A 53794-nucleotide genomic window follows, 5' to 3' on the forward strand; every position below is an offset into this window, starting at 1 on the left:
ATGTCGTGCTGCAGCGGTTCGAGGAATACAGAAAGCGCCGGGCAAACCCGGCGCCTCAGGCAGCGGAATGATCAGCGCCGCCTATTGCACGACGACGCGCACATAGACGCCGCCGCTCTTGGCGTAATAGCCGGAGCCGCACCGGTAGTAATAGCCACCATAGTAGGCGCCATAGACGCACCCAGCCGGAAGAACCGCAATCGTGGTCGTCGTCCACATGACGGTGCGGCGCGTCGTGCGCCGCGCAACGCCAGCATAGGAGAGCGGCGTCAGCGGCCGGCCGATCACGGCTCCGGCGGGTGTCGCGAACTCGACCGACACAGGCATCCATCGAGCCGGTTTGACATCGGCTTCGGCGAAGAGGAATGCGCCGCTCAGCGCAGCGAGAAGGAAAGGTTTGACGTATCTCATTTGACTTCTCCAGGCTGGGTGGGCGCAGGCAGCTCGTCGAGCGATTGCAGCTCGCTCAGATCCACCTTCTTGGCGTTGGCTGGAATCTCGATCTTGTAGGAAGCATTGGCGACCTCGGAGCCGGTCTTGAAATCGCTGATCTCAAGCGTGTATTGCGGCGCCTGGCCGACATGCTTGCTGGTGATGACGTAGCGGCGCGGGATCGGCTTGTCGCCGGACTGGATCCAGATCTGCCAGTCGATCTCCGGTGTGCGGAAGGTCAGATATTCGCACTCGACACCGCCGACATAGGCGCTGGAAACATGCTTCGCCGAAGTCACATCCGTCATCAGCAGGTTGAAGGCGTTCGCTGCCAGGAGATCGGCGCCGGGCGCCTCCATTCCGGCGCCAATCAGCCGGTCGAGCAACTCGTCCACCGACCCCTTCGCCTCGATCGACGCGTAAGCATCGAGGTTCTTGCCGTGCACCGTCAGCGTCGAGCCATCGAAACTGACATCGACATCGGCAAAGCCGCCGGTTCGCGTCACCCGCAGCTTGTCCGGCCGTGACAAACTGGCGGTACCGGAGCTGACGAATTGCAGCTTCTCGAAGTCGGGCGTGACGGCCTCGACCGCCGACTGATAGGTGAAGGACATCGTCTTCTGCGCCGCGAGATAATCCGACATGGCCTTCAGAATGGCCTCTGCATCATCCGCGGCCGCCGGTTTGGGCAGGATCAGGCAGGCCGCGAGCGAGCCATAGACGACGAGACGTGCAAGCTTTCCGATGGGAGAAACCGATGACATGGCAATGCCTTCCATTTGGGTCTTGTTGTTTCATCGAGCATCCGCAGCGCGGATCGGAGACGCCTTCCGTGGCGCTCCGGCATGCAGAATTTTCGGCAGGCGAAAGCGCGGCGGAAACGCGCCGCGCGATGAGCGGGGATCATGGATCAGGGATGAACCTCCGCTCCGCCTCCCCTCGAAGCGGATGGAGACATTAGGCAGCGTAGCTAGAGACCGTTGGTCAGGACATGCTGGCAGGTCGGCGACAGGCGCTGAAAATTCTCGCGCAGGCAATTCACCCCGCGGCCACCGCCGAGCATCACCGATCGGCAATACGCCCGGAAATCCGGACCGCAGGTACGGCGCATGACGATCAGTTCTTCGCGCGGTGTAAACGACGCCATCGGCATCGCCGCGGGCGCGCCGCCACCGGCCGTCTTGGCGGTATTGGCCGCGGGCGCGGATCCGCCACCGCCGAGCGCGCCGACCGCCGCCTGGCAGGATGGCGAGAGCGCCGCATTGTGCTGTTGAAGGCAGGCAAGCGCCTGCGACCCGCCGGGTGTCACGCCCGAGCACTGCGCCATGAAATCCGAACGGCAGGCTGATTTGACCGCGTCCCGCTGCGCCGCCGTCGGCTGTCCCGCTGGTTTCGGCGGAGCGGCAGGCGCTGCTGCAGCGGCCGTTGGCTGAGCCGCGGGTGTCTGCGCCGGCGCAGCGTCGCTCGATTTCTTCTTGCCGCCGAGCGCCGAGATCGCATCCCGGCAAGCTTTGGAAAGCGACGCGTCATGCTGCTGCAGACAGTTCAGCGCCTCCATGCCTCCGGGCGTTACACCCGAGCATTGCGCGATGAAATCCGACCGGCAGGCCGAGCGGATGGCGTTCCGCTGCGCATCCGTCGGCTGCTGCGCGTGGGCGGCGATCACTGGAAGGCACAAGGCGCCCGCAAGCGCCAGGGCCGCCAGCCTCACCGGCCGAAAACCGGATTTTTCATACAGAATTATCGCCCGAAAGGCCGCAAATTTTCCCATCGTTACCTCCCCCCAAGGAAGAACTTTCCGGAATATGCAGAAACGTGGCAGACCAAGGAAATAACGCAGGCCGGACAATCAGAAACCACGCCTCAAGTCTATCTTCTATTATTTTAAATTAGCACAAACAGATACTATCGGAAAGCTTGTGAAGGCGTGAATTTTTCTGACAATTACAAGGCGTATATTCATCGGCAGCCTGTTTTCTTGAAGACAAGAAATACCGGCCGCCGCCGGAGGCAAGGCCGGGGCGGGTCTCAGGAAAGTCCGCCATATGAAGCGCCGGCCGCATCAAAAGGGGCAGCCGTCCTTACAGATATTACATGATGCTACAGGCCCCAGCCGACACCAACTGCTAGCGTTCGCCTCCAGGACATCCCTTCGAGCAGCAGCCGGAATGTGCAGATGGTAAAACGCGTTGCCCCTATTCTCCTTCTCCTGTTGCTGACGGGTTGCGGGCATCCTGATGGCGTCATGGTGCCGGTCGCGGCCTCGACGGTGGCCCCCGTGCCATCGAAGGTGGAGATGCTGGTGGCGACGACACGCCAGCCATCCGGCGACCCCGCCACGCTCTTCAACGGCGAGCGCAGCCCGAAGCCCTATCTGACGCAGATCACCGTCTCGATCCCGGCGAAGCGCGAGGCGGGTACCGTCGAATGGCCGAAGCGGCTGCCGCCCAATCCGGCAACTGAGTTTGCCGTCACCCATGTCTCGCAGATCGATACCATCGCTCAGGGGCGGGCGTGGTTCAGCCAGCATACGAAGGGTGGCCATGCGCTGGTCTTCATCCACGGCTTCAACAATACCTATGAGGATTCCGTCTTCCGGTTGGCGCAGATCGTCCACGACAGCAAGATGAATGCGGTGCCGGTGCTCTTCACCTGGCCCTCGCGCGCAGAGATCACCGCCTATCAATATGACAAGGAAAGCACCAACTATTCGCGCACCGGCCTTGAGCAGGCGCTGCGCACGCTGGCCGCGGACCCGAATGTGAAGGACATCACCGTCATGGCCCATTCGATGGGCTCCTGGCTTGCGATGGAATCTCTACGCCAGATGGGGATCCGCGACGGCCATGTGAATTCGAAGATCCACAATGTCATCCTCGCCTCACCCGATATCGATATCCAGGTCTTCGCCAAGCAGTATGTGGAGATGGGCGGCGCGCCGCGTCCGAAGCTGACGATCTTCGTCTCGCAGGACGACAAGGCGCTGGCGATCTCCAGTTTCATAACCGGCCGCGTCTCCCGTCTCGGCGCGATCAACCCGGCCGAGGAGCCATACCGCTCGAAGCTTGAGGAAGCCGGCATTACCGCCATCGACCTGACCAAGGTGAAAAGCGGAGACGGCCTCAATCACGGCAAGTTCGCGGAAAGCCCGGAGATCGTCCAGCTCATCGGCCAGCGGCTGATGACCGGACAGACGCTGACGGATTCCAACGTGTCGCTCGGTGAAGGCATCACCGCAGTCGTCGGCGGCACGGTATCGAATATCGGCACGGTCGCCGCAACGGCCGTCGCGGCGCCCGCGATTATCGTCGACCAGCCGCACCGCGCCAAGAAGAAGGCAGCCGACCAGACGCTGAGCGGCGATCTGGAACCACAGACGCTGACGCAGTAGGGATGTCATCATGAGATGGTTTCTGTCTCTCGCCGCCGCATTTTTCCTCGCCTTCGGCGCCTTGGCGCAAACCCCTGCGCCTGCTGCTCCTGCCGCTTCGCAACAGAAGATCGACGACCTCGTGCGCCTGTTGCAGGACCCCGACATCAGGGCCTGGCTCGATACCAGGGCCGCCGCGGCGCCCCCGGCAGCAAAGCCGGCGCCGGCGGCAGAAAGCTCGCCCTTGGCAAAATGGGAGGCCGCGGCACGTGGCCGTGTCCATGAAATACTGACGGCAATCCCGAATATTCCGACAGAGATCGGAGCCACCATCCTCCGTGTCCGGCAGGATGCGACGAGCCGCGGCTATGCCCCCGTCTTCGTCATCTTCGGCGGCCTCGTCGGCCTTGGCCTGATCGCCGAAGGCGTCTACCGCAAACTCGCCGTCCGTCGCGAAACGCTGATTGGCCGGCTGATCCCGATCGGCATCTTCACGGCGGCGATGGCAATCGTCTTCTTTGCCGTCGACTGGCCGCCGCTGGCGCGCATTTCGCTGCTTGCCTTTCTCTCCGCTTTCGTCGTCTTCCGCGTCGTTGCCGTTCTGCTTGCCGCCGCCTCGACGCCTGCCCTGCGCAGACGGCTGACGTTCATTGCCGGGGTTCTCTGCCTTGCGATTTCGATCGCCGCGCTCGGCGAGCCGCTCGGCGTCTCGGCCCCGGTCACCGATGCCATCAGTTACTGCTTCTCGGCCGTCGTTCTGCTTCTGGCGATCGAAGCCCTCTGGTCGACCTCCGGCAAGACCCTGTCGCGAAAGACCGCCCTCGCCGCATTTCTCGTCCTACTCTGGCTGATCTGGTGCGTGAACATGCGCGGCCTCTTTTGGATCGGCGTCTATGCGCTTGCTCTGCCGTCCGCGCTGAACACCGTCGGCCGCATCGCCGGTTCCTTCGTCAGCGATCTCAGCAGTCTTCAGGGCATCATCGTCGTGCGCGGCGCACGCGCGATCGCCATTGCGCTCGCCGTCGGCTGGCTGGTGCTCGTCTGGCAATTCAATCCCGATACGCTGGGGCGCCGCGATCCGATCTTCGCCGCCCTGTTCTATGGCGCATTGAAGAGCATCCTGATCATCGTCGTCGCCGATTTTCTCTGGCAGCTGGCCAGAGGCTGGATCGACCGGACGATCCGTGTCTCGACCGATACGACATCGCTCGCCCCGGCGGATGCGGCGCGGCGGGCACGCTTCCGCACTCTTCTGCCGATCTTCCGCAATGCGCTCGCGGTCATCGTCGCCGTCATGGCCGGTCTCATCGTGCTGTCGCAGATGGGCGTGCAGATCGCTCCACTGATCGCCGGCGCCGGTATCTTCGGCGTCGCCATCGGCTTCGGCTCGCAGACGCTGGTGAAGGATGTCATCAGCGGCGTCTTCTACATGCTCGACGATGCCTTCCGCGTCGGCGAATATATCCAGGCCAAAGATTACAAAGGAACAGTCGAAGGCTTCAGCCTGCGCTCGGTGCGCCTGCGCCACCATCGCGGGCCCGTCTTCACCGTCCCCTTCGGCGAACTCGGCGCGGTCGAAAACATGAGCCGCGACTGGGTGATCGACAAGTTCAGGATCACCGTCGGCTTCGACACCGATATCGAAAAGGCGCGCAAGCTCACCAAGAAAGTCGGCGCGGACTTGAAGGAGGATCCCGAACTCGGAAAGCTCTTCATCGAGCCGTTGAAGATGAAGGGCGTCGAACAGTTTGCCGATTACGGCATCGTCCTGAGCTTCGCGATGACAACGGTACCGGGCATGCAGACCTATATCCGCCGCAAGGCCTACGCCAAGATCCGCGAGGTCTTCCTCGCCAACGACATCTCGTTTGCCCAGCCGATGGTGCAGGTCGGCGGCGACGACAAGGGAGGAGGCGCAGCCGCCGCCCAGGCGCTCAGGGCCCAGCAGGCTGCGGCCACCCCGGCGAAATGAGCCCGTAAACGCAGCTGTTCGCTACCGTATTATACGTCCCCCGCAGCGCCGCTTCGTGCGACTTTTGCCGTGACGGAAGTCAGAGCGAGGGAGAACCAACATGTTGAAACGCCGATTGTTATTGGCGGCAGTTGCCTGCATGCCGATGATCTTTGCCGCAACGGTCTCAGCACAGACGCTGAGCTACGCGGATGCCGTGACCAAGCTTGCCGATGATTGCGGCAAGGATATCCAGAAACTCTGTAAGGGGCTGAATCTCGGCGGCGGGCGCATTGCCGATTGCCTGCAGCAGAATGCAGACAAGGTATCGCCGACCTGCAAGGCGTCACTGGCGACCGTCTTCCAGTCGATCACCCAGCGCGAACACGCGCAGACCGCCTACCGGCAGGTCTGCCAGCGTGACATGTCGAAGAGCTGCTCGGGCATCAAGGGTGACGGCTTCGTGCTCGCCTGCCTCGTGAAGAAGGAGCCGCGCGTCAGCAAGGAATGCAATCAGGTCATCACCGATGCAGGTTGGAGATAAAGCCATGAGACACAGCATTTCCAGAACCATGCTGCTCTTCGCCGCCGGGCTGCTGCTCTCAGGCACCGCCTCCGCACAGGAGGTCTCGCAGGAGCGGATCGTCAAGGGTCTCGGCAAGCTGACCGCCGCCGCCCCGGCGATCGATCTCGAAATTCTGCGGCAGGAGGCGATCAACGGCGGACACAAGCCGATGGCGGAGCTTCCGAACTGGAAGCGGATCGCCAAGCTGCCGCAGATGGTGGTGGAGATCAATTTCGAGAACGACTCCGTTGCCATCCAGCCGCAGTCCTACCGCACTCTCGGCCTGATCGCCGATGCGCTGCATCATCCGAACCTGTGGGCCTACAAGTTCCTCGTGGTCGGCCATGCGAGCTCGACGGGCGATGAGAAGCACAATCTCGAACTTAGCGAGCAGCGGGCGGCGGCGATCAAGGAAGCACTCTCGACGACCTTCGCGGTCGATCCGCAGCGGCTCTATGCGATCGGGGTCGGCGAGTACCTGCCGATCGAAGGCAGCGATACCGCGGCATCGAACAACCGCCGTGTGCAGCTGATCAATCTCGGCGTCTTCAAGAGCAAATCCTGATCACGGCCCGCTAGAGCTCTACTTCTCGGTCACCTGCCTGTCGTCCAGCGGCAGGCCGGCGGCCGCGAGGCCGGCGAAGAAACGTTCCTGATCCTCGGGCCGTGCCAGACGCCGGCCGATCTCGCGCCTGACGTTTGGAATGAGAGCCGGCGAGCGGGTCTTGAGCCAGGTGAGCTGCGTTGCCGCCTCATCCTTCTTTCCGAGCGTGCCGAGAATGGCGAGCAGCACCAGACGGTGCATTGGATTGTAATCGAGATCGGACATGCGCGACCAGAGCTCGGCCGCCTGCGTATCACCGCGCATGAAAGCGCAAAGCGCCATCCCGACCTCGTAATAGCCGCGCGGTCCGGCATTCTTGCTGACGGCTTCCGACACCAGTGCGCAGCCCTTGTCCCATTCTCCGGACATCGACAGGCGCACGCCGTATTCGCCGGCAACCTCGGTATCGTTGGGATTGATGGCATAGGCCGCCGCCCCCGCCCGCATGGCCCCGGCATTATCGTTTTCAAAGAAGTCCGCAAGCATCAGCGCCTGGAGAGCACGCGCATTCTTCGGGTCCAGCTGCACGGCGCGTTGGGCGAGATCCTTGGCGAGCTTCAGCGTCTCAGCATCTGGCTTGGTGTTCAGCTGGTAGGGAAAGCGGAACTCGTCGAGATAGGTGAGCGACAGAAACGCCGCCGCGTTTGAGCTCTCCGGTGCCTTTTCGATGGCTTGCTGCAGGCAGGCTTTCGTTGCGTCATGGGCCGCAAGCGTCAATTCAGTGCGATAGCTGTAATAGGACAATGTGCAGGAGAACGCATCGGTGCTTCCGGCGATACTGGCGGCATTTGTCTGGAACATGACCCCGAAGGGCCGCGCCACCGCGGTCACGATATCGTCGGCGAGGCTGGCCTGGGTCTTCAGGATGCCCTGCACCTTCATATCGGCATCGTAGTTATTCGCCCAGATGACGGCCCCATCGGCGCGCCGCATCAGCCGCGCCGTCGAGCGCAGCGTGCTGCCCTCGAGCCGGACGCTGCCCTGCAGCGCATAGAGCGGCTCGGCCGCGGCCTGACCGCTCCTGCTTTTCGGCAGGGCGGCAATGACGACGATGTCGTTGAAGGGAACCAGCTTCTCGATGACATCGTCGGTGATGCCCCGCGATATATCGGAGGCAAGCCTACCTTCCGAGGTGCTTTCGAACGGCTCGACCAGAATGGTCGCGTGGTTCACGGCCGCCGCTGGCGCGCCGCCGCCGAACTCCCAGCCATGCAGCATGGCCGATGCAGCGACGAGAACCAGCAGCGCCCCTCCGGCGACGAACCAGTAGCGGGCAAGCGGCCAGTTCTGATCGGCAATGCCGCTGCTGAGACCGCGCCGGACCCATTTTTCCTGCCGACCATCATCTCCCGAGAAGGACGCGCGGGCGGGCTCCGCATCCTCATCCGCAGCCTCCTGCCTGACGTCGAAGACCGGTGCATATCCACCCCGGGGAACGGTGATGATCACCCGATCTGCGCTGCCATCCGTCAGGTAATAGTGCTCGAGCTCCCGCCTCAGCCGGCCGGCCTCGATGCGCACGCAGGGGTCCTGCTGCGCGTCGAAATTCGCATCACGGCCGAAGACGGCCTGGGCAATGGTGAAAGCCTTGAGATAATCGCGCCGCCCGGCCAGCGTTTCGGCCACGACGAATTCGAGAAACCGTCTCGTCCGCTCGGGAAGACGGAATTCCGGGCTCAGCAAAATGCGCTCAAGCTGCTCCCGTACCTCACCCTCGGCCGGAATACTGCTGGTAGCGCTGTCAACACTTGCACTCGCCATCGGCTCCCCAGCCTCCGATTCCGTACAATCTGCAGCTTGATGCGCAACGATAATCCCAAGTTGTGGCCGCGGCAACGCAGGAGAAATATTAAATCAGATTACTCTTAATAACCCGAATGTGTAGGCACATGCGGTGCAATTCGGCGGCCCAAACGTAGGCTACAGTATCTTACTGCCCTCGCTTCTCCCCGCGCCTTATCATCTTCCTGACACTCTGGAGGAGATGGCGATGACAGCACCTGAAACGTCCACATCCAAACCCATGGCTAGCGCCGAGGAGCTGCGCAAACGCGCGCTCGAACTGCAGCTTCTGGAAATGGAGCGCAACGACAAGATCAAGGCGCGCGAAGCCAAGAAACATGCCGAATTCGTCGAGGATTTCTTCCGCAAGCATATCGGGGAAACCGAGCGGGCCGTCATCAAGCGGCTGGTGATGAAGGCGGCGGCGGACGGCAAATACGAGGCGCTGATCTACAGCTTCCCATCGACCTTCTGCACCGACAGCGGCCGGGCGATCAACAACAACCTCCCCGGCTGGCAGAAGACGCTGCAGGGCCGCGCCAAGGAGCTGCACGAGCTCTTCGAAGAGGTTGCCAAGCCGCAGGGCTACGGCCTGAAAGCGATGATCATCAATTTCCCCGACGGCATGCCGGGAGACGTCGGCTTCTTCCTCACCTGGGAACCGCCTGTCGAGGAGTAAAGCAGGCATCGACGAAGGATTGACACGTTGAAACTGACCGAGATCGAGCGAAAGTTCCTGGTCCGCAATGACGGCTGGCGCTCCTGCGCCGCCGATCCGCATGTCTTTCAGCAGGTCTATCTTTCCCGCCGCGACCAGACCACCGTCCGCGTCCGTCTCATCGACGGCACCTCGGCGCTGCTGACCATTAAGTTCCGCAGCGTCGGCTTCACCAAGCAGGAATATGAATATGAGATCCCCGTCGACGAGGCGATCGACCTGCTCACCAAGGCCGGCCATGTGCTGGAGAAAACCCGCTACCACGTTCTCCACGACGGCAGAAATTGGTACGTCGATGTCTTCGGCGGCCCTTACAAGGGGCTGACGCTTGCCGAGGTCGAAATGGCGAGTGAGGAAGATTGCCCCAATCTGCCGCAATGGCTGGGGCGGGAAGTGACGGGCAAGAAGCGCTATTCCAACCGCGCCATGGCCGCTGCGCTGCGGATTCCTCCGCCAACGCAGGGCCATGCCGCCGCCGCTGATATCAGTCGTTGACGACGCTCCAGTTGGCGTCCGGATTGAAATCCTTGATCGCCGCCGCCCGCTCTTCGGTCTTCGGACCGAGATCACGCTGATAGATGACGTTCATCGCATTGACCATGAAGGTCTGGACACCCGTCACCCGGTATTTGACCGGCCAGGCGATCAGTGCGAAGCCACCGGTCATATAGCCGTTGACGATATAGCTCTGCTTGCCGCCGAGCACATTGTCGCCCTGGCCCGTCAGGATCCGGTAGCGGTAACCGAAATAGCCCTCCCCGCGCTTGGCAGCGCCAAAGGCGGCGTTCTCGACGAGAGCGCTTGCCGGGCTTTCCTCGGGATAGACATTCGGATCCCAATAGAGACCGTCGAGCTTGCCGGGGCTGCTGATCAGCTTGCGGGCAAATTCCTGGATACCGTCGCCGTCGCGGTCTCCGAGACGTATTGATACTGGGCCGCCACATATTCCCGCATCGTATCGATGGTCGCGAGCTCGTTTTCGCCGACACGGCGATTGACGATCTCCTCAAGGCCGCGCTTTGTATCGAAAGCCCATTTGCCGTCCTTGTTCTCAGTCAGCGGAAACGGCAGCGGCCAGAGCCGGTCTCCGATCGTAACGACCTTCATGCCTTCGAAATCGCGCATCGTAACCTGCCGCTCGGCGCCTTCGCGGATCAGCCCATAGGCAATCATTGCCGCGTTATTGGCACGCAGCTTGTCGGCCTTGAGGCCCAGCAAGTTGGCGAGATCGTCGATATTGTTGGAGGCGAGCACCGCCTTCAGCCGGTCCAGCGCCAGCTCGGGTGTGTCGAAGGTCTGTTGCGGCGATGTTGCCCGGTATTCGGCGAAATCACTATTGGATTGCGCGTGCGCCGGCGCGGCTGGCAGTGCGCCCAGCGCCGTCGCAAGGATGAGCGGAATTACGGTCGAACGACGTTTCATGATGTAACTCCCGGGTTGAAAGGGTCTCAGCGGCGCCGGCCGCCACCGCCACCACCGCCGCGATGGGCAGGCGGACGCCTGTGCTGCGCAGGCCGCGATTGCGGGCGATGCCCGCCCATGCTCTGTCCGCCGCGCTTGGAGGCGACGGCCTCGCGCCGGCCGGACTGGACATTGCCGAGCGCGCTTTGCTGGCGTGCGCGGTTGTCGGGCCGCGCCGCCATCTGCGGCTTGTTCGGCCTCTTCGCCGCCCCCTTCTGCGCAGGTTTGTTTGGCCGGTTGGCGGAGTTCTGCGGGCGGTTGTCAGGCCGGGCCGCAGCGTTCTGCCGGTTGCCGGCGCCAGCCTTCGGTTGCGGCCGGTCCTTCAGCCCCTGCGCCGTTCCCTTGCGGATGTCGTCTGCGCGTGCAGACATGGCGCGGTTGGCGGGCAGCTGGCTCGCCTTGAGATCGGACGCGCGATTACGCAACTGGTTGCGATTGTCGCCCTGCAAACCCGATTTAATGGCCGAACGATCGATCTTCGCCAGTTGATCCCTGTTGATATTCAGCTTGCTGCGATCAACCTTCGTCCAGTCGACATCATTCCACTTCAGCTTTCCGTTGAAGTTCCGGTCGTTAAAGCAATTGTTGCAATCGATATCGACATCGCCGTTCCACCGGCCGCCCCATACGCCCCAATCATCCCAGTTGACGATCGCCGCCCAGGCGAGACCTGTCACGGCGCCTGCGAAGAAGACTGCTCCCGGGTAATAATAGTTGTCGTAGGATTCCGGATAGTAGGAGATCGGCTGTGAAACATAGGCCGGCTCATAGAGCATTTCCGGCGGATATTGCGGAATGTAGATTTTTTCCGGATTGATCGGGCGGATGATGATGTTGTCGTTTTCGGTAACGACCGTCAGCTTGTCATCAGTCTTGATGATGTTCTTCGCCACCGCCTCGTCGCGAAGCTGCTGGATGGCGATCAGGACGTCCTTCTGCTGGTTCGTTAGCGCATCGGCGAGCGACTGGGTCCAGTCGAGATCGTCGCTCATCATCTTGACGATCTCGGGATAATTCAGGAGCGAGATGACGCTGCCGTCCCAATCGCTCTTCGGCTTGAGATCGGCATTCTTCTTTTTTGCGTCTAGGAAGCGCTGCGCCTCGATGATCTGCAGTGGGAAGAGCGAGGCGGATGATATGGCCGCGACGAGTTCATCGGGATAGAGGGCGATCCGCGCCACCAGCACTTCGAGCTGGTCGTCGGTCAGCAGCGCCGCCGGGGCTTCGGCCGTCGCCGTCTGCGCCGGTGCTGCGGCCGGCTTGGCAGCCTGCGCATAAGCGGGAATGGCTGGGTGCAACGCGATGATCGCGATAACGGACAATCCGCTGAGCAGTTTGCGGGAAATTGCTTTCATCGCTCAAAGACCTCCCTTGGATTTATTGAATGGCAGGCACGCTCAAGGCGATTTCCGGCCGTTCTCCGGCGATTGCCGGAGGACGACGATCTTCGACTGGGCGATGGCCTCGCCCATCTCCTTCAACAGCGCATCGACGAGACCCGCATATTCCAGCTGCCGTGCATCACGGAGCGTCTCGGGAAGCCGGTCTGTCGTCGCCATGGCCTGTGCCGCAGCGGCGAGATCCTCGCACATGCTGTGGAAGGCTTCGTTCACGTAAAAAAGCCGCTGCACGAGCCGCTTCTGGTCGGGGAAGTAAACCTCTGCCGCCTCCAGCGCCGACAAATATGCAGAACCACCCTCTCCCGACACCATCTCCGCCCCCGCCGAACTGCGCCAAGCAGACATGTGAAATATATAGCAACCGGCTCGGCGGCAGACGTAAAATACGTGATCCTACGGCGACTGGTTTCGAAAAAGCCTTTGAATTCAATCCTACCTGGCAGAGAAACGCGCCGTCCCCGCTCGCCCCTACAGCCGGGACTGCTCTCGCCTGTCCGCCCGTCCTGATCGCGCCGATAGAGATTACGCGATGCTACAGGCCTCACCGGTAAAACGGGTCTAACATCCGTCTGTCGAATAGCGATCAAAACGGCTCGTTCAGACCAGCCGGAGGGAGGAGCCGTGTTTCTCGACTATTTTGCCCTGGGGGTCCTGGTCTTCGTGGTCATCACCCTTTTCTATGCGGTGATCGCGATCCATGACATTCCGCATCTCATCGCAAAATCACGCAATCATCCGCATCAGGATGCAATCCATGTCGCTGGCTGGGTGAGCCTCTTCACGCTGCACGCCATCTGGCCGTTCCTCTTCATATGGGCAACGCTCTATCGCGAGGATCGCGGCTGGGGCATCCGCCAGGATGGAAAGCTCTCGGCCGAGGCCGAGGCAAATGCCGAAATCGCCCGTCTGCACGCCCGCATCGCCGAGCTCGAGGGACAGACGCCGCAGAGGGAGAATGCCTGATGGATCTGCTCCTCATCCTGACCTATGCCGCGATCTGCTGGACGATCTTCAAGATCTTCCGCATCCCGGTAAACCAGTGGACGCTCTCGACCGCCGTTCTCGGCGGCGTGTTCCTGATCTCCGGCCTGTTGCTGCTGATGAGCTATAACCACCCCTATTCGAGTGACGGGCGCATCTACTTCACCTCGGCCCCGGTCATTCCAGTCGTCGGCGGCCAGGTCGTCGAGGTTCCCGTGACCCCGAACGTACCGCTGAAGAAGGGCGATGTCCTCTTCCGCATCGACCCGCGGCCCTATCAGTTCGCCGTCGATCAGAAGAAGGCATCGCTTGCCGAAGCCAAACAGACCGTTCTGCAGCTGAAGGCCGCACTCGACGCCGCGAACGCGGCCGTCACCGGCGCCGAAGCCTCGCGCGACCGGTCGTTGCAGGCCTTCGAGAAGTTCCAGCAGTCCAACGAGAATTCGAAGTCGAGCGGCCGCGGCGCGGTTTACTCCGAACTCGAAGTCGAAAACCGCCGTGGCATCTATCTGACGGCAGAAGCAGCCGTCGACACCGCCCGCGCCCAGGCCGCCCAGGCAAAGCTCGCCTATGAAGCAGAAATCGACGGAACGAACCCGACCGTCGCCCGGCTTCAGGCGGAACTCAACAATGCCGAGTACGAGCTCGATCAGACCACGGTGCGCGCACCGACGGATGGCTATGTCACCCAGGTCTTCCTGCGTCCGGGCATGATGGCCAATCCGCTGCCGCTTCGCCCGGTCATGGTGTTCATCAACAGCGAGGACCGGATGCTTGCCGCGGCCTTCATCCAGAACTCGCTGCAACGCGTGCGCGTCGGCGATGATGCCGAGGTGTCGTTCAAGGCCGTGCCCGGCAAAATCTTCAAGGCGCGCGTCCAGGAAGTCATCGACGTCATGGCGCAGGGCCAATTGCAGCCGAGCGGCGCGCTGATCGACCCGCAGGCGCCCGAACGCGTCGCGCCCGGCCAGACGCTGGCACGCATCGAGATCCTGGAAAATACCGATCAATATCAGCTACCTGGCGGCGTCGTCGCAGATGTCGCCGTCTACACGCACTATTGGCACCACGTCGCCATCCTCCGCAAGGTTCTGCTGCGGATGAGCGCCTGGATGAACTACGTGTTCCTCGAACATTGATGCAAAAGGCGGCTCGCGCATGGGCGGGCCGCAGACAACGGAGATGCAGTGAAACGATAGGAGCAGGCGGTGATAGGCAGTCTACCGATGTTGCGAGGCCTGACCGGCTTCAACAAGGACTGGTTGCGCAGTGATATCCCGGCCGGTCTGTCGATCGCCGCCGTCGGCCTGCCGAGCGCCATCGCCTACCCCGCAATCGCAGGCCTACCGCCCGAGACCGGGATCTATGCCAGCATCGTCGCACCGATCGCCTATGCGATCTTCGGCCCCTCGCGCCTGCTCATCGTCGGGCCAGATGCCGCGACCATGACCGTGCTTGCCGCCGCGATGGGAACGATCGTCGCGGCAGCCCCGGCAGGAGCCGAAGTGGACCGGGTCGCGATCGCCGCAGCGCTTGCGCTGGGCGTCGGCATCTGCTGCATCGCCGCCAAGCTGTTGCGGCTCGGCATTCTCGCAAGCTTCCTTTCGCGCCCCATTCTCGTCGGCTTCTTTGCCGGTGTTTCGCTCTCGATCCTCGTCGGGCAGATCGGCCGCTTCACCGGCGTGAAGATCGAATCGGAGGGATTGATTGCGCCGTTGCTGGAGATCGCGGCGAAGGTTGCCGGGATCCACTGGCCCTCGCTGCTGCTCGGGGTCGCGATGTTTGCCCTGCTGTGGATCGTCAAGGCCTTCCGCTGGCGTGTTCCCGGCCCGGTTCTGGTCGTCGTGATATCCGTCATCCTTTCGGCGCTTTTCGATTTCCAGGACCGGGGCATCGCCGTTGTCGGCGATCTGCCGAGCGGGCTGCCCGCCTTCTCGATCCCCGCCTTCCAGCATATGCCGCTCGACAAGATCATCCTCGGTTCTGCCGCGATCTTTCTCGTCAGCTTCGGCGCCGGCATCGTCGCCGCCCGCAGCTTCGGATCGCGCACCGGCGAAGAAGTCGATGCTAACCAGGAGCTGATCGGTATCGGCGCTGCCAATATCGCACCAGGGCTCTTCGGCTCTTTCCCGGTCAGCGTCTCGGACTCCCGTACCGCGATCAACCTGTCGACCGGCGGCGTTTCGCAACTCTCCGGCCTGGTCTCCGCGGCGACACTGATTGCCGCACTCGTCTTCCTGCACGGCGCCCTTCGCATCCTGCCGATCCCGGCGCTCGCCGCCATTCTAGCGACGGCGGCGATCAGCCTCATCGATATCGACGAGCTCAAGAAGATCTGGCGCATCAGCCGCATGGAGTTCGTCTTCGCGCTGATCGCCATGTGGGGCGCGATCAGCTTCGGCGTGCTGAACGGCGTCGTCGTCGCAGTCGGCGCCACCTTCGTCTATCTGCTGCGCCAGACCATGTTTCCGCGCGACGGCCTGCTCGGCCGCATCGAGGGCCGGCACGGCTTCTTCGATCTCAAGCGCTATCCGGAAGCCCGCCCGGTCGAGGGTGCGGCGGTCTTCGCGGTGCAGGGGAGCATCCTTTTCTACAATGCCGACTATGTCCGCATCCGGCTGACCTCAGTCATCAAGGAGCTTCCGCCGGAGACCAGGTGCCTGGTGCTCGATGCCAGCGCGATCAGCCAGATCGACAGCACCGGCGCCACCGCTCTGGAGGCCGTGGCCGAGCTTCTCCAGAAGCGGAACATCACCTTCGCCATCGCCGATCTCAGCGAGGACAGCCGGCCGATCCTGGAGCGCGCCGGGGTGATCAAGGCGATCGGTGCCGAGAACCTTTTCAATGGCAGGGAAGAAGCTCTGCGGACGCTGATCGGCGACATCGACCAGATCGGCCCGGCCGCAGTCGCGCATAACGCATCTTAAACACGCCAGGAGGGAGAGCCATGGAAGAGAACTACGAACCAACCGAGGCCAATGGCGACGCAACGCCCAAGACCAAGGCGAAGAAGAAAAAGAAGGCCTGGGACTACGACAAGGAAATCGTCCGCCTGCAGGTGGAGCTTGCGCATCTGCAGGCCTGGGTGAAGAAATCCGGCGCCCGGATCGTCATCGTGTTCGAGGGGCGCGACGCTGCCGGCAAAGGCGGGATGATCAAGCGGATCACCGAGAAGGTCAGCCCGCGCGTCTTCCGCGTCACGGCGCTGCCGGCACCGACCGAGCGCGAGAAATCGCAGATCTACATGCAGCGCTACATCGCCCATCTGCCGGCCGCCGGCGAGATCGTGATCTTCGACCGCAGCTGGTACAACCGCGCCGGCGTCGATCGGGTCATGGGTTTCTGCAGCGACAAGAAGGCGCAACGCTTCCTCGAACTCGCACCGCGTTTCGAAGCCGCGATCGTCGAAAGCGGGGTCATCCTGCTCAAATATTTCCTGACCGTCAGCGAGGAAGAGCAGGAACGCCGCTTCCGCCGCCGGATCGACGATCCGATGCGGCAGTGGAAGCTGAGCCCGATGGATGTCGAATCCTATCAGCGCTGGTGGGACTACACACGCGCCTATGACGAAATGCTGCGCATGACCGACACCAATCATGCGCCCTGGTGGATCGTACCTTCCGACGACAAGAAGCGGGCGCGCATCAACTGCATCTCGCATATTCTGCAGTCGATCCCCTATGAGCGGCTGAAGTTCGACGAGCCCGATCTCGGCAAGCGGCAGAAGCGTCCGTCCGACTTCATGGAAGACCGCAGCGTCCGCCATGTCGTGCCCGATACGACGGCTTAAGCAGCCGGCCGGGGATAGACGGATACCGGGATGGAGCAGATAACCGAGAACACGGCTCCACGAGCCGATTCAGGCCAGATCTCGATCGAGGCCCGAGTGAGCGATATCGTCCGGCTGGGCATCATCGCGCTCTTTGCCTATTGGACGATGGTGCTCATCGCGCCGTTCCTGCTGATCGTGATCTGGTCGGCCATCCTGGCGGTCGCCCTCTATCCATTGTTCGCGACCGTGTCGCGGCTGATCGGCAACCGGCCTGTCATCGCCGCAATCGTCATCGTCATCGGTTGCCTGGTGTTGATCATCGCGCCGCTGGCGCTCGTCGCCGTGAATTTCGCCGACACGGTACAGGGCCTGATCGGCAAGCTATGGTCCGGCAACTTCACCCTGCCTGCCGCCCCTGAAGCCATCAAGGCATGGCCCCTCGTCGGCGAACGGCTGCATGAGTTCTGGAACCAGGTCTCCGGCGATCTCGCCTCCACCATCATCAAGTTCCAGGCGCCGATCCGCGAGGTGATGGGCGTTGTCGTCACCAAGCTCGCCTCGATCGGCGGCGGCGTCCTGAGCTTCGTCGTCTCGGTCATGCTCTCCGGGCTGTTCCTGACGCGCTCGGCACGTCTCGCCTCAGCCGTTCAGGTGCTTGCAAACCGGGTCGCCGGCGAAAAGGGTGTGGGATTTGCCCGGCTGGCCGGGAATACCGTGCGCAACGTCTCGCGCGGCGTCATCGGCGTTGCCTTCCTGCAGACCCTGTTATGCGGCCTCTGCTTCGTGATCTTCGGCGTTCCCGCCCGCGGCGCGCTCACCTTCCTGGTCTTCATGTTCTGCGTCATGCAGATCGGGCCGGGACTGGTGATCCTGCCATTGATCATCTGGGCTTGGTTTTCCTGGCCGGCGGGGCTGGCGCTCGTTTTCACCTGCGTGGCGGTGCCGATCACCCTCGTCGATAATGTGCTGAAGCCGATCCTGATGTCGCGCGGTCTCTCGACGCCGATGCCCGTCATCCTGATCGGCGTCATCGGCGGCACGCTCTCGCATGGTCTTCTGGGGTTGTTCCTCGGACCGGTCATCCTCAGCGTCTTCTATGAGCTGCTGCGCGCCTGGGCCTGGCCACCGGCCGAGCCGGAGAATGCGGCCACGGATCCGGTCGTCGGCCTGCATGGGCAGCTGGAGCGGAACCTCTAGGTTCAGCGCTCGGTACAGTAGACGACGATCTCCTGCTCGATTTCGCGGCATATCTGCTCGTATTCGGTCACGAGCTTCTCTTCCCTTGGCCACTGATTGCGGAAGCGGTCGAGCGCATCGACAGCCAGATCGTAGGCTTCGAACATCTCCCCGAGCGCCTCGCTGCTGACACCCGCCAAGAGATGACGGATGTCGGGCAGTCGTAGCATCAGTTTTCTGCGGCCGCGTTCTCGGCTCATGGATCAGCTCCGCGTTCAACGCACTCCCCGTGCATCTAATACGAAGCCAACAAGGCATCAGATCGTTCCCCGCGATCACAAAAATGTATCAATCCGGGACCGAAGAGGTCAAAGACATATCCCTATTCGGGCAAAGCCGTCTGCTGGAAGAATGTCACGGTTGCAATATCCGGCGGCCCGAACCAGGTGGTGAAGAGCGCCGGGAAATCCTGTGCGGCATAGGTCTGGCTCAGCGCCCGGTCGACGGCAGCGCGGAAATCTTCGTCACCCCGCGCCAGCTCGAGGCCGAGCGGTTCGAAGGTGAAATAGCGCTGGATGACGATCAGGTTGCCTGAATTGTCGCTGCGGGCCGCCGCATCCATCAGGAGCGGCATATCGCCGAAGAGGACAGCCGAGCTTCCGTCCAGCACGCGCGTGATCCCCTCCTGATAGTTGGCGACCGCTGTCGCCGTCGCCGCGAGCTGGAAGGTCTTGATCCTCTCCGAAAGCCAGCTCTCGCTGGTGCTTCCGGCAATCGAGGAGAAGGTCTTATGCTCGAGGATCGTTCGCGCAGGAGATCCGCGCCAGACCGGCCGGTCGGAGGGCTGTCCATATTGCAGCACCTCGCGCAGCGCCAATGGCGAACTGGCGCTGAGCAGCGCGCCCGTGCCGCTCGGGAAGATCGGCAGTGAAAAGGAAACCACCTGCCGCCGCGTCAGCGTCACCGGCTCGGCGCCGCAGACGATATCGGCAGCACCGCTCTGGATCGCCTGCGTCTTCGCGTCGCCGGCAAGCGAGACCCATTCGACGTCGAGCTTCTCAAGCTGCAGCTGCGTCTTCAGGCTGTCGGCGATCTTGTTGCAGAGGGCCACGGCATAGCCATCCGGCTTCCCCTGCCCGCCGTCGAAGGAGAATGGCCTGGCATCCGGATCGTAGCCGAGCTTGAGCGCGCCGCTCGACTTGACGCGGTCGAGCGTCTGGGCCGAAGCCGGAGCGGCAATCGCCAGCGCGGCGGCAGCCGCTGCCAAGGAGATGGCGGCAAGCGCCCAACGGGGATTCTGTCCTGACATGTCTGGTCCTCCCGCTATTGGCCGGCCGGGACGCGGTTCGCGCCGGTGGCGAAACGCGGGGCAATCAGGCCGTAGATGATGAAGCCGATACCTGTGACGATCATACCGCCGAGCACCGCATCCTTGCCGGAGGCGTAGATCGCAAAGACGCTATAGGCCATGCCGATGATCACAACCGTCGCATTCAGCCGGAATTTCGACTGCGGCACGCCCGCAGCCTTCATCATCACGAACAGGGCCGAAAGCGAAATGATGTAGGGCAGCACATTGGTGACCACCGCGAGATTGACGAGCGCCGAGAACTGCTCGCTCAGCGTCGGCGATATGGTCATCAAGGCAAGGCCGGTTTGAACGATACCAAGGACGATCATTCCGGGGACCGGAGCGCCCATCTCGTTGACTCGCTTGAAGATCGACGGAAACATCCGCTCTTCGGCCGCCGTGCGCGCCGTCTGCGCGATCGTGAACTGCCAGCCGAGCAGCGATCCGAGGCAGGCGAGTACCGCAAGCGCCATGATGATCGAGCCGATCGTCGGGTTGAACATCGTGGCATAGGCGAGCGCGAACGGACCGGTCGAGCTTGCGAGATCCGCATTCGGAACGATGCCCTGGATGACCGTCGTCGACAGGATGTAGATGACGGCGGCCCCGAGCGTGCCGAACATGCAGGCGAGCGGCACGTCCCGTTTGGGATTTTCGACGGCATCCGAGTTCTGCGCGGCCGATTCCATGCCGAGGAAGGCCCAGAGTGTGAGCGAAATGCTCGATCCCATACCCTGCGCGATGCTCAATCCCTTCGGGTTCCAGGCGGCGGCGAAGGTGCTCGAGCTGAACCACAGCCAGCCGATGATCGACAACAGCCCGACCGGAATGATGACGCCCCAGACCGTGACCGAGCCGATGCGCCCGGTGATGCGCGGCCCGCCGAAATTCGCGGCCGTTGTCAGCCACAGAAGCACGATCAGCGCCAGGCAGGTCATGACGGGCGTCGAGGTCAGCACCGGGAAGAAGCCGGCGAGATAGCCGACCGCTGAGATGCCGATCGCGACATTGCCGACGGCAAGCGACAGGAAGTACAGGAAGAAGACCATGAAATAGCCGTCCTTCCCGTAGGCATCCTCCGCGTAGGCGGACATGCCGCCCGGCCGCTGGTTGAACAGCCCCGCCTGCGCGAAGCCATAGGCGATCGCCATCGAGCCGACCGCCGTTACCAGCCAGGAAAGCAGAGAGATCGCGCCGACCTGCGCCATGTTGGCCGGCAGCATGATGATGCCGGATCCCATCATGTTGACGGCAACGATGAAGGACAGCTGCACCAGATTCATCTTCTTCTTGGCCGTCGTTTCGGCTGCAAGATGCATTGTGTTGTCGGTCATGATGACATCCTCCCGTCTCCGCTACTCGCGCACGACATAGGTGTAGAACTTGATCCGCCCGTCGACCCGCTCCTGGAACACGCCCTGGACCTCGTAGTTGAAGCCGGGAAAGCGGTTGAAGGATTCCTCGAAGGCCAGGAAATAGTCGCGCATCGGGCGCGCCCGCTCGTCCCAGCGCTCGCCCGGCACGATGACGCCGATACCCGGCGGATAGATCAGCGCCAGCGTCGCCGAGATGCGCCCGGCCGCCTCTGTCAGCGGCACATAATCGACATTGTTGGCGACAAGCGCCTCATAGGCGAGCTTCGGCGGAAGTGCCGGCTCCGGAAAGCTCTCGGAGCGGAAGCAGAGCCGCTGCAATTGCTTGACCCCGGCCTGACGATAGAAGGAGTGCATCTCCTTGCAGACCTGGCGGACACTGTAGCCCTTGTAGCGCTCGCGATTGGCAGCAAATACCGTCGGCAGCACTTCCTGCAGCGGCGCATCGCGGTCCCAGAGGTTCTTGAACTTCACCAGCTTGGCGATCAGCGTGTTCAGCTTGCTCTCGTCCTCCGCCGGCGTCATCAGGAAGAGCAGGCTGTTCAGATCGCATTTTTCCGCCACCACCCGCTGTTCGCGCAGGTAGTTGGCAACGACGGTCGCCGGGATGCCGAAGTCGCGATATTCACCGGTCTTGCGATCGATCCCCGGGGTGAGCAGCGCCAGCTTGTTGGGATCGACCATCGTATAGCCGGGCGCATAGCCGGAATAGCCATGCCATTTCGCCTCCGGATCGAAGCGCCAGCATTGCTGTTCGCGCTTCAGCACATCGGTCGGGATATCCTCCCATAGCGTTTCCGCGAGGTCGCTGGTGTGCTTCGAGCCCGATATCGACACCTTGTCCGGTACGAAGGGATCGAAGAACCATTGCTCCTCGGCGTCGCCGGCCTTCGTCTCGTAGTGGTGCACGAAGCCGCGCAGCTTCTTGCGGGCCTCGATACCGAGTTCGATGCAGCGGTCCCACAGCATTTCGCCAGCCTTGCCCTCATGCACCTTGGCATTGACGTCGAGCGAGGCGAAGAGCGGATAGAAGGGTGAAGTCGAGACATTCATCAGCAGGGATTCGTTGAACCGCTTGTGTTCGACGAACCGGCGCTGGCCGCTGATATGTTCGTCCCGCTTGTGGATCTGCGAGGCCTGCGAAAAGCCCGCTCCCTGCTTGTGCACCGACTGGGTCGAGAACAGGCCGGGCATGTCGGGCCGAAGGTCTGTCAGCCGCATCGGGCTATGTCCCTCGAACAGCGGATGGAAGGCGTTGTAGCCGATCCAGGCCTCGTCCCAGAGAACGTAATCGCAGAGATGGCCGATCTTCTCCATCACCTGGCGCACGTTGTAGATCGTGCCGTCATAGGTGCAGAGCTGGATGCAGGCGAGCCGGAACGGCCGGTCGGCGCGGGCGCGGCTCTTGTCCTGCACCAGCGGATGCGCCTCGATCCGCTGCCGCAGAGCGCCCTCGTCCCAGGCCTCCCAGTCGACGGCGCCGATCATGCCGAAGGAATTGCGGGCCGTCGGCAGATAGACAGGAATGGCGCCGGCCTGCACCAGCGCGCCCTGATGCAGCGACTTGTGATTGTTGCGGTCGAACAGCACGAGATCGCCCGGCCGCAGCACGGCATTGGCGACGACCTTGTTGGAGGTGCTGGTTCCGTTCAGGATGAAATAGGTGCGGTCGGCGCCGAAGATGCGGGCCGCCTGCTTCTGTGCTTCTGCCGCGGGTCCCTCATGGATCAGGAGATCGCCGAGATCGACATCGGCATTGCAGAGATCGTTGCGAAAGATGCTTTCGCCAAAATATTTGAAGAACAGCTGCCCGGCCGGTGATTTCCGGTAGAACTGCCCGCCCTGATGGCCGGGGCAATCGAAGGCGATATTCGCCTCGCCGTCATAGGCCATCATGCCGCCGAAGAATGGCGGCAGCAGCGACTTGCCGTAATTGTAGAGGCTTGAAATGACCTGCTTGGCATAGAAGGCTGGCGTCTGCTGGCCGAGATAGACGAAGCCATCGACCTCACCCGCCATCTCGACGACATCCATATCCGAGATCGTCAGCGTATCGGCCATTGCCCAGATCGGCGTGCGAAAGCCGATCTCCCTGACGGAACGCAGGAAGCGCCGTGCATCGGGCAGCCTTCCGCCTTCCACGGAGCCGACATAGGCACCCACCGAGGCATCCTCGGAAACATCGGCGGAATAGTCGTCGCGCAGCTCCACCTCGAAATTCTCGGCCGCTATCTGCGCGACCAGCTCCTGGACCTGCGGATTGCCGCCATCGGCGACGATCACCACCTTCAGCATCTTGTGAAAGGGGATGGCGACGGTCGGAGATTTGACATCGCGCGGGATCATTGTTCCGGTCCTTCTGCAATGCAATCGACGAGATAGCGCCGGCCACCGTCGGCAGGCGCAAAACGCAGGCCGTGGATATCGGTCTCGAAGCCCGGAAACTTGCGGTCGAATTCGCGGGCATAGAGCAAGTAGTCCTGGATCGACTTGGTCGCCGGCGTGATGCGCTCGCCGGGCATGATCAGCGGAATGCCGGGCGGATAGGGAACGATCATCACCGCAAGCATGCGGTTCATGAGATCATCGATCTCGACGCTCTCGATCTTCCCCTTGACGAGCCGGTCATAGGCATCGGCGGGCCTCAGCGCCATATCGGGCAGCACCGTATACATCTCGCGCTGCGCCTTCGGCACGTCGTCCTTGCGATAGACCGCATGGATCTGCTCGCAGAGATCCCTGAGGCCCATCTTGCCATAGGCTTCCGGATGGGCGGCGGCGAGCGCCGGCAGCGCCCGCGTCAGCGGCGCATTGGCGTCGTAGAGATCCTTGAAATTGATGAGCTCGGTGACGAGCGTGCTCCACTTGCCCTTCGTGATCCCCATCGAGAACAGCACGAGGAAGGAATAGAGCCCGGTCTTCTCGATCTCGATCCGGCGGGACGAAAGGAACTTGGTGACGACGGCGGCCGGTATGCCGTGTTCCTGCATGGCGCCGCTGGCGGAAAGGCCGGGCGACAGGATGGTGACCTTGATCGGATCGACCATCACATGGTTTTCGGCGAGCCCCGCAAACCCGTGCCAGGCTTCGCCGGGCCTCAGCACCCATTCGGCGTGATTGTCGCTCGGCGTATGTTCGGCAACGGTCGGCTCCCAGACCTTGAACCACCAGCCTCCCGCCGTCTGCGTCCTCACCGAATGCATGGCTCGGCGAAAGCTGATCGCCTCGTCGATCGTCTCCTGCACCAGCGCCCGGCCCGCCGGCTGCTCCATCATCGCGGCGGCGACGTCGCAGGAGGCGACGATGCCATATTGCGGCGAGGTCGAGGTGTGCATCATGAAGGCTTCGTTGAAGCGCGTCACGTCGAGACGCTTGCTCTCGGCATGCTGGATATGGATCATCGAGGCCTGCGAGAGCGCCGCCAGCAGCTTGTGGGTCGAGTGCGTGGCAAAAGTGATGGCGCTCTTCGAGCGGGCCGGCTGCGTCGACGAGATGCCGTGGAAGCCGTCGTAGAACTCGTGGAAATTCGCATAGGCATACCAGGCCTCGTCGAAATGCAGCACCTCAACCGCATCCCCGAGCGACTCCTTGATGGCATCGACGTTGTAGCAGAGCCCGTCATAGGTCGAGTTGGTGATCACCATCAGCCGCACCTTGCCGCTCGTCTGACCGGCGAAGGGGCTGGCCGCGATCTTGCGGGCGATGGCTTCGGGGGTGAACTGATCCTTGGAAATCGGCCCGATGATGCCGAGGCCGTTGCGCGACGGTGTCAGATAGATCGGCGTCGCGCCGGTCATGATCAGCGAATGCAGGATCGACTTGTGGCAGTTGCGGTCGCAGAGCACGAGATCGCCGCGGCCGACCATGCCATGCCAGACGATCTTGTTCGCCGTCGATGTGCCGCCGACCACGAAGAGCGTTTCGTCAGTGCCGAAGATGCGTGCCGCATTCCGCTCGCCCTCGGCGATCGGCCCGACATGATCGAGCAGCGAGCCGACACTGCCGACCGACACCGAAATATCGGATCTCAGCGTGTTCTCGCCGAAGAAGGAGTAGAAGAGCTGCCCGACCGGGCTCTTGCGGAAGGCGACGCCGCCGCCGTGACCGGGCGTATGCCAGGAATAGGCGCCCTCGAGCGTGTATTCCATCAGCGCCTTGAACATCGGCGGCGGCAGCCGGTCGAGATAGGTGCGTGCCGCCTGCACGATGGCGCGGGCCATGAACTCCGCGGAATCCTCGAAAAGCCGCATGAAGGCATTGGCGTGCCTGAGCACCGCGGTCGGAACGTCCTCGGCCGTCGTGTCGTCGCCGAACAGGAAGATCGGCAGCCGGTCGTTCTTCTGGCGCTTGGCGCTCAGAACCTCCTCCAGCACCCGCCAGCGCGTCGTCCGGTCCTCGGCGCCATCAACGGAGACGAGCCAGCAGGATTCGGTATTGAACACATGCACGAGGCGGCGGGCATCGTCGTAGGAAATGCCCGAGACGATGCGGAACCCCTCCCGCTCGATCGCCGCTGCGAGATCGCGCATGCCGCGCCCGGCCGCGCTCTTGCCGTCAAAGTCCTCGTCGATAACGGCTACCGGAAATGCCTGTTGGAATTCCATGCGCCCCTCCAAAGCCTGGACGGCTGAGCTATTTCGCCATGGGAGGAGATCGTACACACCGGGGGGATGAGCGTCGTTGATTGCAATCAAGACGCGACCGAAAGAGGCCGGTGGCTCTATTCGGCCCATTCCGTATCGGCGGTAAAGGCAATCGTCAGCCAGCGGTTGGCGCTTTCATCGCCGATCGCATCGCCGATCTCGTCGCGCAGCGCATCCCACTGCTCGATCGTCCTCGCCGGCAGGCCTTCGGGCACGATGAAATAGAGCTCGATCTGCGTCGCCCGGCCGACGCGCGCGACATAGGCGCGATGGGAAAGGAAGCCGAGCCGCTGCACGATCTCGGAAGCCACCCGATCGACATGGTCTTTCAAGTCGACCGGAGCGATCAGCAGGATTTCGGTCAGCGCCCGCCGGACCGTGCCGATCGGAAGCGGGATCATGACGAGGCAGACGAGTGCGAGCACGGCCGGATCCAGATAGGCGGCAATCCAGGCAATCGACGTCGCCTGCACCGCCATGCCGGCGAGGAACGCAATCAAGAGCGCAAGAGCAATACCGCCCGACATGATCCAGGCCTTGATGTCGAGCGAAACGAAATCGGATTTGATGCGCCGGTTTAGCCTGATGCCTGAGAAAGCCATGATGGCACAGACGACCACCGTCGAGGCTGAATAGAAGACCGCCATGCCGAAATGCAGCTCGTGTCCACCATTCAGGATGCTGATGATGGCGCTGATCAGCGCGTAGACACCGACCGTCATCAGCAGGCAGCCGTTCAGCATCAGCACGATCGGCTCCAGATGCCAGAAACCCATGGTGAAGCGGTTGCGGATACGGCCGGAGCGGGCGTCGCTCTTGGTCGAGTCGATGATCAGGCTCGAGACCCAGAGCGCCAGTCCGGTCATCGCCGCGTCGGCCAGCGAATAGACGCCATCGAAGGCGATCGAGAACGATCCCGAGAGAATGCCGAAGACCACGCCGAGCGTGGCGACGACGACGGTGGCCGCGATCGAAATTCTGAGAAAACCCTGTTCGCCCATCCTCTTCCGCCCTCCGGACCAGATCACTCTTGCGCTTACTATAGAGGCTAGCCCGCCAGCGGCGACTACGCATTGATCCGAATTGCGGGCGCCAATTTTTGCAACGACAATCGCGCCTCGAAGGCAAAACCCCTTGGGCCATCGGCTCAAGCGGAGCTCGGGAGGGACGGCATGACCAGCTCATCTGACGGTAAAAGCCTCGGACTCGCCGCCTGCACCGCGATCGTCGTCGGCAACATGGTGGGCTCCGGCTTCTACCTCTCGCCGGCCGCGGTCGCCCCCTATGGCAATCTCGCCATCCTCGTCTGGATCATCATGGGCGCTGGCGCCATCTGCCTCGGCCTGACGTTTGCGCGCCTGGCGAGCCTCGTTCCGGCGGTTGGCGGACCCTACGCCTATACGAGGCTCGCCTATGGCGACTTCGCCGGTTTCCTGATCGCCTGGGGCTACTGGATCTCCATCTGGACGTCGTTGCCGGTCATCGCCATTGCCTTTACCGGCGTCATCATCGATCTCTTCCCGGCGCTCGGCAATCGCGTGACGGGGACGATCCTGACGCTCGGGGTGATCTGGACGATCGTGCTCGTCAATCTGCGCGGCGTTCACGCCGCCGGGCTCTTCGCCCAGGTGACGACCTATGCCAAGCTGCTGCCCTTCGGCGCCGTCGCCATCATCGGCCTCCTCTTCATCGACACCTCGCATTTCGCCGACTTCAATCCGAGCGGCCAACCACTGCTGCAGTCGATCGCGACGCTCGCGCCGCTGACGATGTTTGCCTATCTCGGCCTGGAATCGGCGACCGTTCCTGCCGGCGACGTCCAGAATGCCGAGCGGACCATTCCGCGCTCGACCGTGCTCGGCATTTCCATCGCCGCCATTCTCTATGTGCTCGGTACCATCGTGGTGATGGGGCTGGTGCCGCGCGAACAGCTCATCCACTCCGTCGCGCCGTTCTCGCAGGCAGCCGGCATCATGTGGGGGCGTCCGGGCGAACTGGCGATCTCGCTTGCGGTCCTGCTCTCGTCGATCGGGGCGCTGAACGGCTGGACGCTGCTAATGGGTCAGGTCCCGATGGCCGCCGCCCGCGATGGCCTGTTCCCGCCGCTCTTCTCGCGGCTCTCCTCCCGTGGCGTTCCGGCCTGGGGCATGATGGTCTCGGCCTCCCTGGCGACGATCCTGGTGCTGGTCCAGGCGATCGGTTCGGAGGGCTTTGCGGCTGCCTACAAGCTGATGGTCGGCTTGAGCACCATGGCCGCCGTCGTTCCCTATGCCTTCTGCGCTCTTGCCGGCAGCCTCGTTGCCGGGGCGACACAGGGGAGGATGCCGCGTGTCACGGTGATCGAGCTCATCGCCTTCATCTTCGCGATCTTCACGCTCTATGGCTCGGGCGCCGAGCCGGTGCTCTACGGCCTCGTCCTCTTGATGCTCGGCATCCCCGTCTATGTCTGGCAACGGCGCAATGGCCGCGAAACCGTCAGCCAAACGAAAACGGCGCCAGGTGCAGCAACGCACCCCGCCGTTTCCGGATAGTCTCTCGCTGACGCTATCAGCCGTGCCAGGTCAGACCGGCAAAGCCCGTATTGATGATCGTTCCGCGATCGCCGCGCACCATCCCGGCGATATCAGCCAGCGATCCGATGGCGGCCGTTTTGCCGCTGGTGCGGGCAAAGTGACTGGCGGCCTCCACCTTCGGCCCCATGGAACCGGCAGGGAAGGAAAACTGCTCGAGATCATCGGGGCGCACCCGGTGGATCGCCTTCTGCGAGGGCTTGCCCCAATCGATACAGACGGCTTCGGCATCGGTTGCCATGACCAGGAGATCGGCGCGCAGCTCGCGCGCCAGAAGCTCGGAGCAGAGATCCTTGTCGATGACGGCCTCGACGCCGATCAGTTTGCGATCGGCGCCCTTCTCGTACATCGTCGGAATACCGCCGCCTCCGGCGCAGATGACGATCGTGCGTTGCTCCAGAAGCCAGCGGATCGGCCGGATCTCGAAGATGCGCTTCGGCGCCGGCGAGGCGACGACCCGTCGCCATTTGTCGCCATCCTGCTTGAAGACCCAGCCCTTCTCCCCGCGGATACGATCCGCCTCGCCCTTGTCATAGACCGGCCCCACGAATTTTGTCGGGTTCTGGAAGCCGGGATCGCCAGCATCCACCTCGACCATCGTCAGCAGCGTTGCAAGCGGCTGCTCGAAGGGAAGGAGGTTGCCGAGCTCCTGCTCCAGCATATAGCCGATCATACCCTCGGTCTCGGCGCCGAGAACGTCGAGCGGATAGGCTTCCTCCGGCTTGTAAGCCGCCCCCTGCAGGGCGAGCAGCCCCACCTGCGGGCCATTCCCGTGAGTGATCACCACCTCATGTTCGGCGGCGAGCGGCGCGATGGCCTGAGCCGCGACGCGGGCGTTGCGCCGCTGGGTGTCCGCGGTCATGGCTTCCCCGCGCCGGAGAAGCGCATTGCCACCGAGTGCTATGACGACACGCATGCTCAATCCCCCAGGGTCGCGACGAGCAGGGCCTTGATCGTGTGCAGGCGGTTCTCCGCCTGCTCGAAGGCAACGTTCGCCTCGGACTCGAAGACATCGTTGGTGACTTCAACCCCGTTGGTCATGCCGTAATCCTCGGCGATCTGCTTGCCGAGCGTGGTTTCGGTATCATGGAATGCCGGCAGGCAATGCATGAACTTGGTCTGCGAATTGCCGGACGCCTTCATCAGATCGGTATTGACCTGATAGGGCGTCAACAGCTTGATGCGTTCGCGCCAGACCTCCTTCGGCTCACCCATCGATACCCAGACGTCGGTATGGATGAAATCCACGCCTTTGACGGCCTCCTTGGGATCCTCGGTGACCAGCAGCTTGGCGCCCGAGGCCTGCTGAAGATCCTTGGCGATCTTCATATATTCCTCCGACGGCCACAGCGACCTCGGCCCGCAGATGCGTACATCCATGCCGAGCAGGCAGCCGACGATCAGCAGCGAATGCCCCATATTCGAGCGGGTATCGCCCACATAGGCATATTTGATATCGGCGATCGGCTTGTCGCTATGTTCACGCATGGTCATGACGTCCGCGAGCATCTGCGTCGGATGATACTCGTCCGTCAGTCCGTTGTAGACGGGCACGCCGGCATAGCGTGCCAGCGTCTCGACACCGCGCTGCGCCGCGCCGCGATATTCGATCGCGTCATACATGCGGCCGAGAACACGCGCCGTATCCTTGAAGGATTCCTTGTGGCCGATCTGCGAGCCGGACGGGTCGAGATAGGTGACGTTCGCACCCTGATCGGAGCAGGCCACCTCGAAGGCGCATCGCGTCCGCGTCGAGGTCTTCTCGAAGATCAGGCAGATCTCCTTGCCCTTCAGATGCTGCTGCTCGGTCCGGGCATATTTCGCCCGCTTCAGATCCCGGGCGAGATCGAGGAGATAGCGGAATTCCCGCGAGGTATAATCCTGCACGGTCAGAAGCGAACGATTACGCAGATTGAAGCTCATGGTCTTGCTCCGTCGGTCTGTTCGTGGATGAAGAGGGTCATTAGGCCGGGTCACGCCAGATCGGGCATGTCATGCAATGCCCGCCGCCGCGCCCGCGCCCGAGTTCGGCGCCGCGAATGGTGATGACCTCGACACCGGCCTTACGCAGAAGCGTGTTGGTGTAGGTGTTGCGGTCATAGGCGACGACGACGCCGGGCTCGAGGGCGACGACATTGTTGCCGTCGTCCCATTGCTCGCGCTCGGCCTGATAGGAATTGCCACCCGTCTCGACGACGCGCAGCTTCGGCACCTCAAGCACCTCGGCGACAACATCGAGCATCGGCCGGTTTTCGGGGCGGATCTCGAAAGTGCCGTCGTCGCCCTTCGGATACATGCTGTAGCAGCGGATCTGATCGACGACCTCGGCAAACAGCGTGACGACATCGCGGTCGCAGAAGCTGAAGACCGTATCGAGATGCATCGCCGCCCGGCTTTTCGGCATCAGGCAGCCGATGACGCGCTTGGCGGCCTTGCTGCGAAACAGCGCCTGGGCCACCTGGCCGACGGCCTGATAGGTGGTGCGCTCACCCATGCCGATCAGCACGGTGCCATGGCCGATCGGCATGACATCGCCGCCTTCGAGCGAGGCATTGGCAAACTGATCGTCCGAATCCCCCCACCAGATCTGGAAATTGGCACCCTTGAAGAAGGGGTGGAACTTGTAGATCACCCGCTGCAGCAGGGTCTCGGCGCGGCGTGCCGGCCAGAACATCGGATTGCAGGTGACGCCGCCATAGATCCAGCAGGAGGGGTCGCGCTGGAACAGCGTGTTCGGGATCGGCGGGATGACGAAGTCGCTCGCCGGCAATGCACTGAGCATCAGGGCCTTCGCCTTCACATCGGGAAGATCGGAGATCGCGATGCCGCCGATCATGACGGCGGCGAGCTGGGCGGCCGGCATTTCGTCCAGCCAGGGCCGCATCGCCTCGGCGACCTGCGAACCGATGACATTCGGCGTGATGCGACGGTCCAGCACGAAGGCGCGGGCCTGCTCGTTGGCAAGCGTCTGCGCGAGCAGGTCATGGAGTTCGAGAACCTCGACGCCGCGCTCCTGCATCTTCAGGACCATGTCATAGTGGTCCTTCTGAGCCTCGTGCACCCAGAGCACGTCGTCGAAGAGCAGGTCATGGCAATTTGCCGGCGTCAGCCGTTGATGTGCGAGCGATGGTCTGCAGACCATGACGGTCCTGAGCTTTCCCACCTCAGAATGAACACCGAAACCACGCATGCGGGTCCTCCTTCCAGCCATCGGGATGGCGGCCGCGCCGCCGGTTTCTTGCCGTCAGTCTATTTTTGCCGGGCACCACGGTCATTGATCGCAGACAAGCCAGACCGGCTTTTGCTGACCCTGAAAGCGCTCAGTGCAGTTCGGACGTGTCGGCGCGGCGAAGCTGCCAGGTGCGCCAGTGCGTCGGGTGGACATCGAGAATCTCGCCCGTCAGCGCATTCGCCCAGCCGCCGGGCAGCCGCTGGCAGGGAAAGACCAGAGCGTGAATGCCGTCATCATCGAGGACGGCAAGCTCGATATCTTCTTCGAACGGAGCTTCGACGACCAACCGCCACATCACCGACCCTCCCGACGATGTATGCGCGTCGACCGGACGGAGGCCGTTGTTTCCGCCTACCCCGTTGCCGGACGGCAATCGCTCAATCGATGTAGAAAACCATGTTGCCGTTACGGGCACGCCATGCCCAGAGAATCTGGCTGGGCGACACCTTCTTCGCCTTCAGCTGCTCGACGAGCCACTTGTTGGACCGGATCGCCGAGCGGATCTGCGCCACCTGCTCCGCGCTTCCCGGCGACGGATGGTGGCCTGTCTCCTCCTGCATGCGATAGCTGACGACGGTGAAGCGCTTGTTGTGAAAAGTCTTGATCGACGCCGGCAGATTGTCTCCCCAGTTCATCCGCCGGTATTCCTTGCGGGTCTGTGTCGAGGTCTGCTGCGCAGCGGCGGGCACGACGATCGACGCCGCACTCAAAATGGCGATAGCAAGGGCAAACTTCCCATGTTCCTGCTCCTCAGGTGGCGTGAACCCATGCAGCTCAGAGTAACGGAGCAAAGGCGCAAAGGCATTGAGCCGGATCAATGGTTGAGAGGCTGAACGAGGGCCGCTTTCATGGCTGAAAGGCCCGCAGGGTAAGACCAATAGAGGCTACGCGATGCTACATCTATCCGTCAGAGAAGAAGAGTAGTCTCGCGTCATCGTTGAATGGGAGAGCCGCCGGGACACCTGTCCCAAATCGTAGGGCGAGGGGAATATCATGGCTACCAGCACGAAGGCATTGGACATTGCCGATCGCGGGTCCGTCGCCCCTCACCTATCGAGGAAGCCTCTGTTTGCGGAGACGCTCGCCCAGAAGCAGATGGACCGCCCGCCCCCTGGCGGCCCGTCTGCGGACTGGCTGCGAAATCTCTACGGCCATGTTCCCGACGCCGTCTTCGTCATCACATCCTGCCATCGGATCTCAGCCTGCAATGGCGCCGCAATCGCCCTGCTCGGTTACCAGGAAGAGGAACTGATCGGCCAGAAGATCGACTTCGTCTGGTCGTCGACGCCGGGCGTCCGGCTCAAGGCCCGCTGGGCAAGCCAGGGCGCCATGCGCGCCGGTATCGCAAGCACTAAAGACGGCGCTCAGTTTCCCGCCGCCTTGACGATCGTTCGCGAACAGGGCTTTGCAGCCGCAATCCTCGAGGACTTCCGTACCGAGCATGAGACGTTGCAGCAGGTTCGCGAGCTTCAGAGCGAAATGGCGCGCCTCGCGCGAACGGTTGCGCTCGGCGACATGACGCCGGCGCTTGCCCATGAGCTCTCGCAGCCGCTCTCCTCGATCCTCGCCTATTCGCAGGGTTGCGGGCATCTGGTGAGCGACGACGGCTGCGAATTCGCGGCACTCAGGGAAGCCTTGTCCGAAATCACCCAGCATGCGCTCTGGGCCGGGACGATCGTGCAAAGCATCCGCGAATTCGCTGGCCGCGGCGCCGGCGAGAAGCGGTTGGAATCGATGCATGCGCTGATCCGCGAAGCCGCAGCACTTGCCCTTAGCGGCCTGGCGCGGAAGGATCTCCGGATCGATTTCCAGCTCGATGCAAAGAGTGACGCCGTCATTGCCGATCGCGTGCAGATCACCCAGGTGCTGACCAACCTGTTGCGCAATGCCGCGGAAGCCGCCGACGGGGTTCAGGAGCCCGAGATTACTGTGACGACACGGAGCGCCGATCGCACGCGTCTCGTCGTCGAGGTCTGCGACAACGGCTGCGGGATTGCCGCCGAAATCGAAACAACACTGTTTCATCCTTTCGTGAGCAGCAAGCCGCGCGGCCTCGGCATGGGGCTGGCGCTCTCCAAGCGGATTATCGAGGCCCATGGCGGGCGCATTACGGCCCGACGGGGATTGCAGGGCGGCTCGGTACTTTCCTTCTCGCTACCCATCGTGGAGATCGGCCAGAATGGCAAACGACCTTACGATCCATCTCGTCGATGACGAGGAGGCACTCAGGCGGTCCCTGACCTTCATGCTTGTTTCCGCCGGCTTTGCGGTACGTACGCATAGTTGCGCGCGTGCCTTTCTCGATCTGCTGCCCCTCTCCGGAAGAAGCTGCCTGGTGACGGATCTGCGCATGCCCGGTATGGATGGCATCGAGCTGATCGGCCAACTGCATCAGTTCCGCATGGACATCCCCACAATCGTCATCACCGGGCAGGGCGACATTGCAGCCGCCGTTCAGGCAATGAAGGCGGGCGCTGTCGACTTCCTCGAAAAGCCGGTGAAGGAAGAGGCGCTGATAGCAGCCATTCATGCGGCGACTGGACAGGCACGTCCAAGCCGCGCAACGCAGGGACCCGACAGCGTCACCGCCAGGCTGGCGCAATTGACCACCCGCGAGCATCAGGTTCTCGTCGGCGTGCTCGATGGCCTGCAGAACAAGATGATTGCCTATCATCTCGGCATCAGCGCCCGCACGGTCGAGGTCCATCGCGCCAACGTCATGGCCAAGATGGGCGCGCGCAATCTGGCAGAACTGATGCGCATGGTCATCGCGACCGGCGTGGCCGCCTATCCCCTCGAAGGCCGCAAGGCGACGCCAGCCAACGGCTGGCCGAACTAGCGCAAGCAACTCCGAAAGCAAATCTTGCAACCAACGGCATGTGCGATATGATGCCTTAGACAATGCTTAAGTAATTGCATGATCTTGTGTTGTAGGGGCGATCATGACGAGTGCAAGAGCGACTGCCTTTAGCCGTCTTGGGCCGACGGCTGACGAAATCTGCGAGCAGGTCGAACGAATTCTCGCCAGCGAGGAGTTCCACGCGGCCAAGCGCGGGCGAAGCTTTCTCGAATTCGTCGTCAACGAAACGCTGGCCGGACGGTCGGAGTTTCTCAAGGCCTTTACAATCGCCAATGTGGTCTTCGGCCGGGAAGCCTCGTTCGACCCGCAGAACGATCCCGTCGTGCGCATCGAGGCCGGCCGGATCCGCAAGGCGCTCGAGCGCTACTATCTCGTGGCAGGACGCTCGGACAGCGTGATCGTCACCGTCCCCAAAGGCGGATATGTCCCCCATTTCGAATATGCCACGAGCGCTCCGGCGCCGCTGCCGGTCAAGCAGTCTGAACGGGCGCCGCCGCCTCAACACGAGAGCCGCGAGAAGCCGGTTTCCGGCAGCACGCATCCGGTAAGGCTCACCCTTCTTCATCTCGGAGCATGCGTCGCGGCGCTGCTGGTGCTCTTCGCCGCCGTGCTCGCATTTCTTCTGCCCGCACGGCCGAATGCACAGGCCGCCACCGCAAGCCCGAAGGTGATGGTCGAACTCTTCGCCGAGGCCGACCGCGACGACACGCGCTCCGATATCGCCCGTGGCCTCCGGGACGACGTCATCGGCCAGCTGGCACGGTCCCGCGGCATCGTGGTCGTGGCGGATACGCTGCGTGACGACAGTATCGCCGGTGCCGATTTCACGCTCCAGGGCAATGTCCAACTGGATGGAAACAGATTGCGCGCCGCGGTCCGGCTCGTGCGCCAACAGGATGGCGCGGTCATCTGGGCCAACAATTTCGATGCCAATCTCGGCGTCCAGAACAAGCTCGCGGTGCAGGGCCAGATCGCGCAACAGATTGCCGGCGCGATCGCTGAGCCTTTCAACGCAGAGGGCATGGCCCCGAGCGCGCAGAGAGGCGATCAGAGCACCTATGCCTGCACGCTCGCCTATTACAGCTACCGGCAAAATGTCACCGCCACCAGCCACAGCGTTGCACGCAACTGCCTGCAGAATGCAACCCAGCGCTACCAGGACAATGCCACGTCCTGGGCCCAGCTATCGATGATCTATCTCGACGAGATCAGGCTTCGCTACAAGCTCGGCACCCCGGCCTCGCCGGATGCCTTGCGGATGGCGAGCAACGCGGTGAACCGCGCTGCCGTGCTGGCGCCGTCAAGCCCGCGTACGCTGCAGGCGCTGATGATGGTGAGCTTTTTCCGCGGGGATGTCGACAGGGCGCTGCAAGCCGGAACCGCAGCCTATGCGGCAAACCCTGACGATGTCGAAGTCGCCGGCGAATATGGCATCCGCTTGGCGATGTCCGGCAAGTGGCAGACCGGCTGCGAGCTGCTGTCGATCGCGCTCAACCGGGGCATCGGTTCGAAAGGCTATTACGAGGCCGGCATGGCGCTCTGCCAGCTGATGAAGGGCGATGTCGCCGATGCCGAGCAGTGGTCGCGCAAGTCCGATCTCGAAGCCAATCCCATGCACCATCTCGTGCTGCTCTCCATTCTCGGCGCCGCGGGAAAGACGGACGAAGCGCGGCAGGAGACCGATTGGCTTACCCTCCACGCACCGGGGCTGATGCGCAACATCGACGGTGAAATTTCGCTTCGCCTGCAGCGGCCGGAAGACCGGGAACGGTTCTTCAGCGGCCTACGCGCGGCAGGTGTCGATCCGGCAGCGATACCCTCGCAATAGCACTCACGACTGCGGGCGCAGACCGTTGAGCTTGCCGCTGCCGGAAATCTCCGTGACGATATCGGCCGCGATGTCATCCTCGATGTCGAGGATCGCCTGGCCATCGAGATTCCGGTCATATTGATTGGCCCATATCACGGCACCATTGGAAACGTTGATCAGCCGCACATGCAGCCGCAGGACCGTACCCTCGACAAGTGCGCCGCCTTGCAGGCTGAGAAGCAGCCCGCCGCCGTCCTGACCCGCGCGGCCGGGCGCAAGCACCACGATATCGGTAACCTTCGTCAGCCGGGCAATCACCTGATCGGTCAGGCCCTTCGCCAGGTCTTCGCCGCGCGCCGTGCCACCCAGCGCGTCAAAGGGCTCGACGGCGATCCGGACGCTGGCCGCCGTCGTCGATGCGGTCGAGAACGGCGAGGTCTTCGGTGGAGAGAGATAGGCCTCGAGCGGGCGGATGAGCGCCAGAACGGCCATCACGCCGAAGAATGCCGGAACGCCGATCGGCAGCAGCAACTGGCGCAAGCGGAGCGGAGGCTCGCCATCATGGCTCTGCGCCTTCGAGCTGCCCGGCAGGCTCATCATACGGTCGTCATTGCCTGAAAACTGCGGCGAATAGCTGCCCTTGGGGATGGTGACCCGGATCGGGTCCTGGCTGCCACAGACGAGATAGTAGCGCTCCAGCGCCCGGCGGATGCGCCCCGCCTCGATGCGGACCACGGGATCGCTCTGCGCATCGAAGGAGGCGTTGCGTCCGAACACCGCCTGCGCGATCGTATAGGCCTTCAGCTGGGCGCTGCGCCCTTCCAGCGTTTCCTCGACGATATATTGTAGGAAGCGCCGGCCGCGCTCGGGCGCATGGAATTCCGGGCTCGCGAGGATCCGCTCAAGCTGCGCACGGATGCCTTCGGGGTTCCCGGGTGCGCGGTCTTCCCCTCCGTCTACAGATGACATCGAGATCTCCGCCATATCTCCGTATCGCCTTCATCAAGGGGGCATGGCCTTATACACCCACCGCGCATTCCGGGCTTCCGTAGCAATACGTAAGGGGTTTCTCGAATACCGGAGCGAGCCGCCTTTCCCTATTCTGCGGGTCGAGATGGGGGTGATGCCATGCTTCATGACCAGACGATCGGAGACTATGCAGCGGGCGGGCGGCACTATCCACCTGCGCCAGCGAGAGACCAGCCGATCCGGCTGAAGCCCGACGAAACGATCTATAGCGAAGGCGAGCACGCCCGGGCGATCTATCAGGTCGAAACCGGCGCCGTCAGGATCTATCGCCTGACGCCAAGCGGCCAGCGCTACATCCTGTCCTTCTGCGGCAAGGGCGAATGGTTCGGCCTCGAAACCGGCAATGTCAGGACGGATTTCGCAGAGGCCGTGTGCGAGACGTCGATACGTCCCTTTCGCGCCAGCCAGAATACCGCCGCGCCCATCGACCTGCTGCATATCGCGCTGACCAACCTGGCCAAGGCGCAGCACAAACAGCTGGTCATCACCGAGCAGAGCGCGCTGAAGCGGGTCGCAGCCTTCGTCTTCGAAATGGCCGAGCGCCATCCGGGCGCCCGCGAATTCGACATGATGATGTCGCGCAGCGATATCGCCGACTATCTCGGCCTGACGGTAGAGACAGTCGCCCGCTGCTTCACGAAGCTCCGCGAAAAACATGTCCTTTGCCTGAACGGCAAGCTGCAACGCATCGTCCGCCTTCTGGACCGGGATGCACTCATCGCCTTGACGGTCTAGCCCGCCGTATCCAGGGCATTTGAAGAAGGGGATTACCTATGACGCCCGCATCCCGCCATCTCTTCCGCCAATCGGCCTGCACGCTGCTCGCCGGCCTTCTGGCACTCGCCGCCCTGCCGATCTCGACGGCGCGAGCGGAGGACAATCCCTTCGGAAAATTCCCCGTGCTGATCCAGTGCAAGCAGAACGACACCTACCATGCCTTCTACATATCGCGCGTCTCCAAGGACGGCGTCGCGACCTACGTCGCCTCCGAACGGATCGGCGGCACGATCACCCTTGGCGGCGAGGCCAAGGCCATCGGCAGCAACGCCGCCGGCAGCTGTGTCGGCAAGACGCTGGCGGAACTTCGCGCTGACGGTCAGGCCTTTGATCTGAAGCAATAGGCGTAGGCCGAATAACAAAAGCCCGCCAGAGGCGGGCTTTCCTGTCTTGCCATCACGCAGCCATCAGGCCGCCTTGCGCTTGGCTTGCCCCTGTTCGCCCGAGAAGCCGGACATCAAACCTTCGAGAATCGTCGCCTCATGGGCCAGCGCGTCGGTGGCGCTCAGCGACTGCTGCACCATCGTCGTGTTCTGCGCCGTCAGGCTATCGATCTGTACGATGATCGTATCGAGCTCGGCGAGCCCGGCTGCCTGCTCCCGCGCGCCTGAAATGATCGTTTCGATATGCCGGCTGATCTCGGCAACCTCAGTCGCGATATGGCCGAGCGCGTCGCCGGTCTGGTCTACCAGCGCGACACCCTGCTTCACGTGATCGCCCGAAGCGGTGATCAGCTGCTTGATCTCCTTGGCGGCGTTTGCGGAACGCTGCGCCAGTTCCCGCACCTCCTGGGCAACGACCGCAAAGCCCTTGCCAGCCTCGCCCGCACGGGCGGCCTCGACACCGGCATTAAGAGCCAGAAGGTTGGTCTGGAATGCAATTTCGTCGATCACGCCGATGATCTGACCGATTTCCTCGGAGCTCTTCTCGATGCGGTCCATGGCGCCGACGGCGCTGGTGACGATGCCCGCCGAGCGCTCGGCCGCTTCCTTGGCGTGGCTGACGAGACCACCGACCTTCTCGGCGACCGTTCCCGTCTGGCCGACGGTGCCGCGGACATGGGCAACTGCATTCGTCGCGCCCGCAATCGAGCCTGCCTGGCGCTCCGAACGCTCGGAGAGTTCGCCCGCCGCGGCGTTGAGATCCCCGGCCTCGCGGCGAACCCGCTGCGTGACCTGGCTTGCCTGGGTGATGACGGCTTCGAGATTGTTGGCCGACTGATTGAACGAGAGCCTGAGATTGTCGAGCTCTCCGGCAAAACGGCCATCGATACGGGTTCCCAGATATCCGTCCGACAGCTTTTCGAGCGCGCCTCTGAGGACGCGGATGGCGTGATACGTTTCTTCGGCGGCGATCCGCTTTTCCGCCTCGCGCTCGGCGCGCTCCGCATCGGCCAGCCGGTCGGCGGCCTGGGCGCGCTCGCGCGTCTCGCGTTCGCTGGTGCTGGCGTTGTTGGCGGCGTCGAGCGCTCCCTCGGCGGAGACGAATGCGTTGGAGATCGAGCTCGTCAGCGAGATCAGCGCCGCCGACTGAATGGCGACGATCGCCGCATGCAGCAGCACGCGGCCGAAATCGGAGGCTCCCGGGAAGACCAGCGCGGGGGCAACCAGATAGAGCAGCGTGTGGTGAACGATGGTGATGCCGCCAAAGGCGACGACAGCACGCCAATCAAGCCAGGCCGCGCAGATCGCCAGGACGGCGAAGAAATACATGTGTATGTCAGACTGGAGGATCGAGCCCTCGAAGGCATAGACGATCATCGCCACATTGACGGCGTGAGCCATGGACGTCACGAGCCGCGTCACCGGCCCGGTGCGATCCTGCAACCAGGAGACCGAAGTCATCGCCAAGACTGCAGCGCAGACGATGAAAGCCGTCCAGTCGAAACCATTGCCGCGCAGCACCGGCACCAGAATGGCAATGCCGGCGTTGATCCAGAGGAGCCCGAAAATAACGGGCGAGACACGCAGCCGGAAGGCATGAAGCGAGTTCATTCAGGTATCCTTTTGGAGGCAGCCCACGGCAAGGGCGTGATTGAGAACGAGAAAGGCACCGGCGGCGCTCAGTTTGCGAACGAAATCCGGGGCGCTCGAATGCGCAACGGCAATCCAGCCGAAACGTCCCGGCGCGACGAACGACCCGCCTGCCCTGCCGATCAGCTCGACGACCTGACCTTCGGACTGTCCGGGCTTGCCGACGACGAGCACGAATTCACCGCGCGGCGTCGCCAGGGCAAATGCCAGCAACGCCAGGAAAATCGCCCCATAGACGCAAACCGCAAGCAATCCGCGTCGGCCGAGCGAGGCATCGTGATAGCGCGCGTTCGAGAGGGTTGGCGTTGGCATCTTGGTTCGGATGATCGTATCTGATTGCTGGCCGGTGCCGCCTGCGGGGTTGCAAATGGCGGAGTGAAGGTGTGGATCGACATGGCCAATAACGCCGGCCGGACTGCTGCCGAACCACAACCATTCACGACAATTATTCTAAATAAGGTAGTATTAATTTAGCGTTTACGCTATTTGCAAGTATTGCGGGGTATCGGCCGCGGTTACATCAACAATACTATCGCTATACGTGCTTTCGGGTACATCTACTAAACCCACCGGCTGAATGCGACTATCGTCCCGCCGCCTGCCTCGCGCACTTGCACAACTCGTCCCTGGTCTGCGATCCGCCTCAATCAGCCGGCCCCGGTTGCCAATTCGTGCAAATCAGTTCACGCTAATCTTCATCCAATATTTGCGAGGACGTGACGATGATAACCTTGTCCGCAATCTCTGCAGTTTTGGCCCTCGCCGTCGTGTTGTGTTTCATGGCGATCGCCCCGATTGAAGCCGACGACCGGTAGCCGGCGCCGCCTTTGAGCGATATTTCAAGGCCGTTTGTCACCGAGGACGATCCCGACCGGCCCATCCGATGCCAGGATGCCTTGCAGCTTGCATTCCGCGAACTGGTGGACCACGCCGTCGATAGCGGCTGGAAGGAAGCCGAAGTGCTCGCCGGACTGCGGGAACTGGCCGAGCACCAATCCCTGGCGCTCACCTCCAGCGAGAGAACCGAAGCCCTGCTGCGCGCCTTGAAACAGCTGATTTAAGCCTCACAACGGCCCGAGAAGCCCTGTCACGCCGGCGTCACGCGACACATCGGACCCTTTGTGGTTGGATAATGCCAGAGAGCTAGTGATCCTCTTTTTTGTTGTGAGTGAGGAAGAGATGGCAAACAGACGCGCAAACAGCGTGCGTGTTCCAAGACCGACGTTCCGCCAGCGGCCGAAGGCCCCGGTCAAGAACGTCCCGCCGACACGCAGACCCGACAACGATAGCGAGACGGAGGTTCTCTACGACCTCCTGGATTATCTCGCCGAGGACGAGGACGCCCTGGCCGCTTGATCGCGCCGGAGGCTGGCCAGGCGTACAACCGCCTACTCTCGCTAAAGTATGAACGGTGGGCGCAGAGAGATAATAAGCCATTCACCACTGTTCGAAAGTATATCAGCACATTCTGACAAGACAGATTGATTTTTGCTGCCGGAGCCCGTTCTCTTGGAGAGCAATAGGGTGGGTGGCGTATGCAGAGATATCAGGTTCAACATCTTGAGAACGGAAGCTGGGCAGTCATCGACGCCAAGGATGGCCGCGCCATCGACGAACACGCCGGACAGCCGGCGAGAACGAGATTACAGGCGCAGGCCCTGGCCGATTTCCGCAACGGCATCAGCACCCCCGTCCATGAGCGCACGGCATCCCGCCTGCAAAAGCTGCGCCTCGCCTGGGGCATGATCACCGCAAAGCGCACCGCCTGAGCGGCGCTGCCCTCTCGGCAATTGTCTAGAATTTCTTCCTTGGAACAGGACCGGACTTACGCCGCGTCGAGATCGCCCGCCGGGCGATGGGCGACGAAGCGGTTTCGGCCGGAGGTCTTTGCGCGATACATGGCCTTGTCCGCCTCTTCGTAGAGAGAAGCCGACGTCGATCCGGGGCTCGCCCAGGCGATGCCGACGGATGCTCCGAGCATGATGCCGTCGCCGGCATCCCATTGCAGGGCGGCAACGATGCGTGCCGCGGCAGCTTCGATCTGGTGGATGGAGGCGCCGTTGTAGATGACGGCGAACTCGTCGCCGCCGACCCGCGATACCAGGTCGGCGTTCTCCGCCGCAGCACTCAGCCGGTTTGCCGTCTCGACCAGGCAGACATCGCCCGTCTGATGGCCGAGGATATCATTGACGCGTTTGAAACCGTCGAGATCGACGAGCAGCAGCGCGCAGCCTGTTTCCGACGCGCAGAGACCGCCGAGGCGTTCATGAAAGCGGAACCGGTTCGCGAGCCCGGTCAGGTGGTCGAAATCCGCGCGGCGGCGGATTTCTTCGAGCAGCATCACCTCTGCCGTTACATCCTGTTTCAGGCCCGAGACACGGACGGGACGGCCGTCCTCGCATTCGACGGTCGCGGTAATCCTGATCCAGCGGCGGTTACCCTTGCGGGTGACGATCTCCGCATCGAGCGAGAAGCCGCCTTGCTGCTCGATCGCATCGCTGCGCAGCCGCTGAAGCTCGAGGAGAGCGGCGGGAGAATACATGGCGACGATCTCGCTTCGCACGAGCGGCGTGCCGGGCTCGATGTCGAAGAGTTCGTAGACCATGTCGGTCCAGGAGAGACGCTCATCGGCGAGATTGCATTCCCATACGCCGATGCGGGCGGCCTTCGAGCAGCGGTCGAAGACCTGCTTGAGGTGATGAACGTCGTTGGCCAGTTCCAGCCTGTTGATGTTGCGATCGTCCGAGCGGCTTCCGATCTTCTTCACCAGGGACGACAGCAGCATCACATTCCTCTATCCGCAATTGTCTGGCACAGCCTGGCACAGATTCATTGACGCCCCGTTATCCCTCGGCAGCGCTCACGCGATCGTGGCTGGAACAAAATCGCCAGCCTCTCCGTTCATTTGCGATAGGTGAATGGAGTGGCAAATGAAGCCGGCAAGGAAAATTCTGACAGCATGCGCCGTGACTGCGGTCATTGCCCTGTCGGGCGCGCCTTCCGCCTTTGCTTTCAGGATTTCTCCTCCGGCAACGGCAGGCAGTTCCGACAACAACGCCGCGGTAGCGGCTTACTCCTCAGGGACAAGCAAGGCGGCGGAGCCGGAGAGCTGGCTGCTCTCTCCTGCCGAGATCGCGCATATCAAATGGTGCGCGCAGCGCTTCCCATCCTATAACCCGACCGACAACACCTATACGGGTCCGCAGGGCAAGGACGTAACCTGCCGCTCGCCAGGCTGATCACGGCCGCGGCCGGGACAGAACGAATGCGGCGCAGGCGAGCAGCGCAAGCCCGACTGCGACAGCAGGGATCGGCGACGGGTGCGATGTTACAAAGAAGATCGCATAGCCCGAGGCCATACCCAAAACAGCGAGAAGCTTCGACGAGTGCGAAATCGCGCCGCTGTCGCGCCAGTCCCTGAGCGGCGCACCGAACCGGCTGTTGATCAGCTTTGCCTCGAGCCTCGGCGAAGACCGGGCGAAGCACCAGGCAGCAATGATCAGGAAGATCGTCGTCGGCATCAGCGGCAGGAACGCGCCGATAATGCCGAGCGCCACCATCACCACGCCAAGCCCGATATAGGCGGCTTTGATAACCGGATTGCGCCGCGGCGCGGCAGTCGGACTTTGATCATCGGGCAAATTGCAGGCACTCCAGCGCACCCTCGATCCGGGTGCCGATGCCTTCGTCGGGAAATTCGGGATGATTGTAAAGGGGCGCGCCGGACGCAGCAGCCCTAAAAGGGAAAAGGCCGGGCGAATTCTCGCACCGACCTCCCATCATCGCCGTCAGCCGGTGCCAGTACATCCGTGGTCACCTGCGAAGCGATTTCATAGGCTTACTCTATGCCGATGCAGCGGCTTTGCAAGCGCTTGATGCTACCAATTTTGGACAGGCGGGAGTTGTCGGAGAATGCAGTTCCGGCGGTAGGCGCTCTCATAACAGAAAATGCTCAATAAGCGCCGGTTATTGGAGCCTGGATGTTTTCAAAAGAGTGGCTGAACGGCGATTATGAACTCGCCGACAAGCATCAAGGCCACTCCTCCCGGCCTTCGTCGGCGGTTCCCTCTGGAGGTTTTCGAACTCTCCCATTTGGGCCATCCACGGATGGCCCTATTTTTTTGCCGGCACTAGTGCAGGACGACCGGCTGCTCGGACCATTTGTGCGACAGCCTGAGATCGTCGAGCACGACGAGCAGTTTCTCGAATTCCACCATGATCGATCGGAATTCCTTGGCATCAGCCTCGACGATGCCGCGGGCCTTGGAGGACACAGCTTCGATGAGGCGCAGCATCCAGCCGCAGCGGCGGTCGGGCAGATCGCCCAGCACGTCGCGGCGGTAGTCCTCCAGATAGCGGTGGATATGCGCAACCAGCATGCGCCTGTCGGCTGGCGTCAGCGACGGCACGCTTTCGCTCGCGGCCTGGATAGCGGTAATGACCGGAATCGACATCTGCTACTCCCATGGTTGGGCCACAGATGTATTCGCCGGACCGGATAGGCACCACGGCACAAAGTCTGATGCGGGTCAATTTATCGCGGTCACGATATCCTGAGACGGCCGCTGACATTGCCGGCGCGGCCCGTCAAAAGGCTGGTAGCTGTTGTCTTCCGCGCGGTAAGACTGGTAGCGCGCCGCGCACCAGGACGCAGCCGCCTGGCTTTCGACAGCGCTGGGGCTGGCTGTCGCGGCAGTCTGCGTCACAGCCTCTCCGCTGCCAGCCTGCTCCGAATAGGGCGAGGTGCAACTGCGCATCTCGCCACTGAAAGCGCGGTAGCTATTGGTCGCGGGATCGTAGGAACGGTAGCGCTGCGAGCACCAGCTGAGGTGCTCTGCGGGCAAGGCCGGCTCCGCTGCGGCAGCCACCGCCGGCGCGGGATCCGGCTTGCGCGACGCGACGCTGATCTTCGGCGCATCGGTGACATAGCTCGAATAGACGGGTGCAACGCGCTGGTAATTCTGCTTGCCAGGATCGACGCGAACCGGGCTCGTCGTCCAAAGATCCGGCGCCGAGAGATCGGCGAGCTGATGCGTTTCCGATTCCGCCATGACGATCGAAGCCACGGATGCAGCCGCGATACAGCCGGCGACCGATGTCACGATACCGAATGTCAGTGATGCGACCGCGTTCATTTGCCAAGCTCCCGCTGTTCGACCGGAACGAATACCCTGCCCTGCTTCTCATCGCCGCGATCGACATTCGAAAGCAGAACGAGGATGCAGCCGGCCATCGCCATCAGGATGGCGACGATCGGAAGAACGGCGCTTGCCGATTTTGGTTCCCCGTAGATCATCCGTCTCTCCATAAGAAAAACCGGCGGCGCGAACGCCACCGGTTCAGGCCGTCAGGCCGTGATGATGTAGACAATCGTGTAGGCCGTCGGATCGACGATGACGATCCGTCCATCGGCCAGGATGAAGAAGCGGTAGGTCTGGTACTGCGGCACGATCTTGACGATCCGCGGCGGCAGCGGCTCCAGCCGGACCTTCTTCGGGATCGCGGTGCCGACCGAGACCGTGAAGTTCACTTCGCGAACCGGTTCGACATGCACTTCCTTGACGACCTGCCGGATTTCCGTCTGCTGCTCGACCGAGATGTTGACGTTGGTCGTCTTGTTGACGGTCGTATTGTTTTCGACATTGGTCTTGCTGTTGGTCTGCGTCTCGGTCGAGCCGGACGGCTTCGTGGCATCACCGGATTTCTGCGCATCGCTGCCGGATTTCTGGGTCTCGGATGACGTGCCACTCTCCTGCGAACCGGATTTCTGGGTTTCGGTCGATGGCTTGGAGCCGTCAGTGCCCGAGGTGCCGCTGGGCTTCATGCCGCCACCCTGCGCGGCACCATTGCCTGAAGCGTCCGGCTTCGTCTCACTGCCGGATTGGGCCGGCGCCGTGCCGCCTTCTGTCGAGGTGCCGGGCTGAACCTGCGCCTTGCCGCCAGCACCGTCAGTCGATGTGGAACCATCCGATCCCGCGGCCGGCTGCTGTGTCTGCTCGCCGCCGGTTGCTGCACCGGCACCGGGCTGCGAGCCCTGAGCACCGCCACTGGCATCCGGCTGCTGCTGAGTGGCGCCACCGGACTGATCGGTCTGGGCTGCACCCTTCTTTTTGATGATCGGGGCATCCTGGGCCGAGGCGGACATGATGCCGACGGGCGATACACCGATCGACAGGGCCGTCATCAGGACGGCAAGGGTCTTGGTTTTCATGACAATCTCTCTGAGTTCGGTCCGCACGAGGCCGTGGCCTCACGATGTGCGGCTGGATTTCATTTCGTGTTGAGGAATGGAGGACGCGACCTCGGCCGCGTCCGGGATCCGGTCAGTTGATGACCTGGATCACCTTGCGGGACGACGGCTCGACGATGACGCGCTCATCGTTCACGACCGCAAAGGCATATTTCGGATTTTCAGGAACCGGCGTGACGACGACGGTTTCCGGAAGAGGCTGGCCGACGACGATCTTTTCCTTGACCACGACGCGGGCCGAAGGTGCCGGTGCTTCACGGACATAGGTAACCACCTTCTGCGGCGGCGGATCGATGACCGTGCCGACAACGGCACCCGTCACGCCACCAACGGCAGCACCGACAGGACCGCCGACGATCGCGCCGGTCACGGCACCACCTGCAGCGCCATTGACGGTGGAAGACTGGGCGAGTGCAACGCCCGACATCAGGGTCGCGGCCGCAGCCACACCTACCATAAGCTTGGAGAGCATTTTCTCCTCCTTTTGTCGCTAGGCGGCCTTAATGACCGCTGCCTACCCAACCATCGGAGACGCCGCCTGTTCCGGGCATCGGACCTCAGTCCGGGGCACCCCGGACCATGGTCGGGGGTCTGGAACTGCGGCCATTTCGGCTCGTTGCTACAGGGACCAAAGGAGCCCAGTCATGAGCAGCATCCATAGACCTTCCGCCGGCCCGGTTGCGATCAATGCGTCGGTCGTCGCACTGGTCGTCTTCATGTGCGGCGTCCTCTATTTCTTCGGCGCGGCGATGTCGGGCGATACGCAGATCACCAAGAGCGTTGCCGGCGCGGATATCATCGATACACGCGATGTCCCGAACTAGGCGCCGCCGGGATGTCACGCAGCTATCTGGAATTCCTCTAGGGTAGTACCATGTCTGTCGGACACGCAGTCGACAGGTCGCAGATGCATTGGCTCAGCCGTTGGAATGCCCGCTCCTTGGCCTCCCAGTTCTTCATAACCGGGGGCGTCGTCTCGATCATGGCGATGCTCCTGATCGGCATTCTGCTGACGCGGCTGATCGAGGACGCGGTGATCCATAATTCCGGCGCAGCGACCGCGCTCTATGTCGATAGCGTCGTCGCCCCGCTGCTTCCCGATATGCAGACAGAAACCCTTCTCGATGAAGGAAGCGCCCAGGCGCTCAACGAGACGCTGTCGCAGGGCGCGCTCGGCAAGCGCCTCGTCTCGTTCAAGCTCTGGAGAAGCGACGGCACCATCCTCTATTCCAACGAACAGGAGCTGATCGGCCGGAAATTCCCGGTCAGCGACAAGCTCCGCCAGGCCTTTTCAGGCGCGCTCGTCGCGCGATACGAGGTGGCCAGCGATCCGGAGAGCGAGAAGGAGAGGCAGCTCGGCAAGCCGCTGATGGAGATCTACAATCCGGTGCTGCAGCCATGGTCCGGCCAGCCGGTCGCCGTCGTCGAGTTCTACGAAACGGCTGAGGGACTTGCTGACAGCATTGCCCGCGCAAGACTTTGGAGTTGGGCCTCGGTCGCTGGACTGACGGCGATCTTCTTTCTGGCGCTTTCGGCTCTGGTTTTCCGCGGCAGCCGGCTGATCGAGGCGCAACGCAGTGATCTCCGCGACAAGGTGACGGAACTCTCGGCCCTGCTTGCCGAAAAACTTGCCCTGCAGCGGCGCCTGCAACGATCGTCTCTACGAGCCGCCGCTCTCAACGAAACCTATCTTCGCAGCGTCGGCGCCGACCTTCATGATGGTCCTGCCCAGCATATCGCCTATGCCTCGCTGCGGCTCGACAGCGAGATGCTGGTCGATGCCAAGACAAGCCCTGACATGCGGGAAAAGGAGCTGTCCTGGATCCGCTCGAGCCTTGCCGAGGCGATGCGGGAAATCCGTACGATCTGCCGGGGCCTCGTCCTGCCGGAGATCGAGGGCGCCTCGTTCGCAGAGATCATCGAGCGGGTGGTGTCCGCCCATGAGACACGGACGGCGAGCACGGTTTCGCGCAGCGTCGAGGATGATCGCTCGGACCTCTCGGCCGCGGTGAAGATCTGCGTCTACCGCTTCGTCCAGGAAGCGCTCAACAATGCCTATCGCCATGGCGGCGGCATCGAGCAATCGGTGACGGCGCGTGTGCGCGACGGCGAGGTCAGGATCGAGGTTCGCGATCAGGGCGATGGCTTCGATCCGAACGAGGTGCGGCCGACAAGTCTTGGGCTTGCGGGACTTCGCGAACGGGTCGACAGTCTCGGCGGAGACTTCGATATCAAGACCAGCGGCGCCGGCACGGTGGTGTCAATGACGCTTCAGCTGATGGAACTGGAGGATGCAAAATGACGGCGATCACCATCGGCATCGTGGACGATCACCCGCTGTTCCGGGAAGGCGTCAGCCGCAGCCTCTCGGAGGTCGATGATTTCGTGGTGATCGGCGAAGGCGCCAGCAGCGACGACGCGATCCGGCTTGCGGCCTCCGACCGGCCCAGTGTGCTGCTGCTCGACGTCTCGATGCCCGGCGGCGGCCTGGAGGCGATCAGTTCGGTTCTGTCGCGAAGCCCGGAAACGCGGGTGCTGATGCTGACGGCTTCCGAAGAGGTCGATACATTGTCTGCGGCCCTGCAACGCGGCGCAGCCGGTTATGTGCTGAAGGGGATCGGGTCGCGCGGCCTTGCCGAAGCGATCCGGGCGGTGGTACGCGGTTCGAAATTCGTCTCTCCGGCGATGTCCGCCAAGGTGATGGAGCGCTCGCTGGGCGCTCAGTCCTCGCCGAAGACATCACTCACGCCGCGCGAGCTCGAGGTGATGGAACTCGTCGCCGAAGGCCTCTCCAACAAGCATATCGGCCTGCGTCTCGACCTGCAGGAAAAGACCGTCAAGCATCACATGACGCAGATCTTGCTGAAGCTCGGCGTCACCAACCGCACCGAGGCCGCCATCAAATGGCGGGATCTGGCCTAGCGGAGATAACGCGACAGGCGCGTAACATCGGCCTGCGTCGCCAGCCTGTTGCTGATCGTCCGGCCCTTCGCATCCTTCATCACGTAGCGGTTCGAGACGATCGTCTCGGTCATGCCGTTGCGGTGGCGGATCCGGATCGTGCCATCCGCGCCGCGCGTCGCCTGGACGCCAGCGCCCGTAGAGGCAGCCCCGGTATCGGCAGGCTCGGCCGAGCTTGCCGGACCGCCATTGCCCTTGCCATTCCCGTTATTGCCATTGCCATTTCCGGTGCCGCCGCCGGAATTTCCATTTCCGCCGCCGTTCCCCCCGCCATTGCCGTTATTGCCGCCGCCATTGCCATTGTTGCCGCTCTTGGCGAAGGCATCGAGGCTCAGACGACGTGCGCCACCGAGCGGCAGAAAGGCTGCGGCCAGCCCGGCTCCGGCGATGATCTTCAGAAAGCGTCGTCTCGACTGGCTCATGGTTTCCGTCTCTGCTTCTTGCAGCCTCTGTACGCAAGACAGGACGTATGAGATCGCTACCGGCTGCGAAAAGCAAGGTCCCGGGACCATGGTGCCGGGTCGGACACGGACCATGGTCCGACACGCCGGGCGCAATTGCGCACCTTTCCTCAGCGCCCGCGGCGCTTGGAAGCAGCAGCGGCCACCGCTTTGATATTGCGAATACTCCGCGCTTGTCATAGGCCTCATCAGACGATCGCAGGGAGCCCGCCGGATGACAAAACAGAAGCCGAAAATCGCAATCAATGGCTTTGGCCGCATCGGTCGCTCCGTTCTCCGTATCCTGCTGAAAGAGCGCCGCGATATCGAGGTCGTGCTCGTCAACGACATTGCCCCGCTGGAAAGCTGCGCCTACCTTTTCCAGTATGACAGCGTCTTCGGCCCCTGGGCGGAAGACGTATCAGCCGAAGACCGTGCATTGCGCATCGGCTCGCGCTCTATCCCCTTCCACAACGAGCGCGACATTCGCGCCCTCGATCTCTCCGGCGTCGATATTTTCCTCGAATGCACCGGCCAGCCCTATACTCGCGATTATGTCTCCCGGGCGCTGGAAGCGGGGGCGAAGCGCGTGCTGATTTCCGGTCCGGCTGAATCGGCCGACGTGACGGTCGTGCTTGGCGCCAACGAACAGATGATCGCCGGCCACAAGATCATATCCAACGCCTCCTGCACCACCAATGCGCTGGCGCCGCTCCTGAAAACGGTCGATGACCTCTTCGGTATTATCGGCGGGCAGATGACGACGGTTCACTGCTACACGGGCAGCCAGCCGACCGTTGACCAGCCGCGCGACGATTTTGCCCGCAGCCGCGCCGCCGCCCTTTCCATGGTTCCGACCAGCACCAGCGCCCACAAGCTGGTCGGCAAGGTCCTGCCGTCGCTTGCCGGAAAGATCGAAGCCCGTGCCATTCGCGTTCCGACCGCCAGCGTTTCGGCGATCGACCTGACGGTATCGCTGGAGAAAGCGCCGTCCCTCTCAGAAGCACGCGATAAGCTGAAAAGCGCGATCGCCGCATCGCCCGTCATCGGCTGGATCGAGAAGCCGCTCGTATCCGTCGACCTGCGCGCCCGGCCGGAATCGCTGGTGGTGTCAGGCCCGGAACTCTCGGTATCGGCCGGTGGACTGCTGCGCGTGTTCGGCTGGTACGACAACGAATGGGGCTTTGCAAACCGGATGATCGACGTCGCATCGCTGATGGCCACTTCCTGAGGGGACGATAGCATTGCCGCATCGAAACGCATTCATCGCGCTATCAGCATTCGCGACAGTCGCCTCCCTGTTGTGGGCGCCGTCGCTCCTGGCACAGAACGCGCCGGCCGGTGCGACCTGGTCCAGGGATCCGGCCAGCCATTGCGAATTCGTTTCTCCCATCTCGCTGACCGTAGGCCCGACCTATTGGACCGGTGCATGCGCCGGCAACAAAGCCTCCGGCCTCGGCATGCTGCGCCGCCGTGACGGAAACCAGGCCGGTCCGGCTTTCTACGGCGAAATGCAGAACGGCGTGCCTGTGATCGGCGTGATCGACAATGAAGGCTACCGCGTCGGCCGCTTCAGCAACGGCGATATCGGTGGCAGCGCCGAGCTTGAGCCGCAGGATCGCCTTGACGCCTTCCGTGCCGCAGCAAAGGCAGCGCGAGCAGTCGGCGCCGTCTATGCCAAAGAGGGCAACGCCGCGTCGTCCCGCCACTATGAAGAGATTGCCCAGCAACTCGACATGCAAATCGAATGATGGCCGGGCGGCGGCTGACATATGCCGGCATGGCGCTGGTCCAGTTCTGCCTTGCCGCGCCATGCCTCGCAGCCGACGCCACCCTGCCTGACGACGTCAGCGCCTTCATCAGCCGCCGCGATGATTGCGACCATTTCCGCGGCGAAGCCTCGCCTGACGAAGAACGGCAGGCAGAAATCGATCAGCAGCTGCGCACGCTGTGCAGCGGAAGCGACGCAGAGCTGGCCCGGCTGAAGCACCGCTATGCCCGGAACAATACCGTCCAGAAGGCGCTCGGCGATTACGATCCGAACATCGAGGGCGGCTCTCCGGATTGACATTCGATCGCCGTTTCCGGATGAGGGCCATGACCTGCTGTGGCGTTTTCTTGCGGCATCGCCTATCTGGTAGGTTCACAGAGCACGACTGCGCGGAACTGGACATTCGATGAGCAAATCCACGGCGACCCTGAAGATAACCGCGCTCGTAGTCGCAGCTCTGGCCGCCGCGGGCTCCGCGTCTGCCCAAGAGGCGGCGGCACCCTCGCCCTTTGCCGATTTCGCTGAAAAGTGCATGAACGAAGGGCCGCGTTATGACCGCACGGCGGCACTTGCGAAGGAAAGCGGGTGGGGAACCCTGTCGCAGGACATGACCCTCGGCATCCTGCCGCTCGATGAGCCGACCGCCTTCGACGGCTGGATCACCCAGACGGGTGGCGACAAGCCGTTCGAAGCGATCGTCATCGCCAAGGCGACCGTCGGCGAGAAGCCGGTCGAAAGCTGCACCATGGCCTTTGCCGGGGTTGACGCCGCGCAATTCGAACGCGATCTCATCGCGGCGAAAAGCGCCACCGCCTCGGGCCAGCAGAATGGCGAAGTGCGGGTGCGCAAGTTCTTCTCGATCGAACGCGAGGGTTTCAAGGAAGCCGTGACGCTCGACCTGCCGACCTATCCGAATGGCGCCGACGAAGTGGTTGCCAGCGTCGTCGCCGAGCAGCAGATCGAGAACTGACCGCTGCTGCCAGATCCGGCGCTTTGACGGCGCCGGAATAAAATCTTTGTGATGGAAGCTATCGGCCTCCTGCTTCGTACATGCAGGTATGAGGACCATCACACGACTTTCCACTTCCGGAAATCAACTCTCGCGCTACGCCCTGCCCGAAACACGGGCCGCCCGCAAATGGGCTCCGCCGGTTTTCTCGCCTGAGAACCCGGCTGCACCGGCCCGGCCGGCATTTGCGCCGCGCGCACCCAGCTAAACCCTGATTTGACCACCGCGGATACCACCGCCAAGGAGACATGTATGGATCGCAACGATCAGCAGGCCATCGACAGCCTTTTCACCAAGCTCGCCAATGTCGAACGGCAATCGGCGCCGCGCGACACGCAATCCGAACAGTTCATCAACGAGCGCATTACACAGCAGCCGGGCGCGCCCTATTACATGGCGCAGACCATCGTCGTCCAGGAACAGGCGCTCGAAGCCGCGCAGCGCCGGATCGAGGAACTGGAGATGCAGAGCGCCCATGCGCAGCCGCAGCGCGGCGGCTTCTTCTCGTCGATGTTCGGCAGCAGCAACGCCCCGCAGCGGGCGGTCGCGCGCCCGCAGCGATACGATGCCGCTCCCGCCTCTCCGTGGGGCGGTGCCCAGAACCAGGGCTACGGCCATGCCGCGCAAATGGCGCCCCGCGCCGGTGGCGGCTTCCTCGCCGGCGCCGCGCAGACGGCAATGGGTGTCGCCGGCGGCATGCTGCTGACCAATGCCGTCATGGGCATGATGGGCGGCAACGAGGCGCAGGCCGCCGAACCTCAGGAGGAAGCCCCCGAGGAAGAGATGGACATGTTCGGCGACGAGGAATGATATCGCCTGAGAAGTGCTGCCAGAGCGCTTCAGTCGTGCAGAGACATATCGCGTAAATCAGGATCAGCCTCGCCGCGCTGCGGCGGGGCTGATCCGCATTCGGGCGCAAGACTGGCGAGCGCTATCGATCCTGTCGGCGCATCGCCAGCGCTGTTATCAGGCAGGTTTCTCGCTGCAGCGACGGCGAGTACCAGAAGTGCCAGGCGAAAAGCGAAGGCACGCAAGATTTTTTCCGAAGCGTCCATATCCAATCCGGCTCCAAGATCATATCAAGCATGATCGGCAGCCGGCGATTTCGCACAATGCGGAAGATACAAGGCAAGGCTTCGGAAAATCCGAAGGCCTGACGCGGGAGGGACTATGCGCTTCGATCTGACCGACCTTCGTCTCTTCCTGCATGTCGTCGAAGCGCAAAGCATCACGCAGGGTGCCGAGAGATCGGGCATGGCGCTGCCGTCTGCGAGCGCCCGCATCCGCGGCATGGAGGAGACGAGCGGTATCCCGCTGCTGGAGCGCGAGGCACGCGGCGTCCGGCCGACGCCGGCGGGAGAGGCGCTCACCCACCACGCCCGCATCGTGCTCGGGCAGATGGAGCAGATGCGCGGCGATCTGCAGCTCTATGCGGGAGGATTGCGCGGCCAGGTCCGGCTGTTTTCCGGCCGC

The 53794-nt window shown here is 62.7% G+C and carries 61 protein-coding genes and 1 pseudogene (2 of these 62 running past the window's edge); 32 read left to right on the top strand and 30 right to left on the bottom strand.

From position 1 onward, the window contains the following. Window positions 1-71, top strand: the 3' end of a protein-coding gene (locus tag ACQZ5H_RS15190; protein ID WP_449098215.1) for an efflux RND transporter permease subunit. Its footprint begins 3082 nt before the window's first position; the window shows 71 of its 3153 coding nt (coding positions 3083-3153); its start codon lies beyond the left edge, outside the window; the stop codon is at window positions 69-71. 10 nt (window positions 72-81) lie between these two features. Here ACQZ5H_RS15190 and ACQZ5H_RS15195 read toward each other — a convergent pair whose 3' ends face one another. The 3 genes from ACQZ5H_RS15195 to ACQZ5H_RS15205 all read right to left on the bottom strand — a co-directional run bounded on the left by ACQZ5H_RS15195 (window position 82) and on the right by ACQZ5H_RS15205 (window position 1990). Further along, complete coding sequence (locus tag ACQZ5H_RS15195; protein ID WP_449098216.1) at window positions 82-411, bottom strand: hypothetical protein; 330 nt, start codon at window positions 409-411, stop codon at window positions 82-84. After that, window positions 408-1196, bottom strand: coding sequence for a DUF2092 domain-containing protein (locus ACQZ5H_RS15200; RefSeq protein WP_112711324.1), 789 nt, complete (start codon window positions 1194-1196; stop codon window positions 408-410). Before ACQZ5H_RS15200 ends, ACQZ5H_RS15195 begins: the two co-directional genes overlap by 4 nt. Window positions 1197-1402: 206 nt before the next feature. After that, window positions 1403-1990, bottom strand: a complete 588-nt coding sequence (locus ACQZ5H_RS15205; RefSeq protein WP_449098217.1) for a hypothetical protein — start codon at window positions 1988-1990, stop codon at window positions 1403-1405. Here ACQZ5H_RS15205 and ACQZ5H_RS15210 point away from each other — a divergent pair. The 5 genes from ACQZ5H_RS15210 (at window position 1961) to ACQZ5H_RS15230 (ending at window position 6883) form a co-directional block, all read left to right on the top strand. Further along, on the top strand, window positions 1961-2320 hold the full coding sequence (locus ACQZ5H_RS15210) for a hypothetical protein (RefSeq protein WP_449098218.1): 360 nt from the start codon (window positions 1961-1963) through the stop codon (window positions 2318-2320). The genes ACQZ5H_RS15205 and ACQZ5H_RS15210 overlap by 30 nt on opposite strands. A 288-nt stretch (window positions 2321-2608) precedes the next feature. Continuing rightward, window positions 2609-3823: an alpha/beta hydrolase gene (locus ACQZ5H_RS15215; RefSeq protein WP_449098219.1), complete on the top strand. Its 1215-nt coding sequence runs from the start codon at window positions 2609-2611 to the stop codon at window positions 3821-3823. Between the two features lie 10 nt (window positions 3824-3833). Further along, window positions 3834-5774 (top strand): mechanosensitive ion channel family protein, encoded by a 1941-nt coding sequence (locus ACQZ5H_RS15220; protein ID WP_449098220.1) that lies wholly within the window; start codon window positions 3834-3836, stop codon window positions 5772-5774. Window positions 5775-5874: 100 nt separating this feature from the next. After that, window positions 5875-6297, top strand: a complete 423-nt coding sequence (locus ACQZ5H_RS15225; RefSeq protein ID WP_203430611.1) for a cysteine rich repeat-containing protein — start codon at window positions 5875-5877, stop codon at window positions 6295-6297. 4 nt (window positions 6298-6301) lie between these two features. After that, complete coding sequence (locus ACQZ5H_RS15230; RefSeq protein ID WP_199628228.1) at window positions 6302-6883, top strand: OmpA family protein; 582 nt, start codon at window positions 6302-6304, stop codon at window positions 6881-6883. An 18-nt stretch (window positions 6884-6901) separates the two neighbouring features. Here the strand turns inward: ACQZ5H_RS15230 and ACQZ5H_RS15235 are convergent, their stop codons facing one another. Further along, window positions 6902-8683 carry a hypothetical protein gene (locus ACQZ5H_RS15235; protein WP_449098221.1) on the bottom strand — a complete coding sequence of 594 codons (1782 nt, stop codon included), beginning with the start codon at window positions 8681-8683 and terminating at the stop codon, window positions 6902-6904. 229 nt (window positions 8684-8912) lie between these two features. On the opposite strand from ACQZ5H_RS15235, the gene ACQZ5H_RS15240 reads away from it, so the two are divergent. Together ACQZ5H_RS15240 and ACQZ5H_RS15245 are read left to right on the top strand one after the other, a co-directional pair. Next, window positions 8913-9383 (top strand): hypothetical protein, encoded by a 471-nt coding sequence (locus ACQZ5H_RS15240; RefSeq protein ID WP_199628230.1) that lies wholly within the window; start codon window positions 8913-8915, stop codon window positions 9381-9383. A gap of 27 nt (window positions 9384-9410) precedes the next feature. Next, window positions 9411-9917: a CYTH domain-containing protein gene (locus tag ACQZ5H_RS15245; RefSeq protein ID WP_449098222.1), complete on the top strand. Its 507-nt coding sequence runs from the start codon at window positions 9411-9413 to the stop codon at window positions 9915-9917. On the opposite strand, the pseudogene ACQZ5H_RS15250 reads toward ACQZ5H_RS15245, so the two are convergent. The 3 genes and pseudogenes from ACQZ5H_RS15250 to ACQZ5H_RS15260 form a co-directional block, all read right to left on the bottom strand. Continuing rightward, window positions 9907-10844: pseudogene (locus ACQZ5H_RS15250) on the bottom strand (DUF2950 family protein). The gene ACQZ5H_RS15245 and the pseudogene ACQZ5H_RS15250 overlap by 11 nt on opposite strands. 26 nt (window positions 10845-10870) lie before the next feature. Further along, complete coding sequence (locus ACQZ5H_RS15255) at window positions 10871-12238, bottom strand: DUF3300 domain-containing protein (RefSeq protein ID WP_449098223.1); 1368 nt, start codon at window positions 12236-12238, stop codon at window positions 10871-10873. A gap of 42 nt (window positions 12239-12280) precedes the next feature. Next, window positions 12281-12595: a hypothetical protein gene (locus ACQZ5H_RS15260; protein WP_199628234.1), complete on the bottom strand. Its 315-nt coding sequence runs from the start codon at window positions 12593-12595 to the stop codon at window positions 12281-12283. Window positions 12596-12904: 309 nt separating this feature from the next. On the opposite strand from ACQZ5H_RS15260, the gene ACQZ5H_RS15265 reads away from it, so the two are divergent. The 5 genes from ACQZ5H_RS15265 to ACQZ5H_RS15285 all read left to right on the top strand — a co-directional run bounded on the left by ACQZ5H_RS15265 (window position 12905) and on the right by ACQZ5H_RS15285 (window position 18233). Further along, window positions 12905-13246 (top strand): DUF3302 domain-containing protein, encoded by a 342-nt coding sequence (locus ACQZ5H_RS15265; RefSeq protein ID WP_112711152.1) that lies wholly within the window; start codon window positions 12905-12907, stop codon window positions 13244-13246. Then, complete coding sequence (locus ACQZ5H_RS15270) at window positions 13246-14403, top strand: HlyD family secretion protein (RefSeq protein WP_130281516.1); 1158 nt, start codon at window positions 13246-13248, stop codon at window positions 14401-14403. Before ACQZ5H_RS15265 ends, ACQZ5H_RS15270 begins: the two co-directional genes overlap by 1 nt. A gap of 69 nt (window positions 14404-14472) precedes the next feature. Further along, complete coding sequence (locus ACQZ5H_RS15275; protein ID WP_449098224.1) at window positions 14473-16191, top strand: SulP family inorganic anion transporter; 1719 nt, start codon at window positions 14473-14475, stop codon at window positions 16189-16191. Window positions 16192-16211: 20 nt separating this feature from the next. Further along, window positions 16212-17054 carry a polyphosphate kinase 2 gene (gene ppk2 / locus ACQZ5H_RS15280; RefSeq protein ID WP_112711155.1) on the top strand — a complete coding sequence of 281 codons (843 nt, stop codon included), beginning with the start codon at window positions 16212-16214 and terminating at the stop codon, window positions 17052-17054. Window positions 17055-17084: 30 nt separating this feature from the next. After that, on the top strand, window positions 17085-18233 hold the full coding sequence (locus ACQZ5H_RS15285) for an AI-2E family transporter (RefSeq protein ID WP_449098225.1): 1149 nt from the start codon (window positions 17085-17087) through the stop codon (window positions 18231-18233). Between the two features lie 2 nt (window positions 18234-18235). Here ACQZ5H_RS15285 and ACQZ5H_RS15290 read toward each other — a convergent pair whose 3' ends face one another. The 6 genes from ACQZ5H_RS15290 to ACQZ5H_RS15315 all read right to left on the bottom strand — a co-directional run bounded on the left by ACQZ5H_RS15290 (window position 18236) and on the right by ACQZ5H_RS15315 (window position 26580). Next, window positions 18236-18472, bottom strand: coding sequence for a hypothetical protein (locus ACQZ5H_RS15290; RefSeq protein WP_112711157.1), 237 nt, complete (start codon window positions 18470-18472; stop codon window positions 18236-18238). Between the two features lie 122 nt (window positions 18473-18594). Beyond that, a complete protein-coding gene (locus tag ACQZ5H_RS15295; protein WP_449098226.1) occupies window positions 18595-19521 on the bottom strand; it encodes an amino acid ABC transporter substrate-binding protein in 927 nt (308 codons plus the stop codon). Between the two features lie 14 nt (window positions 19522-19535). Further along, entirely contained in the window at window positions 19536-20897 is a 1362-nt protein-coding gene (gene potE / locus ACQZ5H_RS15300) for a putrescine-ornithine antiporter (RefSeq protein WP_449098227.1), read from the bottom strand. 21 nt (window positions 20898-20918) lie between these two features. Continuing rightward, window positions 20919-23282: an ornithine decarboxylase gene (speC, locus tag ACQZ5H_RS15305; RefSeq protein WP_449098228.1), complete on the bottom strand. Its 2364-nt coding sequence runs from the start codon at window positions 23280-23282 to the stop codon at window positions 20919-20921. Continuing rightward, window positions 23279-25540, bottom strand: a complete 2262-nt coding sequence (locus tag ACQZ5H_RS15310) for an Orn/Lys/Arg family decarboxylase (RefSeq protein ID WP_449098229.1) — start codon at window positions 25538-25540, stop codon at window positions 23279-23281. Before ACQZ5H_RS15310 ends, speC begins: the two co-directional genes overlap by 4 nt. Before the next feature lie 116 nt (window positions 25541-25656). Then, window positions 25657-26580: a cation transporter gene (locus ACQZ5H_RS15315; RefSeq protein WP_112711162.1), complete on the bottom strand. Its 924-nt coding sequence runs from the start codon at window positions 26578-26580 to the stop codon at window positions 25657-25659. Window positions 26581-26751: 171 nt separating this feature from the next. Between ACQZ5H_RS15315 and ACQZ5H_RS15320 the strand changes: the two genes are divergently transcribed. Beyond that, window positions 26752-28110, top strand: a complete 1359-nt coding sequence (locus ACQZ5H_RS15320) for an amino acid permease (RefSeq protein WP_449098230.1) — start codon at window positions 26752-26754, stop codon at window positions 28108-28110. Window positions 28111-28126: 16 nt separating this feature from the next. On the opposite strand, the gene arcC is transcribed toward ACQZ5H_RS15320, so the two are convergent. The 5 genes from arcC to ACQZ5H_RS15345 form a co-directional block, all read right to left on the bottom strand. Beyond that, window positions 28127-29065, bottom strand: a complete 939-nt coding sequence (arcC, locus tag ACQZ5H_RS15325; protein WP_449098231.1) for a carbamate kinase — start codon at window positions 29063-29065, stop codon at window positions 28127-28129. Between the two features lie 2 nt (window positions 29066-29067). Continuing rightward, window positions 29068-30072 (bottom strand): ornithine carbamoyltransferase, encoded by a 1005-nt coding sequence (locus tag ACQZ5H_RS15330; RefSeq protein ID WP_449098232.1) that lies wholly within the window; start codon window positions 30070-30072, stop codon window positions 29068-29070. 40 nt (window positions 30073-30112) lie between these two features. After that, window positions 30113-31339 carry an arginine deiminase gene (gene arcA / locus ACQZ5H_RS15335; protein ID WP_449098233.1) on the bottom strand — a complete coding sequence of 409 codons (1227 nt, stop codon included), beginning with the start codon at window positions 31337-31339 and terminating at the stop codon, window positions 30113-30115. Window positions 31340-31469: 130 nt separating this feature from the next. Further along, window positions 31470-31676, bottom strand: coding sequence for a hypothetical protein (locus tag ACQZ5H_RS15340; RefSeq protein ID WP_112711167.1), 207 nt, complete (start codon window positions 31674-31676; stop codon window positions 31470-31472). A gap of 82 nt (window positions 31677-31758) precedes the next feature. Beyond that, window positions 31759-32172: a hypothetical protein gene (locus tag ACQZ5H_RS15345; protein ID WP_449098234.1), complete on the bottom strand. Its 414-nt coding sequence runs from the start codon at window positions 32170-32172 to the stop codon at window positions 31759-31761. A 202-nt stretch (window positions 32173-32374) separates the two neighbouring features. Between ACQZ5H_RS15345 and ACQZ5H_RS15350 the strand changes: the two genes are divergently transcribed. The 3 genes from ACQZ5H_RS15350 (at window position 32375) to ACQZ5H_RS15360 (ending at window position 36069) form a co-directional block, all read left to right on the top strand. Then, complete coding sequence (locus tag ACQZ5H_RS15350) at window positions 32375-33595, top strand: PAS domain-containing sensor histidine kinase (protein WP_449098235.1); 1221 nt, start codon at window positions 32375-32377, stop codon at window positions 33593-33595. After that, entirely contained in the window at window positions 33561-34220 is a 660-nt protein-coding gene (locus ACQZ5H_RS15355; protein WP_199628245.1) for a response regulator transcription factor, read from the top strand. The genes ACQZ5H_RS15350 and ACQZ5H_RS15355 overlap by 35 nt, the downstream gene beginning before the upstream one ends. A gap of 103 nt (window positions 34221-34323) precedes the next feature. After that, a complete protein-coding gene (locus ACQZ5H_RS15360) occupies window positions 34324-36069 on the top strand; it encodes a hypothetical protein (protein WP_449098236.1) in 1746 nt (581 codons plus the stop codon). 3 nt (window positions 36070-36072) lie between these two features. Here ACQZ5H_RS15360 and ACQZ5H_RS15365 read toward each other — a convergent pair whose 3' ends face one another. Continuing rightward, entirely contained in the window at window positions 36073-37020 is a 948-nt protein-coding gene (locus tag ACQZ5H_RS15365; protein ID WP_449098237.1) for a hypothetical protein, read from the bottom strand. Window positions 37021-37179: 159 nt separating this feature from the next. Here ACQZ5H_RS15365 and ACQZ5H_RS15370 point away from each other — a divergent pair, with 159 nt between their 5' ends. Both ACQZ5H_RS15370 and ACQZ5H_RS15375 read left to right on the top strand, forming a co-directional pair. Next, on the top strand, window positions 37180-37815 hold the full coding sequence (locus ACQZ5H_RS15370) for a helix-turn-helix domain-containing protein (protein WP_130281548.1): 636 nt from the start codon (window positions 37180-37182) through the stop codon (window positions 37813-37815). A 38-nt stretch (window positions 37816-37853) separates the two neighbouring features. Next, window positions 37854-38201, top strand: coding sequence for a hypothetical protein (locus tag ACQZ5H_RS15375; protein ID WP_449098238.1), 348 nt, complete (start codon window positions 37854-37856; stop codon window positions 38199-38201). 63 nt (window positions 38202-38264) lie between these two features. Here the strand turns inward: ACQZ5H_RS15375 and ACQZ5H_RS15380 are convergent, their stop codons facing one another. Continuing rightward, window positions 38265-39851 (bottom strand): methyl-accepting chemotaxis protein, encoded by a 1587-nt coding sequence (locus tag ACQZ5H_RS15380; protein ID WP_449098239.1) that lies wholly within the window; start codon window positions 39849-39851, stop codon window positions 38265-38267. Then, the gene (locus ACQZ5H_RS15385; RefSeq protein ID WP_449098240.1) at window positions 39852-40322 is read right to left on the bottom strand and encodes a hypothetical protein; all 471 of its coding nucleotides are present in this window, start codon (window positions 40320-40322) and stop codon (window positions 39852-39854) included. Between the two features lie 395 nt (window positions 40323-40717). On the opposite strand from ACQZ5H_RS15385, the gene ACQZ5H_RS15390 reads away from it, so the two are divergent. The 3 genes from ACQZ5H_RS15390 to ACQZ5H_RS15400 all read left to right on the top strand — a co-directional run bounded on the left by ACQZ5H_RS15390 (window position 40718) and on the right by ACQZ5H_RS15400 (window position 41659). Then, window positions 40718-40951, top strand: coding sequence for a hypothetical protein (locus tag ACQZ5H_RS15390; RefSeq protein ID WP_449098241.1), 234 nt, complete (start codon window positions 40718-40720; stop codon window positions 40949-40951). Window positions 40952-41069: 118 nt separating this feature from the next. After that, window positions 41070-41246 (top strand): hypothetical protein, encoded by a 177-nt coding sequence (locus tag ACQZ5H_RS15395; protein WP_162708575.1) that lies wholly within the window; start codon window positions 41070-41072, stop codon window positions 41244-41246. 179 nt (window positions 41247-41425) lie between these two features. After that, complete coding sequence (locus ACQZ5H_RS15400; protein WP_199628252.1) at window positions 41426-41659, top strand: hypothetical protein; 234 nt, start codon at window positions 41426-41428, stop codon at window positions 41657-41659. A 56-nt stretch (window positions 41660-41715) separates the two neighbouring features. Here ACQZ5H_RS15400 and ACQZ5H_RS15405 read toward each other — a convergent pair whose 3' ends face one another. Beyond that, on the bottom strand, window positions 41716-42675 hold the full coding sequence (locus ACQZ5H_RS15405; protein WP_449098242.1) for a GGDEF domain-containing protein: 960 nt from the start codon (window positions 42673-42675) through the stop codon (window positions 41716-41718). A gap of 181 nt (window positions 42676-42856) precedes the next feature. Between ACQZ5H_RS15405 and ACQZ5H_RS15410 the strand changes: the two genes are divergently transcribed. Next, window positions 42857-43129: a BA14K family protein gene (locus tag ACQZ5H_RS15410; RefSeq protein WP_449098243.1), complete on the top strand. Its 273-nt coding sequence runs from the start codon at window positions 42857-42859 to the stop codon at window positions 43127-43129. Here the strand turns inward: ACQZ5H_RS15410 and ACQZ5H_RS15415 are convergent, their stop codons facing one another. From ACQZ5H_RS15415 to ACQZ5H_RS15440, 6 genes are all read right to left on the bottom strand, one after another. Then, window positions 43130-43531, bottom strand: a complete 402-nt coding sequence (locus ACQZ5H_RS15415) for a YbaN family protein (protein ID WP_449098244.1) — start codon at window positions 43529-43531, stop codon at window positions 43130-43132. 489 nt (window positions 43532-44020) lie between these two features. Further along, window positions 44021-44344 (bottom strand): hypothetical protein, encoded by a 324-nt coding sequence (locus tag ACQZ5H_RS15420; RefSeq protein WP_449098245.1) that lies wholly within the window; start codon window positions 44342-44344, stop codon window positions 44021-44023. 75 nt (window positions 44345-44419) lie between these two features. Then, complete coding sequence (locus ACQZ5H_RS15425) at window positions 44420-45025, bottom strand: BA14K family protein (RefSeq protein WP_449098246.1); 606 nt, start codon at window positions 45023-45025, stop codon at window positions 44420-44422. Continuing rightward, on the bottom strand, window positions 45022-45186 hold the full coding sequence (locus tag ACQZ5H_RS15430) for a hypothetical protein (protein ID WP_165402705.1): 165 nt from the start codon (window positions 45184-45186) through the stop codon (window positions 45022-45024). Before ACQZ5H_RS15430 ends, ACQZ5H_RS15425 begins: the two co-directional genes overlap by 4 nt. Before the next feature lie 51 nt (window positions 45187-45237). Beyond that, a complete protein-coding gene (locus ACQZ5H_RS15435) occupies window positions 45238-46101 on the bottom strand; it encodes a DUF1236 domain-containing protein (protein ID WP_449098247.1) in 864 nt (287 codons plus the stop codon). A 112-nt stretch (window positions 46102-46213) separates the two neighbouring features. Next, window positions 46214-46612, bottom strand: a complete 399-nt coding sequence (locus tag ACQZ5H_RS15440; RefSeq protein ID WP_130281566.1) for a DUF1236 domain-containing protein — start codon at window positions 46610-46612, stop codon at window positions 46214-46216. A gap of 172 nt (window positions 46613-46784) precedes the next feature. On the opposite strand from ACQZ5H_RS15440, the gene ACQZ5H_RS15445 reads away from it, so the two are divergent. The 3 genes from ACQZ5H_RS15445 (at window position 46785) to ACQZ5H_RS15455 (ending at window position 49062) form a co-directional block, all read left to right on the top strand. Further along, window positions 46785-46964, top strand: coding sequence for a hypothetical protein (locus ACQZ5H_RS15445; protein WP_449098248.1), 180 nt, complete (start codon window positions 46785-46787; stop codon window positions 46962-46964). 83 nt (window positions 46965-47047) lie between these two features. Then, entirely contained in the window at window positions 47048-48442 is a 1395-nt protein-coding gene (locus ACQZ5H_RS15450) for a sensor histidine kinase (protein ID WP_449098369.1), read from the top strand. After that, the gene (locus ACQZ5H_RS15455) at window positions 48439-49062 is read left to right on the top strand and encodes a response regulator (protein WP_449098249.1); all 624 of its coding nucleotides are present in this window, start codon (window positions 48439-48441) and stop codon (window positions 49060-49062) included. The genes ACQZ5H_RS15450 and ACQZ5H_RS15455 overlap by 4 nt, the downstream gene beginning before the upstream one ends. Here the strand turns inward: ACQZ5H_RS15455 and ACQZ5H_RS15460 are convergent. Further along, window positions 49059-49523, bottom strand: coding sequence for a hypothetical protein (locus tag ACQZ5H_RS15460; RefSeq protein ID WP_449098250.1), 465 nt, complete (start codon window positions 49521-49523; stop codon window positions 49059-49061). The two genes, ACQZ5H_RS15455 and ACQZ5H_RS15460, sit on opposite strands and share 4 nt — an antisense overlap. Window positions 49524-49776: 253 nt before the next feature. Here ACQZ5H_RS15460 and ACQZ5H_RS15465 point away from each other — a divergent pair, with 253 nt between their 5' ends. From ACQZ5H_RS15465 to ACQZ5H_RS15485, 5 genes are all read left to right on the top strand, one after another. After that, window positions 49777-50772 (top strand): type I glyceraldehyde-3-phosphate dehydrogenase, encoded by a 996-nt coding sequence (locus tag ACQZ5H_RS15465; protein ID WP_449098251.1) that lies wholly within the window; start codon window positions 49777-49779, stop codon window positions 50770-50772. A 13-nt stretch (window positions 50773-50785) separates the two neighbouring features. Continuing rightward, entirely contained in the window at window positions 50786-51292 is a 507-nt protein-coding gene (locus tag ACQZ5H_RS15470) for a hypothetical protein (RefSeq protein ID WP_449098252.1), read from the top strand. Next, entirely contained in the window at window positions 51289-51609 is a 321-nt protein-coding gene (locus ACQZ5H_RS15475) for a hypothetical protein (protein ID WP_449098253.1), read from the top strand. The genes ACQZ5H_RS15470 and ACQZ5H_RS15475 overlap by 4 nt, the downstream gene beginning before the upstream one ends. 109 nt (window positions 51610-51718) lie before the next feature. Beyond that, window positions 51719-52282: a hypothetical protein gene (locus ACQZ5H_RS15480; protein WP_449098254.1), complete on the top strand. Its 564-nt coding sequence runs from the start codon at window positions 51719-51721 to the stop codon at window positions 52280-52282. Between the two features lie 291 nt (window positions 52283-52573). After that, window positions 52574-53131: a DUF2076 domain-containing protein gene (locus ACQZ5H_RS15485; protein ID WP_449098255.1), complete on the top strand. Its 558-nt coding sequence runs from the start codon at window positions 52574-52576 to the stop codon at window positions 53129-53131. Window positions 53132-53160: 29 nt separating this feature from the next. Here ACQZ5H_RS15485 and ACQZ5H_RS15490 read toward each other — a convergent pair whose 3' ends face one another. Beyond that, entirely contained in the window at window positions 53161-53382 is a 222-nt protein-coding gene (locus ACQZ5H_RS15490; RefSeq protein WP_449098256.1) for a hypothetical protein, read from the bottom strand. Window positions 53383-53491: 109 nt separating this feature from the next. Between ACQZ5H_RS15490 and ACQZ5H_RS15495 the strand changes: the two genes are divergently transcribed. Then, window positions 53492-53794, top strand: the beginning of a protein-coding gene (locus ACQZ5H_RS15495; RefSeq protein ID WP_449098257.1) for a LysR substrate-binding domain-containing protein. 579 nt of this gene lie beyond the right edge of the window; only the first 303 of its 882 coding nucleotides appear in the window; the start codon lies at window positions 53492-53494; its stop codon lies beyond the right edge, outside the window.

Source organism: Rhizobium sp. 21-4511-3d (assembly GCF_053522545.1).

What these genes read in the sequence shown, in the direction of transcription:
- ACQZ5H_RS15195 (WP_449098216.1), bottom strand. Translation starts at nt 411, where the DNA reads ATGAGATACGTCAAACCTTTCCTTCTCGCTGCGCTGAGCGGCGCATTC.
- ACQZ5H_RS15200 (WP_112711324.1), bottom strand. Translation starts at nt 1,196, where the DNA reads ATGTCATCGGTTTCTCCCATCGGAAAGCTTGCACGTCTCGTCGTCTAT.
- ACQZ5H_RS15210 (WP_449098218.1), top strand. Translation starts at nt 1,961, where the DNA reads ATGCTGCTGCAGACAGTTCAGCGCCTCCATGCCTCCGGGCGTTACACC.
- ACQZ5H_RS15205 (WP_449098217.1), bottom strand. Translation starts at nt 1,990, where the DNA reads ATGGAGGCGCTGAACTGTCTGCAGCAGCATGACGCGTCGCTTTCCAAA.
- ACQZ5H_RS15215 (WP_449098219.1), top strand. Translation starts at nt 2,609, where the DNA reads ATGGTAAAACGCGTTGCCCCTATTCTCCTTCTCCTGTTGCTGACGGGT.
- ACQZ5H_RS15220 (WP_449098220.1), top strand. Translation starts at nt 3,834, where the DNA reads ATGAGATGGTTTCTGTCTCTCGCCGCCGCATTTTTCCTCGCCTTCGGC.
- ACQZ5H_RS15225 (WP_203430611.1), top strand. Translation starts at nt 5,875, where the DNA reads ATGTTGAAACGCCGATTGTTATTGGCGGCAGTTGCCTGCATGCCGATG.
- ACQZ5H_RS15230 (WP_199628228.1), top strand. Translation starts at nt 6,302, where the DNA reads ATGAGACACAGCATTTCCAGAACCATGCTGCTCTTCGCCGCCGGGCTG.
- ACQZ5H_RS15235 (WP_449098221.1), bottom strand. Translation starts at nt 8,683, where the DNA reads ATGGCGAGTGCAAGTGTTGACAGCGCTACCAGCAGTATTCCGGCCGAG.
- ACQZ5H_RS15240 (WP_199628230.1), top strand. Translation starts at nt 8,913, where the DNA reads ATGACAGCACCTGAAACGTCCACATCCAAACCCATGGCTAGCGCCGAG.
- ACQZ5H_RS15255 (WP_449098223.1), bottom strand. Translation starts at nt 12,238, where the DNA reads ATGAAAGCAATTTCCCGCAAACTGCTCAGCGGATTGTCCGTTATCGCG.
- ACQZ5H_RS15260 (WP_199628234.1), bottom strand. Translation starts at nt 12,595, where the DNA reads ATGGTGTCGGGAGAGGGTGGTTCTGCATATTTGTCGGCGCTGGAGGCG.
- ACQZ5H_RS15270 (WP_130281516.1), top strand. Translation starts at nt 13,246, where the DNA reads ATGGATCTGCTCCTCATCCTGACCTATGCCGCGATCTGCTGGACGATC.
- ppk2 (WP_112711155.1), top strand. Translation starts at nt 16,212, where the DNA reads ATGGAAGAGAACTACGAACCAACCGAGGCCAATGGCGACGCAACGCCC.
- ACQZ5H_RS15285 (WP_449098225.1), top strand. Translation starts at nt 17,085, where the DNA reads ATGGAGCAGATAACCGAGAACACGGCTCCACGAGCCGATTCAGGCCAG.
- ACQZ5H_RS15290 (WP_112711157.1), bottom strand. Translation starts at nt 18,472, where the DNA reads ATGAGCCGAGAACGCGGCCGCAGAAAACTGATGCTACGACTGCCCGAC.
- ACQZ5H_RS15295 (WP_449098226.1), bottom strand. Translation starts at nt 19,521, where the DNA reads ATGTCAGGACAGAATCCCCGTTGGGCGCTTGCCGCCATCTCCTTGGCA.
- potE (WP_449098227.1), bottom strand. Translation starts at nt 20,897, where the DNA reads ATGACCGACAACACAATGCATCTTGCAGCCGAAACGACGGCCAAGAAG.
- speC (WP_449098228.1), bottom strand. Translation starts at nt 23,282, where the DNA reads ATGATCCCGCGCGATGTCAAATCTCCGACCGTCGCCATCCCCTTTCAC.
- ACQZ5H_RS15310 (WP_449098229.1), bottom strand. Translation starts at nt 25,540, where the DNA reads ATGGAATTCCAACAGGCATTTCCGGTAGCCGTTATCGACGAGGACTTT.
- ACQZ5H_RS15315 (WP_112711162.1), bottom strand. Translation starts at nt 26,580, where the DNA reads ATGGGCGAACAGGGTTTTCTCAGAATTTCGATCGCGGCCACCGTCGTC.
- ACQZ5H_RS15320 (WP_449098230.1), top strand. Translation starts at nt 26,752, where the DNA reads ATGACCAGCTCATCTGACGGTAAAAGCCTCGGACTCGCCGCCTGCACC.
- arcC (WP_449098231.1), bottom strand. Translation starts at nt 29,065, where the DNA reads ATGCGTGTCGTCATAGCACTCGGTGGCAATGCGCTTCTCCGGCGCGGG.
- ACQZ5H_RS15330 (WP_449098232.1), bottom strand. Translation starts at nt 30,072, where the DNA reads ATGAGCTTCAATCTGCGTAATCGTTCGCTTCTGACCGTGCAGGATTAT.
- arcA (WP_449098233.1), bottom strand. Translation starts at nt 31,339, where the DNA reads ATGCGTGGTTTCGGTGTTCATTCTGAGGTGGGAAAGCTCAGGACCGTC.
- ACQZ5H_RS15340 (WP_112711167.1), bottom strand. Translation starts at nt 31,676, where the DNA reads ATGTGGCGGTTGGTCGTCGAAGCTCCGTTCGAAGAAGATATCGAGCTT.
- ACQZ5H_RS15350 (WP_449098235.1), top strand. Translation starts at nt 32,375, where the DNA reads ATGGCTACCAGCACGAAGGCATTGGACATTGCCGATCGCGGGTCCGTC.
- ACQZ5H_RS15355 (WP_199628245.1), top strand. Translation starts at nt 33,561, where the DNA reads ATGGCAAACGACCTTACGATCCATCTCGTCGATGACGAGGAGGCACTC.
- ACQZ5H_RS15360 (WP_449098236.1), top strand. Translation starts at nt 34,324, where the DNA reads ATGACGAGTGCAAGAGCGACTGCCTTTAGCCGTCTTGGGCCGACGGCT.
- ACQZ5H_RS15365 (WP_449098237.1), bottom strand. Translation starts at nt 37,020, where the DNA reads ATGTCATCTGTAGACGGAGGGGAAGACCGCGCACCCGGGAACCCCGAA.
- ACQZ5H_RS15370 (WP_130281548.1), top strand. Translation starts at nt 37,180, where the DNA reads ATGCTTCATGACCAGACGATCGGAGACTATGCAGCGGGCGGGCGGCAC.
- ACQZ5H_RS15375 (WP_449098238.1), top strand. Translation starts at nt 37,854, where the DNA reads ATGACGCCCGCATCCCGCCATCTCTTCCGCCAATCGGCCTGCACGCTG.
- ACQZ5H_RS15380 (WP_449098239.1), bottom strand. Translation starts at nt 39,851, where the DNA reads ATGAACTCGCTTCATGCCTTCCGGCTGCGTGTCTCGCCCGTTATTTTC.
- ACQZ5H_RS15395 (WP_162708575.1), top strand. Translation starts at nt 41,070, where the DNA reads ATGGCAAACAGACGCGCAAACAGCGTGCGTGTTCCAAGACCGACGTTC.
- ACQZ5H_RS15400 (WP_199628252.1), top strand. Translation starts at nt 41,426, where the DNA reads ATGCAGAGATATCAGGTTCAACATCTTGAGAACGGAAGCTGGGCAGTC.
- ACQZ5H_RS15405 (WP_449098242.1), bottom strand. Translation starts at nt 42,675, where the DNA reads ATGCTGCTGTCGTCCCTGGTGAAGAAGATCGGAAGCCGCTCGGACGAT.
- ACQZ5H_RS15420 (WP_449098245.1), bottom strand. Translation starts at nt 44,344, where the DNA reads ATGTCGATTCCGGTCATTACCGCTATCCAGGCCGCGAGCGAAAGCGTG.
- ACQZ5H_RS15425 (WP_449098246.1), bottom strand. Translation starts at nt 45,025, where the DNA reads ATGAACGCGGTCGCATCACTGACATTCGGTATCGTGACATCGGTCGCC.
- ACQZ5H_RS15430 (WP_165402705.1), bottom strand. Translation starts at nt 45,186, where the DNA reads ATGATCTACGGGGAACCAAAATCGGCAAGCGCCGTTCTTCCGATCGTC.
- ACQZ5H_RS15435 (WP_449098247.1), bottom strand. Translation starts at nt 46,101, where the DNA reads ATGAAAACCAAGACCCTTGCCGTCCTGATGACGGCCCTGTCGATCGGT.
- ACQZ5H_RS15440 (WP_130281566.1), bottom strand. Translation starts at nt 46,612, where the DNA reads ATGCTCTCCAAGCTTATGGTAGGTGTGGCTGCGGCCGCGACCCTGATG.
- ACQZ5H_RS15445 (WP_449098248.1), top strand. Translation starts at nt 46,785, where the DNA reads ATGAGCAGCATCCATAGACCTTCCGCCGGCCCGGTTGCGATCAATGCG.
- ACQZ5H_RS15450 (WP_449098369.1), top strand. Translation starts at nt 47,048, where the DNA reads ATGCATTGGCTCAGCCGTTGGAATGCCCGCTCCTTGGCCTCCCAGTTC.
- ACQZ5H_RS15455 (WP_449098249.1), top strand. Translation starts at nt 48,439, where the DNA reads ATGACGGCGATCACCATCGGCATCGTGGACGATCACCCGCTGTTCCGG.
- ACQZ5H_RS15460 (WP_449098250.1), bottom strand. Translation starts at nt 49,523, where the DNA reads ATGAGCCAGTCGAGACGACGCTTTCTGAAGATCATCGCCGGAGCCGGG.
- ACQZ5H_RS15465 (WP_449098251.1), top strand. Translation starts at nt 49,777, where the DNA reads ATGACAAAACAGAAGCCGAAAATCGCAATCAATGGCTTTGGCCGCATC.
- ACQZ5H_RS15475 (WP_449098253.1), top strand. Translation starts at nt 51,289, where the DNA reads ATGATGGCCGGGCGGCGGCTGACATATGCCGGCATGGCGCTGGTCCAG.
- ACQZ5H_RS15480 (WP_449098254.1), top strand. Translation starts at nt 51,719, where the DNA reads ATGAGCAAATCCACGGCGACCCTGAAGATAACCGCGCTCGTAGTCGCA.
- ACQZ5H_RS15485 (WP_449098255.1), top strand. Translation starts at nt 52,574, where the DNA reads ATGGATCGCAACGATCAGCAGGCCATCGACAGCCTTTTCACCAAGCTC.